This is a genomic window from Phormidium sp. FACHB-592 (assembly GCF_014695795.1).
Lineage (GTDB): Bacteria > Cyanobacteriota > Cyanobacteriia > Leptolyngbyales > Leptolyngbyaceae > Stenomitos.
In genome coordinates this window covers 115343-173013 of record NZ_JACJOZ010000012.1, presented here as the reverse complement: position 1 = coordinate 173013, position 57671 = coordinate 115343, and the positions used below count along the sequence as shown (strand labels likewise).

The following is a 57671-nucleotide window of genomic DNA, read 5'->3' as shown; positions in this document are numbered from 1 at the left end:
GCAATCGGTCTAGATCAGACTTGTAATGTTTCACCCAGACCCATCACAGAAGACTCAAATCATGTCAGCGGGACGGTTGCTGTGAGAGGTTGTGATGAGTCTGTGACGGCTGAAACCCCCGTGGATGTCGGATGTGACGGATGTGATGGATTATTGGCAATCGGTCTAGATCAGACTTGTAATGTTTCACCCAGACCCATCACAGAAGACTCAAATCACGTCAGCGGGACGGTTGCTGTGAGAGGTTGTGATGAGTCTGTGACGGCTGAAACCCCCGTGGATGTCGGATGTGACGGATGTGATGGATTATTGGCAATCGGTCTAGATCAGACTTGTAATCCGGAAGAGGAGGAGATAACAACTGTTTCTCTAAATTCTGAACCTAGAGCAAATAAAAGTGATGAGAATCCGTCACATCCATCACAGTCAATATCAACAGGCGTTTCAGCCAACACACAACCTGTCACGGTTGCCACCACCCATCATTTACCGAAGCTGCCTCATGCGCTTTTCGATAGTCGCTGGCGTGATGATAGTGACCCTTTCTGGAATCGCCTAGAAGCAAGTGCTGAGACAAGCACGTTAACTCGCAAAAATCGTGCCTTGCAGATTCGCGCAGCATGGTTAGCTGCTGAGTCAGGCGATGAACTTAAAAGCCTGACTCAGCGATGGGGGCAGGAAGCTAAATTTGTTTGGAATCGGGTGCTAACAATTCCTGAGCAGAATCGTCTCAAAGCGCTTGCTGAGTCAAGACAAATCAATATCAGCGACATTCCCAAAGATGACTGGTCTGCTGAGGAATTGGTAAATATGAAAGCGATGTGGGATTCGGATGAATCTCTTGAAGCTCGACGAGGCTTACTTGAAGTGTTCCCGCTGGCAGTTTTGGAGCGAGCTATTCCAACGCTTGAGCTAAAAGGGGTCTTGAACTGAGGCGCAATGAGCAGCGGATGCTTCAGTAGACCTCAGTAGACGATTTGAGGGCAGCAATGTGAATGTTCTTAAGCTTGGCGATCGCGTCCTGCACATAAATCCCCAGTTCGCTTGGTCTGGCAATAAACCTCTTGCGTGAATCGGTTAAAAGTCGGCAAAAGTAGGTCAAGGAGAATACTCGCCATGACCTATGAGCAGTGCAAAATACTCAAGCCTAGTGCCTTTAAACGCCGATGTGGAGTGCAGCGAGGCACCGTTGAGCAGGTGGCAAACATCCTACGTCCTCATCGAGACCGACGTGGCAAGCGCGGTGGACAACCCAAACTCAGTGTAGAAGACCAAATCCTGGTAGTGCTGGAATACTGGCGAGAATATCGCACTCAGTGCCACATGGGCACGAGTTGGGGCTTGAGCGAGGCAGCGGTGTGTCGGCTGCTTAACAAAGTCGAAACGTTGTTGATGCAGCCTAGCAAGTTTCGCTTGCCAGGTAAAAAGCAGCTTTAGCAGCAGGCTTCTACCTGGGCAGTACTAGCGGTTGATGTGACCGAAAACCCGATTGAGCGTCCTAAAAAACAGCGAGCTTCCTACAGTGGCAAGAAAAAGCGCCATACATTGAAAGCGCAAGTGGTCGTCAACCAAGCCAGTGATCAAATCATTTGCACAGTCTTGGGCAAGGGACGTGTGCATGGCTTTCGCCTGTTCAAGCGCCAGCAGCCTCCGATGTTGCCGCAGCAGTTGTGCCTTGCAGACAAGGGTTATCAGGGTCTGACCAAGCGGCATGACAACAGTTGTACCCCGACGACGAAGTCTCGCAAGACAAAATTGAATCCGTGTGAGCGGCAACACAACCGTCTGCTAGCGCGCTTGCGGGTTGTCGTTGAACATGTCAATCGTCACTTGAAGATTTTTCGCAGCTTGGCTGAACGCTATCGCAACCGCCGCAGACGTTTTGGTTTGCGCTTCAACCTGATTGCCGCGATCCTCAACTTTGAACTTACCAACCCCACATGATTCACGCAAGAGGTCTACTGTCATCACTACACCGCTATACTCATTGTCACTTAACAATTGATGCTTCGGTTTTTCCTTAGCAGTCGGTGCCAGAATAATAGTACTTACTTTTCCCATCTATCAATGTGTGCCTAGCCAGTTCTTGTATAAGACGGAGTGAGGTCCAGCCCAGTCGGGAGACGATCGCTTCTTGGAAGCGAGGGGGAAACGCGAAAAGGCAGAAGTCATAGAGCAAGTTTAAAACTTAACGAGGGCGTAACCATTCTCGTCTTCCGGTTCGGAATCGTAAGGGGGTTACCCTTCCAATACGCTGCTCATCTTCAGCCAGATTAGTTGGCTCAAAGCCCTCAACCTGCATAGGGTCATGGTCGCCATAGCCAGTTATGTACCAGTGCTAAACAATGTGATTTAGCTATTGGCTGAGTCAGTAATAGCTCTAGACTGCGCTAATCAATAGGCTTAATCTCTTGAAGTGCCAGGAAGTCGAGGTAGCGCTTCTCAATCTCTGCCACGCTGGTATCACACCATCGAGCAATAATTGCTATCGGTACCCCTTTGAGAACTTGTGTTGTGATAAAAGTATCGCGGCAACTGTAAGGGGTAGTACGTGGTTGGATAGGATCAACCACTCGGTTCCATGCATTGTTAGAAAAGTTGTTGTAGTTAATCACCTTGCCTTTAGGTGAAGGAAAAACCAGAGCTTCAGGATCAGGCTTATCAGGTCGTACAGATTGCAGTAACTGTTGCAATCGCTTAGAACAAGGGAAATCACGTTTTTTGTTGTTTTTAGAGCCATCAACTCTGGTAGGGATACCTTCAGCCATAGCGATTGATCCAGTAAAGTGAATTTTCTCGCAGTCCTCAGTAACGTTTTTCCACTGTAAGCCAATGGCTTCACTGGGGCGGCAGCCTATAAGAAATAAGCCCTCAACAAACGACGCATAGTGGGCATAACTATGACCTGTGTAGCCCCGCCCGTTCCAGTTGCCCTTGTGATTCCTAAACGCCTTAATAACTTCTTCCCGTTTCTGCTCAGTGAATGCATTGGGCTTTGGGTCTACCTGGTAAACGTATTGAGGCAAATCTTTTGCCATGCCCTCGTAGGGCATAGAGTCGATCAGCTTATGTCTTTTAGCCCATTCACAAGCAGCATTGAGTTGTGTTAATGCCCGCTTTGTCTGAGGCACGGTAGTTATTTTCTCTAAGGCTTTTTTTACCTCTAGAGAATTGAGCAAGGGTATATCTCCTATACGGTCGAAGAGCTTGGTGAAGCTCTTATGATAGCCTTTGGTCGTTATCTTCAAGCTGGATGCCTTGTCCTCAAGGTAAGATGTCCAGATTTCTATCAGCGTCGGGACTTTTTCTATAGGTCTGTCCGGCGCACTGATATTGAGAACGGGTTGAGGTTTGTACTTCTGTAGCGACTGGTCAAAGTTGCCTGAGAGCATATCTAATTCGATTTCCCTGGCTCTCATTTCTGCCAACTTTCGATGCTGAGGAGTGTCATCAAACCCCAAAGAGAGGTAATGGCGCTTTTTAGCGAAAGTAAAGGCTAGCTGCAAGCGACCGTTAGAGTTCTTGATTTGAACAGTTCCTTTGGAAGCCTTACGCTGGTAGGGTTTCAGACTCATACGCGGTTGAACTTTTGAGCTATTGTTCTACCACAGTCTTACCCCAATCAAGTGCCGAAACCACTCAAAAAATACCCAAACTCTAGAACATATGAACCAAAGCATCAAAATCAACAAAAACTCGAAATCCCCCGAAACACAGTGTTTTCGGAGGATTTTTTTCAAAGCGGGCGGCGGGAATCGAACCCGCATTATTAGCTTGGAAGGCTAAAGTTTTACCACTAAACTACGCCCGCAAAAGCAATATGCTCGAAGCATTTACAACGGTAACATATTTTCAAGGGAAACACCCAATTGAAGTAGTCATTTGAAGAACCATTTAAGCGATCGCTCAATTCAAGTTCATAGTTCTGTCTAAGGTAGGGTTACCTCTGCATCAACGGTTAAGTTTGACTGTAGAGGTGTCAACAGCTTGCCGTTGGAGTTATCTTGAGCGGGCTTAAACTGCCATTGACTAAAGATCTGTTCGGCAAGGTACTTCAGGGTCTCCGAGTCGATCGAACTACTTGAAGAGCGTAGCGACGTTTTGCTCACATCAAGCATCAACCCGTTGTTATCAATGACGAGAGTAGCTTCTAGACGAATCGTTTGCCCAGCAAGTGTTGACGGGTAGCTGATCGAGATATTTTTCTGAAGGTCGATCGGCTGTGCTAGTTGCTCTGGAATATCCACAAGCGGTGGACGGGGATTAGAGACTGTAACTGCAACGCTTGCCCCTTGTGGCAACTGGGTTATTCGTTGACCCTCCACAGGCTGCTCTGATGCTGCTGGTGGTAGCGTGTTGTTAGACGGATTGGGGTCAGAACCTGGCACTGCCCCTTGAGGTGTATTGGTCGTTGGTGGGGGGGGCTCTTGCGAAGGGAGGGCTTGATTTGGTGGGTTTGACTGAGGTGGAGTAGGGGTCGTTGGAGCGTTACGTGGCTGCGGCACTGGAGGTGCAATTGGCTCAGGCTGTGGTTGCTGAATGGGCGCACGTACCCGATTCCGTCTTGCTATCTGGGGTACGAATGGCTGCTCTACTGGTGGAGGAACGAAATCTGATGACTGCGGCAGTGCAGGCGGTTGTGCTTGTGTAGTGGAGGGGGTGCTAGCCGAAGGCGTGACAGGACGAGCCGCGATTGTCGGGTTGGGTGCCTCCGCTCGTTGGACCACCGTATTCGGATCAACAAACTCAACTGCAATTGGTTTTAGATCTAACTGCACCTTTGCAGTCTGAGTAGCTGCAAGACTAGCAAGGATGAACAGCACCAGATGGATGAGCACAGATCCTAGCGCTAGCGACAGCCATAGAGTTGGAGGGTCTGCGGAGCGCCGCACTTCGGTGAGTGAGTGTTGGTCAGCAGGATTGGTCATCACGCCATGCTAAAAAGCCAATTGATCGCTGCTCAAGCTGGAGACTGCAAGATACAACAGGATCACTCATGATCCTAGCTCACTGCTGACCGTGCGAAAGCAACAGGCTGCAATTGTGCCGACCTTAGCTAGGGAGTGAGCCTTGCCATCATGTTGATTCATAAAGCTGTAGTGAAAAAACTGGCGATCGCAGGCATCTATTAGGAATAATTAGCCTAAAGATTAAAAACGTCGCGAGACTGTTTAAGGCGCTGCACGCCTCGGACGATCGCAGCGTCATGACATTGCTGTGTCAAGTTTAGCCATACTAAAAAGAGGGGTTTAGTGATGACGCAAATTGCTATCTGGAGAATCCAGGCGTTTATGCGTCTGGATTCGTTAATGAGCAAGCTGCAAGGAAGTGCTAGCAAGACTGATGAGCTAGCAGATAGCTTAGTGCGCGCTTTGAGTAGTTTGCCGTCCCGCCCTGCCGATAAGCCTCCGTATCTCAGTTTGTTTTCAGTTGCAGATATCAAAGCGGGTCGCAAAGCAGCAGCGAATCGGTTGCAAGAGCTGTCTAGCAAGCTGCAAGGAGACGTGAATGAGCAAGATGAACTGGTAGATGATCTGCTGCGATCGCTTAGCAATTTACCCGACCGCCCGTCTGACAAGCAGCCTTATGCATCGCTGTTTCCTCCCAGTACAATGCGGCTGCTTACGGCACAGCAGTTTTTAGCGATCGCCCCCGAAGCCAGCACCAGCAGGATAAATGCTCTTGCGCCCCACTTAAACCGCACAATGGTCGAGTTTGATGTATCTACACCACTGCGGCAGGCACACTTTCTAGCGCAAATTGCTCACGAGTCCGATCGTTTCAACGCGCTCGAAGAGTATGCCTCTGGTGAAGATTATGAGTGGCGTGACGATCTAGGCAATATCCATAGTGGTGATGGTGTGCGCTTCAAAGGCAGAGGGCTAATTCAGGTAACAGGTCGCACAAACTATGGGTTGTGTGGGAAGGCGTTGGGTGTCGATTTAATCAACAATCCTACAAAATTAGCATCCCCTGATCTAGCAAGCCGTAGCGCTGGCTGGTTTTGGGCAAGCAATCAGCTGAATGGTGATGCGGACCATGACGACGTGAGAACTGTTACCAGAGTTATCAATGGCGGCTATAACGGGCTGGACGATCGCATACAGCTTCTCAAAGCCGCAAAACGTGTTCTTAAAGTGTGAGCGTCTCAAAAGTTTGAGCGGTTCAAACGTGCGTTCCAAACGTTAGACGAATCTGGTAAAGCAGTTTCAAGCGTGCGTTTCTAGCAGGTGCGCGACTCTGCTAGAAACGCTGTGCTTAGAAACACTGGGCTTAGAACGCGATCGTTGGCACTACAAAGTTTCCAGGCTTGCTGGTAGTAGGCTTCGGTAAGTTTGATGCAGACGAGGGCTGAGTAACAGACGGCTGCTTAACCGGAGGCTGAACTACAGGCGCAACAGGCACAGGTGGCTGTACTGCTTGACTAGGGGCAGTTTGAATCGGCTGAGCAGCCGCAGCAGGTAACGGTACACGAATCGGTCTACCTGTGAGGGGCGATCGAGTCGGTAGAGCAGGCGGTCTAACGGTAGGCTCTGGTGCTCTGTTCCCAGACACTGGAATCGTTATTGGAATCGTGACTGGAATCGTTGCCGATGGGGTTGTTACTGGCAGCGGACGAACGGGAGTCGGGCGAGAACCTGTTGCAATAGTTGGCTCTGGCAGCGGCACAGCAATAGGCACCGACGGGCTAGCAGGTTGGGATACGGAGGGAGCTACACCTGGCGCAAACACAATCTCAGGGCGAACAGGAGTCGGGCGAGACGCGATTGGCACGATTGGCTGTGTTGCTGGCAAGGGGCGTGTTGCTGGAAGCGGCGTTGGAGCAGCGGCGATCGCGCTATTCAACGGCTGGTCATTGGTCAGGTAAAAGTGACCCAACTGCTTGTTGTTGTAGACTCGGCGCGTGATTCGCCAGCCGGGATTGAGGTTGAGTTTCGCAAAACCATTGGTCACGCCGCCTGCCCGACCAATGGGGATTTCAGTGGCATTGCGAGCGACCGACGGCACACCGACTAACAGCAAATCACCATCGCGCCTTACCACACGCAGACTGTATTGCAGTCCCAAATCCTGGTCGCCCATCCGAATTGAATAGCCATTAGCATCAGTGCTGCGTCCGCAAATGCCTGTAAAGTCAAAGCTGGTCAATAACGGGTCGATCGTGGTTGGGCTGCTGCCACTCTCACTCCAACAGGCACGACGGTTCGATACTTGCTCAACAATCACCAATTGATGGGCATTGTTGCCATATGGTGAAGCGACCAAAAGCAGTTTGTTGGGATCTAAATCTACCTTACTAAAAAGAGCAGCAGCAGCAGGTTTGATAGCAGTCAGGGAACTTAAAGCCAGGGTTGCCAAAGCAACCATTTTGAGTCGAGTCATCATGTCTGTTTGCCCAGGGATGAAGGTAGTTACTGCTTCCCTGTCCGCAGGAAGGGGTAACTGTTCCGGACAAACCAAAACAGCACTGTGTCAATTTTTCGACTGGCGTACAAAAAGATGACAAATCCTTACAGAGCAATGGTTTTCGGGAACTCTTGCATACTTTTGTGGTCAATCAAGCATTTCGACAAAGCGATGTTTGTGCCCAACCAATACCCCTTGGAGTGAGCCAGCGTTTACCCCTTCAATAGACGCTTTAATAGACGTTGATCGATCGCCGTGCTTTTGAACATTGGATGACTTGTTGTTAAACGTTTTATCCTTAAGCCTGAAGCTCTCATCCTTTAGCCCTCATCCTTTCATCCCGCCCCTGTTATGTCGTCTGATCCAGTGTCTGTTGTCGTTGTTGGTGGTGGTGCGGCTGGCTTTTTTGGAGCGATCGCCTGTGCTAGCCAGCATCCCCATAGCCGAGTCACGCTACTGGAGGCGGCACGTCAACCCCTTACTAAGGTGCGTATTTCCGGCGGCGGACGCTGCAATGTGACGCATGCCTGCTTTGATCCGGCACTTTTGGTACAGCATTATCCCAGAGGCGGCAAAGCGCTGCGGAGTCCCTTCAGCCGCTTTCAGGCGCGGGATACGGTGGAATGGTTTGAGTCACATGGTGTCACGCTGAAAACTGAGGCAGATGGACGTATGTTTCCCATCACCGACGACTCAGCAACGATCGTCACCTGCCTGATGCAGACGGCGAAAGCAATGGGTGTAAAACTTTGGCAGGGAGCCGCTGTAAAAGATGTTTCTCGGCAGGAGCATGGCTTTGCTGTGACGGTGAAAGCGGGTGAAATGCTCACGTGCGATCGTCTCCTGCTTGCTACTGGCAGCAGCCCCCAGGGTTTTGCGATCGCTCGTGCGTTTGGTCACGCGATCGAACCACCCGTGCCGTCTTTGTTTACCTTCAATATTGCTGATCCACGCTTACATGATCTGGCAGGCGTATCGGTGCCAATGGCGCATTTACGGCTGCAAACAGGCGAGAAAAGCTCTTTAGAGCAAACGGGACCGCTGCTGATTACCCATTGGGGTTTAAGTGGTCCGGCGGTACTGAAACTGTCTGCCTGGGGAGCTAGGGCGCTGCATGATAGCCGTTATCAAGCGACCCTACTGGTAAACTGGTTGCCGCAGTCTAACCCAGAGGCATTGCGTCAACAGCTTTTAGCCGTGAAGTCGCAGCTACCGAAGCGGGCGATCGTCACCAGTTGCCCTGTACTGATACCTCGCCGCTTGTGGGAACGGTTGACTAGCTATGTTGGTATCGCTGCCGAAACGCGCTGGGCAGACCTATCAAACAAAACGCTGAACTTATTGATTCAGGAACTGACCCGTGGACAATATACGATCAGCGGCAAAGGAACGTTTAAAGAAGAATTTGTCACCTGTGGCGGTGTTCGCTTGAAGGAAGTCGATTTCAAAACGATGGAGAGCCGTTGCTGCCCCGGACTCCACTTTGCAGGCGAGATTCTAGATATCGACGGTGTAACGGGCGGCTTCAACTTTCAGAGCGCCTGGACGACTGGTTGGATTGCGGGTCAGGCAATGGGAGCGCTAAATCCTTAAATTAAACACCTGCACTAAGCCCGTCAGGATGAGATAGATTGCCACGATCAAATTGAGCAGGCGAGGAATTGCCAGAATCAGGATGCCTGCTAAAAGGGCAACAATGCCACTAAGCCGAAAGTTGACTTGAATGTCAGCCGCTTGCTGGGCAAGGAAGAGGTAGTCCAACACAGCATTTGCCTCTCAGTAAAGGTTTAAGTACAAAGATGCTTCCACAGTACTCTAAGCATCTCGTATCAGGATGTATCTCAGGAGGCAAAGGGCGATCGTCCTTAAAGCACCAACAGCATTGCTTGAACGCCATTGCCAGTCGCCTCTGTATGAGCGTCATTCATCAGCTTTTATCGAGAAGTGTAAAGTCTCTTGTGTGATAGGCAAGAAAATCTAAAGTTATTTGAACCAAATCCTGATCAAGCTGGTCTAACTATGTGGGTTCCAACACTAAAGGACTCTAAGCTGCTTGCGGCGTGAGAATTACAAACAGACATCTGCACAAGATCACTCAATTTGCAGACTGCCTTGATCCCAAAAATCTTTACAATTCGACATAATGTCGCTACACAGCTTACTTCTGTTCATCCGCTGCACATAGTACAAAAGGCTCATGATTTCAGTAATTTCGTCCTCTGTCCCCTTCGCACCTAAAGCAGTGTTGTTACACAAGGCAAAGCCAACCTCGATCGCTCGGTGGGCAGTGGTAGTAGGAGCGGCACTTGCTGTTTCGGGCTGTGGTCTGCTGCCAAAGGGCGACAATGCTGATGCTCAAACACGCCCGTCCGGTAATGCTCAAGGTCAAAGGACAGCGGCAGTTGATGTGGCGATCGCGGCAACGGCTCCTCTAGAAGCAGCAAGAGAGTATACAGGCACTACCCAACCCTTGCAGGAAGTAGCGATTCGCGCTCAGGCAGAAGGGCAACTCCAGGCATTGAATGTCGATGTGGGCGATCGCGTCCAGCGAGGACAAACTTTGGCACGGATTGATGACTCCATTCTGACAGCTGCAACCGCCGAAGCAGAAGCCGAACTGGCATCCCGCCGGACAGAAATTAGCCAGCTTCAAACTCAAGTCAGCGATGCCCAGACGCAGGTGGAGCAGGCACGGCTGCAACTTCAGCAAGCAGAGTCAGATGCGGCTCGTTACCAACGTCTCGCCAGAGATGGTGCTGTCACGCAGCAGCAGGCAGAACAATCGCGCACACAGGCGAGAACAGCAGCGCAGGTCTTGCGATCGAGCCAGGAACGGGTGCGAAACCAGCAACAGGCGATCGCAGCGGCACAGGGTCGGGTTGTGGCGCAGCAGGCAGTCGTTGCCCAGCAGCAAGAGCGGCGATCGTATGCCGTGCTGACCGCGCCCATTAGTGGGGCAGTGCTAATGCGATCGACCGAGGCAGGCAATGTCGTACAAGTTGGCAATGAACTGCTGCGGCTAGGTGACTTCAGCCAAGCAAAGGTGACAGTGCAGGTTTCGGAACTCGACCTGACTAATGTTCGGTTGGGTGGTGCAGCAAACGTGCGGTTAGATGCTTTCCCCAATGAACGGTTTGCCGGTAGGGTGACGCGAGTATCGCCAGCCGCTAACCCCACCTCTCGTCTAGTGCCTGTTGAAGTAACCATTCCCAACCCAGCAGGTAAAGTAGGCAGCGGGTTGCTAGCACGGGTGAGCTTTATGCAAACAACGACCGATCGCATTGTTGTACCACTGGCTGCCGTGCAGGACGATCGAGCTAGAGGTCAACAATCCAGCCAGAAACCTGAGTCGACTGATCGACAAGCGAATCAGCAGCCTAGACAGCGAGGGTCAAACGCAGGAGCCGCTACCTCTAGACAGCCAGAGAACGGTAACGCAAAGCCCAAGCAAACGAAAGGCACCCTGTTTGTCGTGGCAGGCGAGGGCGAACAGGCGAAAGTTGCCGCGCGATCGGTCACCTTAGGCGAACAGCTAGACGGTAAAGTCCAAATTCTTGCGGGACTGAAACCGGGAGATCGCTTTGTTGCACGCACCAGTAAGCCCCTCAAAGATGGTGACTCAGTGCGCTTGAGCATCCTGTCAGCAAAGTAACGTCTAACGAGACTCGTCTGAGTGCAGCGACGTAGAGATCCTCAATTTCTTTGTTCGGTCTGGCTAGCTAGCTGCACTTAAGACAGAAGGCGGGAATCTGACAGAATCCTGACCTCTGCATCCCTTTGCCTCCTCTAACTGCCTACACCTGCTCCTTCACCATCCCTAGCCCTCATGCAAGCTCCTTCCTCGTCTGGCTTTAGCCTCAGTACGCTCTCAATTCGGCAGCATATTGGTACCTTAATGCTGACGCTAACCGTTATTGTCGTTGGCATCTTTTTCATTACTCAACTGCCGGTTGATTTACTGCCTTCCATTACCTATCCCCGTATTGGGGTGCGTCTGGTGGCACCAGGCATCTCCCCAGAGGTGGCGATCGACGAGATCACCCGACCGCTTGAAGAGGCGCTGTCAACTACTGATGGAGTAGTGCAAATCTATTCGCAAACGCGAGAAGGGCAGGTCAACCTGGATCTGTACTTCAAACCTGGTAGCAATGTGGATCAAGCGCTCAATGATACAACGGCAGCGTTTAACCGCAGTCGGGGTCAGCTACCCGACACGATCGAAGATCCGCGTCTTTTCAAAGCTGATCCCTCTCAGTTGCCAGTTTACGAAATGGCGCTTACGTCGCCATCATTGCGCGATGTCGATTTGCGCGTATTTGCTGATGAAGAACTGTCGCGTGAATTGGGTGTTGTCGCAGGCGTTGCCTCGGCAGATGTTTTGGGCGGTGTCGTGGAAGAAGTGCAGGTCAACATTGACCTAAATCGCCTGCAAGCGCTAGGCATTGGCTTGACCGATGTGTTAGATGAACTGGAGCAGCGCAACCAGGATATTTCTGGTGGACGCATCTTGGGCGAAAACGCGGAACCTTTGACGCGAGCAGTCGGACGTTTTCAGAATGCGGCTGAGATTCGAGATTTGTCGTTTGCAGCAGGTGGGCAGCAGTCAGGTGGTAGCAGCCAGCAGACAGGTAGCAGTCAGCAATCAGGAGGTAGCGGTCAGCAGTCAGCGGCCAGCAGTCAGCCATCAAATTCAACTCAAAACTTAACGACTTCAACCCAAAACTCTTCTTCCCCTGCTCAACGTGTGTATTTGAGAGATTTTGCAGAAGTAATTGACGGCACTGAAGAGGAGCGGGTGCTGGTCAATCTCAATCGGCAAAAAGCGATCAAAATTAGCGTGCAAAAACAGCCAGATGCTAATACGGTGTCGGTAGTGGATGCAGTGAAGCAACGGCTGGAAGAGTTACGACAGTCGGGGTTAATTCCAGCCGACATGATTATCACACCTACATTGGATGAATCAAAGTTCATTCGCAACTCGCTGGCAGATGTGATTAATTCAGGGCTTTCTGGTGCATTGTTGGCGGCGATCGCCGTTTTCATCTTTCTAGGGTCGCTCCGGCAGACGTTCATTATTGCGCTAACGATTCCGCTCTGTACGCTGGCGGCAGCGATCGTCATGAAGCTTTGCGGCTTCTCGCTCAACATTTTTAGCCTGGGTGGGTTGGCAATTAGTGTCGGGCAAGCAATTGACACCTCCGTTGTAATTCTTGAAAACATCAGTAAACGGGTGGAACCACTCAAACTGGATGGACTCGATCGCCACAACGGCAACGGTCATCACAATGGCAACGGGCATCACAACGGGAACGGGAATGGACACGGAAATGGAAGTGGACGGCGCGATCGTGCCCGTGTCCTGATCACAGCCGTTGAAGAAAGCAGCCGCGAAGTCGAATCGTCGCTTGTGGCTTCGACAGCTGCAAACCTGGTGTCGGTCTTGCCCTTTATCCTTGTGGGTGGCTTCATCTCGCTGCTGTTCAACGAACTTATTCTCACGATTTGCTTTGCTGTTGCCGCTTCACTCGTCGTGGCGATTACCGTTGTGCCCATGCTCTCGGCGCGTCTCTTTGCCATTGAGTGGTCGAGTGGATTGAATCGGCTGTGGCTGCTAAGGGCGTTTAACCAACGGTTGGATGGTCTCACCCGTTCCTACGGCAATACATTGGCGAAGATTATTCGTCGTCGGGCGATCGTCATTATTACAGCATTCATTGTTCTAGGAGGCAGCGGTGTTGTGATGGCGGGTCAGATTCCGCAAGAGATTCTGCCCCGCATTAGCACCGGACAGGCAAATGTCAACGTTCAATTTCCACCCGGCACCTCGCTAGAAACCAATCGGCGCGTGATGGCAGCGGTAGACGATGTGCTGCTAAAACAACCAGAAACAGAGTATGTCTTCACCACCGCAGGGGGTTCGCTGTTTGGCAACTCCGTCTCGGCAAATCCATCACGTAGTACAGGCAACGTAACGCTCAAAGAGGGGAGCAACGTGGAGGAGTTTACCGAACGGGTAACGCGAGAAATGAATCAGCTTAATCTGGCAGGTGTGCGGGTACGGGTTTCGGCAGGTTCTGTCCGTGGTTTGACGTTGAACAACTCACCTTTACGGGGTGCTGAAGTGGATGTCGTGCTGCAAGGAGAAGACGCGAATGTGCTGCGGCAGGCAGGGCGCCAGGTGCTGTCAGCGTTAGATGAACAAGTGAAGCTATCAGCGTTTCGTCCCGATGCGGACGATCGCCAGCCCGAAGTGCAAATTCGTCCCGACTGGGAACGCGCCAATGCTCTTGGTTTAACGACTCAGGAGATCGGCAACACGATTCAAACGGCGATCGAAGGTTCTGTGCCCACCCAACTTCAGCGGAGTGAGCGCCTGGTTGATGTGCGAGTGCAGTTGAATCAGGACTTGCTCACACGACCCTCCCAGTTAGCGCAACTTCCGTTATTTGTTGATAACAATGCTCTGGTGAGACTAAGCGACGTTGCCAAGATTGAAGAAGGGCAAGCTCCGGGTGAGATCCAACGCATCAACCAGCGTAGTGTTTTTCTGATTGCAGGCAACCTAAACAAAGGAGTTAGTTTGGGCGCGGCGCTAGAGGAAGTGCAGCAGATTGTCTCGAAACTGGACTTACCCGATGGCGTGACGGTGCTACCGAGCTATGCCGGACAAACCAATAAAGAACTCCAGAGTGCGCTGGTAGTGCTAGGCGGACTTGCTGCCTTTCTGGTCTTCGTCGTTATGGCGGTGCAGTACAACTCTGTAATCGATCCGCTCGTCATTATTTTGACGGTGCCGTTGGCGCTGGCGGGCGGCATTTTGGGTCTGTTTGTGACGCAAACCGCGATCGGTATTACCGTTGTGGTTGGTGCCGTACTGCTTGTCGGGATTGTGGTCAACAACGCCATCATCATGGTGGAAACGGCAAACCAGATTCGTGAGGAAGAGGGACTTAATCGCGCCACTGCCATTCTGAAAGCTGCTCCCCAACGCCTGCGTCCGATCCTTATGACTACGATCACGACCGTTTTAGGACTGTTTCCCCTGGCGTTGGGTATTGGCGAAGGATCAGAGTTCTTGCAGCCGCTGGGTGTGGTTGTCTTCTCCGGTCTAACGCTGGCAACCATGCTGACACTGTTTATCATCCCTTGCTTCTATGTCCTGCTGCACGACATCTTTAGGCGGGATATGGGACTTGGGCAGTTGGTGACACGGACGCGATCGCTGGTGCTGTCAGGACGAAAGTAATCGTTGCGGCAATGCAATAACGACAACCTGCGTCTAAGCGAGCCGTCAGCCACGGCTCAACTCACCTCTTAGGGGTAAGGCTCGATCGTGAAACTGCTTAACCACAAGTAATAGCTGTGCCTGTTAAGAGGAAGTTAACCTCGCCTTACGACAGAGGGCACTTTAAAGCACAATCGTTAACATATGTTCATAAGCATAAAAACTTGTAGTCAACCAGCCTTGAAGTCACCTTCAAAAGAGGCAGTGTTGTCACAAAGTCGGCAGCTTAATCTTCCGTTGCCGCTTTGTCTTTCAATCTAATTCCCAGCGATCGATTTCCTGAAATCACTCTTTTAGGAAGCGGTTCGCATGGAAGTTATTGTGCAAAAAGTTGAATGCTTACCAGCTAAACAGAAGCTTAATATCATGGTTAATAGTAGCAGCTTTGATCTAGTAGACAATCATCCGTTTACAGAGATTTACCATCTATTTGACCGCTTTAGAAACGGCGTTTGGTTGGTTGGTATTCCATCCTGGCTTTTTGGCGCATTCGATCGGGTTACGGCTGCGTTTGCGGATGGCTATGTTTCTGCCATTGAGTTTATCCACTTTGTCACTGCTATCTTATTCCTCCTGGGTTGGTTGTACTTAAGACCCAAACCAGATGCTGGTTTTGAAGCAACTCTGCTCCAACAATATCCTTTAACTGGTTTAGAAAAGACCTATTTAGAAACAGCGCAGTCGCGGATGGCTGAACTGCAAGATCAGCACATGATTCATCAGGAATATGTGTTGCCCTTCTCCTATGTTTGCCAGATTTACCATTTGCTCAACCTGAAACATCTAGAAAGCGTTCACAGTTTTAGCCTTAACAATTTACGTGTAATCCAAGTCAATCAGATGCAGCCTACTGACATTGGTGGCAGCATCAAATTCCAAACTACGTTGGATTCTCCCTTTAATGCCTTGAGAGTATGGCGGCAGCCTGTGGTCGAAGTAGATTTGACGCTCCATACACCTTTCACAGTTGAGCTAAGTATTCCTGTGTATAGCGGGAAGCGTATGACTGTGATGTTCAATGCCATTCCACTAAACCAAACGCAGCATAAGCTGTTTATTGACATCTACAGCGATCTGAAGTGGTATAAACCACTGCTGCAACTGTTGCTTCATGCTGCCTCTTGTTTAACCCTTTTTGAAGATCTTCCTTATTTGCAAAAATTGGCAAACCGAAAGATTCATCGTCTGGTACAGCTAGACCGCATTCCAAACAGTGAAACCATGTGGCTTTTTAAGCGGTTTGCTGCTCTTTATGGTTCGACGATCGCCCCGACTCAAGTGATCGAACCAGCCGAGCAGCATTGATTAGCGTGCAAGGCTGCTAATGCGAAACCGTTGTGCTGCTTTTACTTTTTGAGCATAGAAGGAAGCCGCCTGTTCACCCCGACTGCACTCCTGAGCAAAGGTAATCAGGTGATGCGCCACTAGCCCAATGTGGATCAGATTTTCAATTTTGCCTGTTTTAAACTTGGGTCCCGCCATATTCCAGAATGTTTTGCGGTAGTTGCTAAGTACGCCAATCCGCAGAATGAGATTTGCCATAATCCACAGTCCTGTGCGGATATTCTTTTTGGATAAGCGGGCTGGACTTAAAGGAGGCTTAATGCGGTTAGCAAAGGTGTGTTCTACGTTGTATGCAAACCGTTGGTAGAGAAAGTCGGGGTCGTAAGCGGTTGTAATGCAGCGTCGCCACATCTCTACTACCTCGTTATAGGGCATAAGAAACTCTACGTTTGACTCCCGCTGTTCATCAAAGTTAAGCCGTCCTTCCTCCTCTAACCTGCGCCATAAGGGAGTACGTGGTAACGCATGCAGCAGATTGATGGTCAGCATAGGGATATTGGACAGGCGAATGAATTCTAGAATGCGATCGCCCGTATCTGGCGTATCTGTATCCAGCCCAATGATGATGCCTGATACAACTTCCATCCCATAGCTGTTGAGAGTTTTGATTGCTTCCAGAATGGACATCCCGCCCATTAGGTTTTGCTGCTTCGAGATGGACTTCAGCGCATCCGTCTCGGGCGTTTCAATGCCGCAGAAGACTGTGCAGAAGTAGGCTTCGCGCATCATTGCCAGCAGTTCTTTGTTCTGCGCCAGGTTCAGCGTCGCTTCGCAGGCAAACTGAATGGGGTAGCCGTTGCGCTTTTGCCAGTCGATCAAATGTGGCAGTAGCTTGAGGGCGGCACGGCGGTCGCCCACAAAGTTATCATCCACAAAATACACAGCTCTCAGCCCACCTGAAGCCAGCATTGCGTCCAGTTCTGCCACAATCTGTTCTGGCTCTTTGAGCCGAGGATTGCGCCCATACAGCTCAGGAATGTCGCAAAACTCGCAGCGGTAGGGGCACCCGCTAGAATACTGCACGTTGCCGATGAAATATTTATCCAGGTTGACCAGGTGATAGGCAGGAATGGGAAACTCGTTGAGCGGCAGTCGCTCGGTGGTTTCAAAGCGGATTTGCTGAGGCGGGCGATCGCGATGCAAGTCCATATACTCAATCATGCGATTGGTCGCATCGCCCAATTCTCCAATGTGCAGCAGGTCAAAATCAGGATAGTAGTCTGGACAGCCCGAAACCGAAGGACCACCGATCGCGGTTAGCTTGCCATAGCGGTGTGCCATCTCGTTGATCTGATTGATCTGCGATCGTTGAATGTGCATCCCGCTCACAATCACGGCATCTGCCCAGCGATAATCAGCCGGTTTCGCAGACCGGATATTTTCGTCAACAAACCGAACGTCCCATTCTTGGGGCAAGTAGGCTGCTACCACCAAAATGCCCTGTGGCGGCATAAACGCTTTCACACGACCCAGTAACGGATAGGCATTGTTGAACGTCCCAAAAGAAGGGCTGTACTTGGGAAACACGCAAAGAATGCGGCGCTGATTCTGGGGAACATAGCGTGGCTTTCCAGGCACACTTTCAGGAACGGGTTGCTCGAAATCCTTGAGTACAGCAGTCATCAGGCATCCTCACCAGTTTTCACCTTGATGATCACTGTAAAGATGATGATAGAAAATTTCAAGGGTTGAGGGGCGAGAAAGTCGTCTATTTGGAGGTTTGTGCCCTACCAAGCAATGTACGCGATCGCTCCATGTGGTTTGAAACGTGAAGGCAAACAGAACAACGAAAGCTAGTTTTGCGAAGACATGGCACTGTCTTAGCGCAACTATGCCGGAAGTAATCGCCCTTACACCTTATAAGGACTACAGGTGATGCCATGCACGAACGAGTGCGTGATCGTGCTTCTACGTTCGTCGTACGTTCATGCAGCACCAGTCCTGACGTTTCCAGAGAGCTGCGACCACCCAGCCATTTTCTTCGAGGGTATCAGCAACAGGTTTTGCTTGATCAAGCAGAATGCCGCTAAAGATGCCCCAGGTATGTGGATGGACGATCGCAGTCATTTGCGGAATCAGGTCGATAATCACTTCGGCAAGAATATTGCAGACAATACCGTCTACAGGTGCGTTAATAAGCTCGGCAACGCGATCAACACTGCCTGCTTCGATCAATAAATGTTCTGCTGCAATCCCGTTGAGATCGCGGCTCTCCCGTGCGGCTTTCACCGCAAGCGGATCAGTGTCCACGGCATAACCTTGCTTCGCACCCAACAGCATGGCACCGATCGACAAGATGCCAGAGCCACAGCCAATATCGGCAATGACTAAATCTTTGACATCACCACCTAAGCGCATTTCGAGCGATTCCAAACAAAGCTGCGTGGTTGCATGATCCCCAGTGCCAAAGGCAACCCCTGGCTCAAGTTTCAGAACGATGCGATCGGACTGCTCTGGCGCAGGTAACCAGGCAGGATTAATGAGGAAGCGATCGCCAATTTCTTGCGGTTGCCAGTGTTCTTTCCAGGTGCTTGACCAATCTTCTTCGTCAATGAGATTCCACTGTACCGCTGGAATAGGCAACCCAACGCACAGTGCGTCTTGTCGCAACGCTAGGGCTAAGGCTGCCAGATCAAGAAGCTGCGCTTGCTCTTGTGGTAAATAAGCACCAATCAAGCACGAATGCCCCTTCACTTCGCTGGACGAGCCGCGACAGCCGAACAGCTCTAGCCGCCAAAAGATCGTTTCTTCCAGGTCAGTGTCGCAAAGAATTTGAATGTTCCACCAGCTATTTGCCATAAGAGCAGTCAGCGATTAGCTTTATTGCCATATTTTTCTCGTTGCCCATACGGTATACATGACTAAATGACGGCTGATTGCTGACGGCTAGTGGCTATAACGTTACTGTATAAGCATCCCGAATCCCTGGCACCTTCAAAATCTCAGCCAGAATATCGTCAGGCAGGGGGTCATCGATGCTTAATACCATCACCGCATCACCGCGTACGATCTTGCGCCCCACTTGCATACTGGCAATGTTGACATTAAAGCTGCCTAAAAGGGAGCCGATTTTACCAATGATGCCTGGCATATCGCGGTGCAGGGTAAACAGCATATAGCGGTTCGGCGGCACGTTAACTGGAAACTCATCCACACTGGTAATGCGAATTTCTGAATCGCCCAGCAATGCACCTGTGACAGAATGCTCGCCCAGTGAACCTTTAGCAGAAAGATGGAGCGATCCCGTATAGTCCTTAATCGACGCATCGCGGGTTTCGATGACACGAATGCCACGCTCTTTAGCCTCCAGGCTAGCATTGACGTAGTTGACACGTTCTTGCAGAGCATGAGACAGCAACCCTTTGAGCGCCGCTACTACAATCGGCTGACTTTGATTGGTTGCCAGTTCCCCTTGCAGGCGCACCGTGAGCGCTTCGACTCGTCCACCTGCCAGTTGCGCGACCAAATTGCCTAATGTTTCTGCTAGTTGCAAGTAAGGGCGTAGTTGCTCCAGTAAGTCAGGGCGCAGTCCGGGAATGTTGACCGCCGATCGCGCAGGTAAGCCCAGTAGCACATCGCGGATTTGCTCGGCTACGTCGATCGCCACATTCACCTGTGCTTCTTCCGTCGAAGCGCCTAAATGTGGCGTCATCACCATTTCTTTACCTAGGGAGCGCAACGGTGATTCACCAAGTGGCTCCTGCTCGTACACATCCAACGCTGCTCCAGCGATTTTGCCCTCTTGCAACGCCTGTGCCAGCGCCGCTTCGTCAATGATGCCACCACGGGCGCAGTTGATAATGCGTGCGGTCGGCTTCATTCGAGCGATTGCCGCTGCATTGATCAAATGGGTAGTTTCTGCTGTTTTGGGAATATGTAGCGTAATGTAGTCTGCCTGTTGCAGCAGCACATCCATTTCAACAATCCGGCAACCTAACTGTTCTGCTCGTTCATGGGAAATGAAGGGGTCGTATGCCAGCAACTTCATGCCCATCGCCCGTGCGACGGTGGCAACGTGAGCACCAATCTTGCCCAGCCCCACGATCCCCAACGTTTTTTTGTAGACTTCAACGCCTGTGAAATGCTTGCGATCCCACTTGTCGGCTTTTACAGACTGGTTTGCAGCGGGAATATAGCGCGACATTGCCATCATCATGGCTAGCGTATGCTCGGCAGCGGCGATCGTGTTTCCTTCCGGGGAATTCACGACCACAATGCCTTTGCGTGTGGCTGCTAGCACGTCTACATTGTCAACGCCAACGCCAGCTCGTCCAATAATTTTAAGTTGATTGCCTGCCTCAATGACTGCTTGAGTCACGCGAGTGCCAGAGCGAATCATCAACGCATCGTAGTCAGGGATGATGCGGATCAGGTCATCAGGCGACAAATCCGTTTTTACGTCAACCTGGGCAACCTGGGATAGGATGTCGATCCCCACCTGATCGATTGGGTCAGAAACAAGAACTTTAGGCATAGCAAACAGCCAGGATTAGACGCAGAGCGCTCTAGAACAACAGGTACTTTTGGTCTTAGCCACCACCGCAAAAGACTCGGTAAGAAGGAAGAAGAAGATATTCACCTTACTCCCTTAAGATGAAGATGGCTAACGAAGCAGACCATCTAGAGTACGCCATTTTGAGGCTTGCTTTGCCGAAACTGCTTGATTTTTTTAATTCGATCGTGGAAGCCGTTAGCGGTCAGCCATGATGATGTTCAGCTCACTTGTGTCCGTTTACTTACTCTCATGAATTATCTCGTTGCCGTTTTGAGCGATCGCATTAAGGCAGAAGAAGCTTACTCAGCCCTAGAAAGCCAGGGTTTACCGATGACCAAGATCGCCATTTTGGGTAAGGGCTATAAAAGTGCTGATGAATATGGGTTGCTTGACCCTAATGAGCAGGCAAGCAAGCAAGTGAAGCTACTGGCAATTTGGCTTGTGCCTTTTGGCTTTGCTGCTGGCTATGTTTTTAACCTCATTACCAAAATTGATACCTTTCCGTGGGCAGGGGAATTTGGTAGCCACGTCATTGGTGGTTTGCTTGGTGCGGCATCAGGTGGGTTGGGAAGCATTTTTGTGGGTGGCGGTGTTGGGTTAATCTCAGGTAGCGGCGATGCCCTACCCTACCGCAATCGCCTTAATGCCGGAAAGTATCTGCTTGTGGTTAAAGGTTCAGAAGCCCTTACTCGTCAGGCAACCACTATTTTGCGACAGTATGATCCTGAAAGCATACAAGGCTATGTCGATACATCAGACTCATGAACGATTGCGTAGCGACTGCTTCATGACCACCTTATTACTAAGGTAATGTGCGGCTAATTTGCTCTCATCCCTTGCTTTAATAACGTTGGGTTAAGCTCTTCTTCCCTAAGCAAAGAGCAGTGATTGAAAAGACAATAGCTGCCGTTTTGACCCGTGCATTCAGTCAAAACAGCAGCTATGGAAGGAGATTATTGATTAACGATGATTAATTAGTCAAACTAACCAAGAAACGAAAGCATTCGATCGGCTTACAGTAGACCCCAGAAATGTAGAACACCTTGACCAGAGTAGAGTTCAATTAGTAGAGCAGCAGAGAAGCCGATCATTGCAAGACGACCATTCCACAATTCAGCTTGAGGAGTGAAGCCAAACTTCCAAGCGTTGCGATCGGTTTCTACAACAACAGGCGTAGTCACTTTTGTGGCGTTAGTCATGGTTATTGCTCCAATTACTTTAGATTGACAAAGGTTACGGATCAACGAACTAGCGCTATCAGGGGAAGTGGAAAAACCACCAGTGAAGCTTCGTTAAACTCTGTGAACTAATATAACGAAAGATTTCAAAAACGGCTAGTAATTGCCCGCAGATCTTTCCAAAGAGGCAGAAATATGTATGGAAAGTAAGGTAAAGCTTTCAGGCTTTAGCCTCCCTCTCGCTTCTATGCTCCCTTACTTCCAACTCAAGAGCAGCCAGATGCCAACGAGGGCTATAAGTACGCCGAGGATCGCCCGTGGGCTAACTTTTTCGCCAAGGGCGATCGCTAGGGGAATGACGAACAGAGGGCTGGTAGCGCTGAGTGCTTGGGCTATGCCAGCCGCCGTGTATTTCAGCGAAATTTGTTGGAGCCAGATCGCTAGATAGGTGCTAGCAAACGCTGTGCCCGTGAGAATGAACAGAAAGCGGGGCGATCGTAGAAGCTTCAAATCCTGATTCAATGTCTGAGCAGAGCGTTGCTGCACCAGTAGCCAGAGCAGCAGCACCAAGCCACCTGCTACTAAACGAATGAACGCACTCCACAGAGGGTCGATCGTGGTGCCTGCCAGTGCCGCTCTCGATAGCACTGCACCACTCGCTTGACCCAAGGCTGCCAGCAAGCCAAACCCAGCCCCTCGACACAGTTGGGGTTGAGTTGTGGCTTCAGTTGTGCGCTCGACCACAACCCACGCTACACCAGCGATCGTCAGCGCAATGCCAAGCCATGCCCCTACGGTAAGACGTTCTTGTAAGAAAACCAGCGCCATAACAGCCGCTAGCGGTGGCGCGATCGATTCCAGTGCCAGCGTCCGTCGTGCGCCGAGGCAGTTGAGTGCCTCGAAGTAAGCGGTATCGCCAAAGCCAATGCCAATCACTCCGCTGAGGCAGAGCAATCCCAGTGCCGTAGGGCTAACGTGCGGTAACAGTTTGCCTTGCAGCAAGAGGGTCAGGAGCAAGAAGCCGATCGCAATCAGTCCCTTAATCAGATTCAGTCGGAGGGGCGACAACTGTTGTCCAAGGCTAATGTAAACAACTGAGGCAAGCGCCCAAATGAGTGCGGCACTTAAGGCTGCCAGTTCACCACGAAAGGTCGTTAAAAGGGAAGACATAGCAATAGCGGTTTACTTTGTGTCATGGTACCGCCACGATCGCTGTCTTCATTGCGCTCTTTGCTGCTGATAAAGTGCTTTGAACCGCTTTTGCTGCTCGTTGTGATCAACGATCGGAGCCGGATAACCGCAGCGATCGCGATCCAGAGGCAGAATGTTACCTGTCACTAAATCTTCCGTCTCAATGCTGCGGAGTTCTGGTAGCCATTGGCGGATATATTCAGCTTCCGAGTCAAACTTCTTTGTTTGGCTAGCAGGGTTAAAGATTCGGAGCGGCTTCGGGTCCATGCCGCTGGAGGCGCTCCATTGCCAACCGCCATTATTGGCAGACAGGTCGCCATCGTACAGCCGTTGCATAAAGTACTTCTCGCCCAGCTTGACATCGATCATCAGATCCTTCGTCAAAAAGCTGGCAACGATCATCCGGCAACGGTTGTGCATCCAGCCAAGCTCGTTCATCTGACGCATGGCAGCATCAACGATCGGGTAGCCTGTTTTGCCCTCGCACCATGCCTTGAAATGTTCTGGGTTATTGTCCCACGGAAAGTTTTGGAATGGTTTGCGATACGCGCCATCTGCCAACTGTGGGAAAAAGTACATGACAGTCTGGTAAAACTCTCGCCATGCGAGTTCCTGCCGCCAAACGCGAATGCCGTCCTTTGCCTCATCACTACGAGCCTGCTCCATCGCTTCCGTCGTTTTTGCCCACACCGTACGAACACCGATCGCGCCAAACTTGAGCGCTGCGCTGAGATGAGAGGTGCCTTCGGGATTGAACGGAAAATTGCGCTGTTCCTGATAGTCTACGATGGAGTGATCGCAAAACGTTTCTAAACGCTCCTGTGCAGCGGCTTCTCCTGGTTCCAGCAGCAGCGGGTTATCCCACACGAAACCCAGGTCTCTAGCTGTTGGTAGCGCGATCGCACCTGCGTTCTGTGCGACTGTTTGCTCCTGCTCTGTCAAACCGATCGCTGCCTCTAGCTCCTTCGCTGGTTCGGCTTTCGGTTTGCTGCTCCAGTTGCGCCAAAAGGGTGAGTAGACCGTGTAAGGATCACCATTGCCTGTGCGAATTTCGTCTGGTGCGTGGAGAAGCTGATCCCAGAAATTTCGGAACGAGATACCAGCCTGCTTGAGAGCTTCTTGAATCGCACGATCGCGCTTCTGCGAGTATGGCTCTACGTCTAGATTCCAGAAGACTGCCTTCGCCTTCAGCGCCGTTGCTAGCCCAGGAATGGCGCTCTGCGGATCAGCCTTTAAGATAAGAAGCTGACTGCCCGCTTGAGCATAGCGCTGCTGCAATGCCTGCAAACAGCCCATCATGTAGTTGATTTTGGCAGGTGCAACTTCATCCCGCTGCAACAGGCTGGGGTCAAGGCAAAACACGCCTACAACGTTCTGGCTTTTCTCACGAGCCGCTGCCAGCCCGATATTGTCCGAAAGGCGTAGATCGCGACGGTGCCAAAAGAGAATGAGATCAGACATAAATAGCTAATAGTTTTTGGTTTTTAGTTTTTAGCTGTTGATTACTAGCGGGGTCACTTACTAACAACTCATCACCAACCGCTATAGAAACGGTCGCGCTAAGACAAAGCTGCAAATTGTTTTTGCGTCGGTGATGTCGCCAGTCTGGATAGCTTTTTCGACTTGGGCAATCGTCATCATCACGGTTTCAAGATCTTCATCGGCATCCTGGCTCGGTGGATTTTCGAGCCGTGTCAAATCCTGCGCTAGATAGGCATGGATGCTCTCATCTGAGTAGCCTGGAGCCACGAAAAATTCGCCTAGTTTTTGCCAGCGATCGACGTGATAGCCCGTCTCTTCTTCAATTTCACGCTGGATCGTTGCTTCGGGCGTTTCACCTGGCTCCACCGTACCCGCCGGAAATTCTAGCAGTCGTCCCTGTATAGCAAAGCGATACTGCTTTACCAGAATCAACGTGCCCTCTGCTGTCACAGGTACAGCAAGCGCACCGCCCGGATGCCGAATACACTCCCATTCTCCTTGCGTTTGATTAGGCAAGCGATAACGGCTCGACTCAAAGGAAAATTTGCGCCCTTGATAGAGCAAGCGTTGTTTGAGCAGTTGGGGTGGTTCGCGACCGAGGGGCATAAGGGGAAAGGGTGTGGGGAGTAGGGAGTAGGGAGTGGGGAAAAGCAGAGGCGGGGGCGGCAGAGGGAGCGAGGGGGACTTTTGAGTTAAGAGTTTTGCGTTTTAAGGTTATTTTGCTTCTTGCCTTCTGCCCTTTGCCTTCTAACTCCTGCCTTCTCTAAGCAAGTCTGACTTCTGAACAGTCTACCGTTTGTACTAGTTGCGCGATCGATTTTCCTGAAATTGGCTCAATCCAATGAGGCGCAATCTCTGCTAGCGGCACCAGCACAAATGCCCGCTCGGTCATATGCGGATGGGGAATTTGTAGGGTGGGCGTGTTGAGTATGACTGCATCAAACAGCAACAAATCCAGGTCGAGCGTTCGGGCACTCCAGCGTTCTCGGCGGATACGACCAAAATCAGCCTCGATTCGCAGCAAGGCTTCTAGCAATGGCTGGGGTGACAAGGTGACGGTGAGCAGCGCACAGCCGTTGAGATAGTCAGGTTGCGGTGGTCCAACGGCTTTGGTCTGATACCACTGCGATCGTGCCTCTAGCGCAACCCCCGGAGTCTGTGCCAAAGCTTTCAGCGCTGCTTCTAGTATCGTCAGCGAATCACCCAGGTTGCTACCCAGCGCGATCGCACAACGAGCCGACGCTACCGTATCCGTGCTCTCCGACATCGCCAAACCCTTTCCAAAACCCACTCCTTCTTCCCTACTCTCTATGCTTTAACGCACGATCGTCAAAATTGCGGTCAAAAGGCTCAGTAAAATGAGTACCCACAGCACTGAACCGGGGATGAAGGTTAGTAGTCCAATGCCACGCAGAATCCAGACCAGCACTGTCATCGACAGCACTGCCAGAAATGCCACCATGCTTGGCTTGAGCGATCGTCCCATGACTTTAGCGCCTCTGACTGTTGCGAAGTCCGCCCAGAATGCCGATGCCAGCAGCCAGCAGCAGCATTGCCCAAATGGCGTAGTTAGGTAGCGTCGTCAATATGCCAAGACCCTTTAGCACAATGAGTACCGCTGTCAGCACCAGCATGACGCCAACAATATAGAGAATGATGGAAACACCAACATTGTTCGGGCTGCCACTCACAGACTCATCTCCTCAAACCGCTACGGCACCTAACCATTGTGGCACGTAGAGGGAAGGGGAAGTTTTGAGTTCTAAGTTTTGAACTATGAGTTGACTTTGCCGCTGACTGTCTGGCAATCGATCATTACCCTCACCCTCAGCTTGCACCGTTTTCTAGCGTCAAAACCTTCTGTAGGGCGGTCGCAATATGCCTCAACGCAATATGCCTTAACACTATTCAACTTGACATTGACCTAAACTACACTTAATCTATCGAGATGTAGTAATTAGAGTCCTATGTCCATCTCCTTGCTCTATCCCACACAGCTTTCCGACGTGACACAGACGTTCTCGCCACGATCGCTGTTGCCGCTACGACAGCAAAGCATCTGGAAGATTGAGGCAGGAGTGGTGCGAACAATTACCTGGCTAGAAGATGGCACGATCGCCGCGACTGGCTTATGGGGACCAGGCGATCTTGTAGGCAAAGCGCTCTCCAAAATGGAGTCATACCAGATCGAATGCCTGACAACAGTTGAAGTTTCTCTGCTGCCTGTCAGCCGCCTATACGAAGAAACGGAGGCGTTAATCAGCAATCTTCAGCAAAGTGAAGCCTTTTCGCTTATTCGCAGCTACCGCAAAATTGATGCGATGGTGCTCAAGCTGCTCAGTTGGCTTGCCAAAAAGTTTGGGCGTGAGGTTGAAGCCGGACATCTCATCGATCTCCGTTTGACGCATCAGGATCTTGCTGAAATGCTAGGCACCACACGAGTGACAATTACCCGCACACTCAGCCAGTTTGAACAACAAGGTTTGATCGATCGCTTGCCCCTGCGCCGCATTGTGCTAAAAGAAAGCGACTTCTGGCATTACGAGATTTAAGCGATCGCTCACTTCCTACGTTGAATCCATAATCAAAAGCCCAACATCGATCATGATGTTGGGCTTCTTGCTTTCAAGGCAATCAGTAAGAGTCAGACTGCCAAGAGCCAATTATGGATTGGCGTAGAAATCGTTGCTGACCACTAGGCGGAGATCGGCGGAGGGATCAATCACAATCAGGTTCGGTGTGGTTGGCGTTTGGGGTGCGGGTTGCCCACCTGTGACACTTGACAGAATGTTACCCAGATCAAGCTTTTGTCCCAGGATAGTTGCGAGGACAGCACTGGTTGCCGCAGAGGTTGCCGCATCCTTGAGCGTGCCAGGGTTGGTATTTTGGGTCACGGGTTGCCCGGTGACGACCTGTGATCGCGCACTGAAGGGATACGATTTATTGTCGATCGACACCCGTTGAGCGATAAACTGCGTGCCCAAGATTTGACCATTGCTGCTGACCGGAATCAGTTGACCCACAATCTCACTATCTTTAGGAACAACGACTTGACCCTGAGCATTTTTAAGATCATCAACCACTCGTAGAGCCAGGTTATTGATCGTCTCACCAGGAGTCACCACAATCTTTTGTGAGCCGAGATAACGGATGTTGACGGGTGTCCCCTGAGGCACTAGATAACGAGGATTTAAGGCAGTTGAGGTTGGTGTTGGAGTAGGAGTGCTGCCTGTAGTCGGTGTGGTCGGTGTAGTGCCAGTTGTTGGTGCGGTGCCGTTCAAACGGGCAATGTAGTTGTTTGCACCTTCACTCGTGGCGATCGGTGGAAGTTTGCCTTGATTTACCAACGTTTGGTAGATATAAGCTGCAACATCCGCACGAGTCGCGGTTTCATTGGGGTTGAGAAAGCTGACGTTAGGATAATTGACCACCACATTCCGCTCTGCCGCTGCTGCAACACCACCTTTTGCATAGGCGGGAATTTCACCACTATCTCTGAATGACGTTAGCGTTGTGTCGGCAGCACGGGTCGGCGTGAAGTTCAAACCGCTGGAGAGAGCAACTAAAACCTGTACTTTCGGAATTTGCTGTTCGGGTTTGAAAGCACCATCAGGATAGCCGCTCATAAAGCCCGTTTCATACGCTTTGCCGATCGCGGGTGCTGCCCAGTAAGAGCTGGGAACATCAGCAAAGCCACGCGAGACGCGTACTGTATTGTTGCTGAACGCATTTTTGACGATCGCTGCAAACTGAGCACGGGTTACAGGAGCATCGGGCTTGAACGTACGATCGGGAAAGCCTGCGATAATCTGCCGCTCAGCCAGGGTTTCAATGAAGGGTCGCGCCCAGTGAGAGCTAGTATCTGTAAAATTGGCGGCGGAGGCGGGAGCCGAAACGATAAATGGTGCAATGGCACTTGAGGTCACACCCAATGCCAACAGTACTGCACCTGTTGAAGACCAAGGACGAACACTAGACATAAAAAAACTCCGTAAACGCTTGAGCGATACTGACGAATTACACGTATTGAGCGATAGCAAAAAATCGTTTTCCTTGTGAGCAATGTCTACACGCTCAACAAAGGTTGGTGATGCAACCGTGGTTTGCGTGTAACCTGATGACCCGGTTTCGATAGCAAAGCCATTGATCACTTAGCTCTTTTGACCATAAAGACCGAGGTTTTGTTCCCAGGAATTTTATATTAGAGCGGCTGGCTGGTTCTGAAATGCCCCCAAAGTAAGGAGAAGTTAATCCGACTCTTTACTTAAGACTGACCCAGGCGGATCGTTCTGCTGCACTTTGGATTTGGGTGATCTAGACTGCCTGAACGGTAGGGTCAACGTTAGCTATGGTCAAAACAGTTTTATTCTTATGTGGGCTGGCGATCGTCATCGGGTTGATTTTGACAGCACCGCTCTTTACCAGGCTGCGACGAAAGCGGTTGCGCGATCGTCCCTTTTCCTCCAGTTGGCAACAGATTCTCGATCGTCACCTCCCCTTTTACGAACAGCTACCAGCCCCACTGCCCAAACGGTTACGTGGTTATATCCAAGTCTTTCTAGTAGAGAAACGCTTTGTAGGCTGCGGTGGCTTGAACCTCACGGATGAAATGAGAGTGACGATCGCCGCGCAGGCGTGTCTGCTAGTGCTGCATCAAGAACGGTTTTACCCCACGCTGAAGGCGATTTATGTCTATCCAGCGGCCTTCCTTGTCAACACAAAACAATCCCTTGGCACTTACGTCTTAGAAGAAAAAGTCGCGCGGCGGGGCGAATCGTGGGAGCAAGGCATTGTCGTGCTGTCGTGGGCAGATATTCAACATGATGTCGCGCATTGGCACGATGGCAACAACGTCGTCCTGCACGAATTTGCCCATCAGTTAGATCAAGAAGATGGACGTACAGATGGAGTGCCGTTGGTAGAGCATCAAGCTGATCGCGTCACCTGGGCACAGGTTTTTAGTCAGGCATATTTAGCCTTACAGCAGGATGTAAAACGCGGCACAAAAACCGTGATGGACGAGTACGGCGCAACGAATCCAGCAGAGTTCTTTGCTGTTGCCACCGAGACGTTTTTTGAAAAAGCCGCATTGATGCAGCGCCATCACCCAGAACTCTATGCAGTGCTGCAACACTATTACTGCTTAGATCCCGTGAGTTGGAGACAGCCACACTAGCAATGCGATCGCCCTATGGCACAATCAACACCGGGCAGGGCGACAAGTTAATCACACGATTGGTGACGCTATCTGATACGCCTTCGTCGGTCAGCCCTAAGCCACGGCAGCCCATCACGATTAAGTCGGCAGCAATTTCGTCCGCCACGTCGCAGATGGTAAAGGCAGGTTTGCCTTCACGCTCGATCGCCTCCGCTTCTATGCCCTGCTGCGAAAAGAGCGATCGAGCGGTCGTTAGCAGTTGGGCGATCGCCTCAGGGGACGACATTGCATCGGTGGTGCCATCTTCGGCAGGTGGCTCGACAACAGAGAGCAAAATCAAGCGGCTATTGTGCGTTTTTACCACTCCAGCTACTGTCTCAGCGGCTTGCTGAGATTCTCGACTACGGTCAATGGGAAAGAGTACAGTCTTAAACATGGTATGCCTTACCGAAGGTACGTACTTCGGTACAATAGGTAAAAAGACTCATTTAGGAGGTTCTTCAGTGTCCAAAAAGACCTTAGCCAGTTTATCATCCTCTGATTTGTCCAGTAAGCGCGTCTTCGTGCGGGTAGATTTTAATGTGCCGTTAGATGAGCAAGGCAACATTACAGACGATACGCGCATTCGTGCAGCGCTGCCCACCATCCAATCTTTGACCGAAAAAGGCGCGAAGGTCATTCTGGCAAGCCACTTTGGTCGTCCCAAAGGCGACGATTATGCCGCTCGTGTCACCGACAAGTTTCGTCTGACACCCGTTGCTGCACGTTTGTCTGACCTGTTGGGCAAGCCTGTGGTCAAAACGGATGACTGCATTGGTGATGATGTTGCCGCTAAAGTTGCAGGGTTGAACGATGGCGATGTGTTGCTGCTGGAAAACGTCCGCTTCCATCCCGGTGAAGAGAAGAACGATCCTGAGTTTGCCAAGCAACTAGCTTCTGTGGCTGACCTGTACGTGAATGATGCGTTTGGTACTGCCCACCGCGCCCATGCTTCAACCGAAGGCGTAACGCATTATCTGAAGCCGTCTGTGGCAGGTTTGCTGATTGAAAAAGAACTGAAATTTCTGCAAGAGGCGATCGAGCATCCCCAGCGTCCGTTAGCGGCGATCGTGGGTGGCTCCAAAGTGTCGAGCAAAATCACCGTCATTGAAACCCTGCTCGATAAGGTTGATAAGCTGCTGATTGGCGGCGGCATGATCTTCACCTTCTACAAAGCACGTGGTCTTAGCGTTGGCAAATCGTTGGTCGAAGAAGACAAGCTGGAACTGGCAAAAGCGCTGGAAGCCAAAGCAAAAGAGAAGGGCGTTGACCTACTCCTGCCCACTGATGTAGTTGTGGCTGACAATTTTTCTGCTGATGCCAATGCTCAAACCGTCAGCGTCGAAAATATTCCCGATGGCTGGATGGGTTTGGATATTGGACCCGATGCTGTGAAGGTGTTTCAGGACGCACTGTCAACGTGCAAATCTGTGATCTGGAACGGTCCCATGGGCGTGTTTGAGTTTGACAAGTTTGCCGTCGGTACAGAGGCGATCGCCCATACCCTTGCGGGTCTAACCAAAACGGGAACCACGACCATCATTGGTGGTGGCGACTCGGTGGCAGCCGTCGAAAAAGTTGGTGTTGCCGAGCAAATGAGCCACATTTCTACAGGTGGTGGTGCCAGTCTGGAACTGCTTGAAGGCAAAGAACTGCCTGGTATTGCAGCGCTGGATGATGCGTAGGACGATCGGCTAGAGGCGTAGGGACGCTATTGGTATCGGTAACGTCCCTATTGCCACAGAATTGCCACAGACTGGAGGTGAATCAGCTACAGTTTCCTGTGGGTGAGTGAAAAGGTAAAGGGATGAAGAAGTACGACTTATGCAGTCGGGAATGGCTGTAACTTTCATCGCCTTCAACTGGCTCAGTTATCAATGCTTATGGAAGCTGACGCAACTTGATTGAGACTGAATCTATTAAGAACTATTAGGCGATCGCTAGCTCTGCGACTGGTTCACTAGGCGCAGCAAACAGCTTGGCAAGGTTTTCAGGCTGCATAAACTCAACATATTTAGTAGCCATCTTAGGCGGCAGCAATTCTATTAGCAGCTTGTTTTCTACCCAAAATTCCAGCACATCAAAAAAGCCGTCACGATCGCAACGCACTATCCGCCAACCTTCACGAGCAGCAATGCGCTCAATCTCCTCCTGGCTCGCTGGTACTGAAAGCGCCACATGGGTAGCAGTAAATGGTGAGGCAAAGGCATTGCTAGAAAAGGTGACTGCTTCTGCACCAAACCCTGGCATTAGCTCTGTCTCTGCGGGATAGACCTCAATCATGGTGCCGTGGTCATCTAGGGCGATCGCCATGAAGCTGCCAGGATGAGGTGGGAAAGGGGCAACTGTGCCATGCAAAACTTCTGCCAAAACGCGAGCTACACGGCTAGGGTTTTCAGCAGTCATAGAGAAATGGTGCAGCATAAGTGTCTCCTTACAGAGTGAATTGTTAAGTGGGCTACTTTTTATGACTCTGCTTGAGCTGCTCGTTTTACGGAAAGGAGAGCCAGATAGCTGCCAAAGTCACCCGATCGTAGGAGGTTGCCTCCCCCAACTAGCTGAACCAGCACAAAAAACGTTTCTCTACGCTAGTGGTTGATTTGGGAGACGGGTTTGAACAATCCATGCTCAACTTCGCGACGGTTCGAGGGTAAAACTCGCTCCTATAGGCGTCTGCTATGCTCGCAATTCGGTATCACATTTCACGAGCGCTAATTGAACCAGTGTTTTGTCAAGTACCTTAAGAAGGGTGTAAGGCTGCTCCAACATCACCCCAAATGATCTTTGTCTCTGTCGCCCTCAAGTGACAGACTACTGGCAAGGTAAAATACAGTAGAACATTTGCTTGATGTATCAACCTGCTACTTTGAGAAATTCCTCTGCCCAAGCTACCCTTCCTGAACTGTCTCAATACAATCGCGCTCCTTCTGTTGCGACAGCACGATCGGTAGCAACGATGCGCTCATTGGCTGCGACGCGAGCGATCGCAACACTGCAAGCGGTGCCAGTGCGACCAGTGCGCCAACCAGCGCGATCGCGAGACTCAAGAAGGCTGATCCTACTGATTCAGGCTGGGTGGGTAGGAGTAGCACTCCTCATCGTTGCTTGTTTGCCCGCCTGGAAAGCTGATTTTGACCAGCGAGTGCAGCAAAAGACAGGCACAACCGCAACTGCGCCCAAGCAGAAGCCAGTCCCAGCTATCAGTCCTTGGTCTAGCGATCCATCTGGCACACAACAGTGGCTCTTTGTGGGCGGTTTCGATTCGCTGGTGGCACGTACCGTTGGTCATGCCGAAGGCACCCGCACCCCAGACGGCAGAAAAACGCGCGCCTACTACGGGCATACCGATCCAGGTAATAGCGTCTGGAACCTGGGTAGCTTTTCCTTTCAGCATTGTCGTGAGGCTCGCTATAACTGCTCAACCCCCGAACAGGCAGACGAGCACCAGTTACAGCGCTTGCAGTCGCAGTATGCCGCTTTGCAGCGACAAGCTACCGCTGCCAAACTCTCGCTGACCCTGCCAGAAACACTCAACGGCATTGATCTAGCAAACCAGGCACCACTAGCAGCGTTGGGCGATCAGGGCTATATCGATCGCCTAGTGCAAGCAAAGCAGAAAGGCTTAGGCGGACAGGAAGCCATCTTAGAGGCTCGCGTGTGGAGCTACTGGCATCCTAAAAAAAATCGCTGGGATGCCTCTGGGCTGGGTAACACCGAAAGCAATATTCGCCACGATCAAAAGCGGCGCTTGCTGGCGATCGCTCGTGCTATGACGATCGCGCAACAGCAGCAAGCAGGTTTAACTGATAGCCAGCGTAGCCTCAACGTCCTGAAGTTGCAGCCAGAAACTGTGAATCCTTACGCTTTTGACAGTCAGCGATCGGACTATCTCTGGTGGGATGCAGGTTACTGGGATGCCAAACTCCACCAACAGCCGCAACTGCTCCCTGGTGATGAACCTGCCTACGATCAGGGTTTTGCTAATGGCTCCCATCCCTAAGTGCTAAAACAATTAGCTGTGTCAAAAGGGGTCAAAGCCCTTAAGCTGCTTCAGCCTTTTTGCTTTGAGGTTCTGAAGCAGTACACAAGTGAGCATCGTTTGTCTGAGTTAAGATTCTGACGATCACATGTTGTAGCTTTGAAGGAGAAGCTTTTGTAGCTTTCAAGTGACTTATGCGGGCGCATCCAACTCATACCCAACTTTTAAGAATTGCGTTTAAAAAGCTGGTGAAAGGTAATTAGTTACCTTATCTAGGCAGGCGACATTTACTTCTGCAAAACAGTTATACCAACACTTTTGTGGCGGCAGAGAAGCAAGCATCCCCTGTAACTGGCTCTAGCTCTAGTGCCGCGATACCATAGCGCGCGCAACGCAACAGCTAGGAATTAAATTGTGTGCATTTGCAGCAAAAACTGGTATTACTAGACGTATGCCCCAGACCGCTAGTTTGTCGATCGCATCGGAAAGAGTGTCAAGCATTTTTTTGCTAAGAAATTGCTGGCGCTTTAGGCAAAAGCATCACTAAAAGGTTTGTACAGGCTACAATCAATCTCGGAAGTTGTCGCAATCTTAGGTCAAGACGTGTGAGTGGCACTACAGCATTTTTAGGTGGAACTGTATTTGCCGGGCTTTTAGCATTTTTACTGTTGAAAGGCGAAACTCCAGGTTCCGCTGTTTTTTCGGGCAGTAAGACGCTGCCAACGCCAACCGAGCTACCATCGGTCACTGTTTCACAACTTCCCCAACCATCAACGGCTGACCCGCTTGCAGTCTATAATGCCGAGCAGCAAAAGAAAGAAGCCGAGCAGTTGAAGGCGCAGCTAGAGAAACAAGTCTCAGAGACTGATCAGCTAAAAGCCAAAGTAGAAAGCCAAAGTAAGAATTCTGATCAGTATAAAGCCCTGCTGGAGGCTCAGACGAACGATGCTAATCAGTTCAAGGCGCAGCTAGAGAAGCAAGCGGTTGAATTTCAGCAATCCAAAACACAGCTTGAGAAGCAGCAAATCGAAACGGAGCAGCTTAAGTCTCAGCTTCGGAATCAACAACTAATTGTAGAGAGCCTCACCACTCAACTTAAGGCAGTCACCGAAGACTCCCAAAGACGAAGCGCACAGTCCCTTTTTGGCGATCGCTCGTCCGGTGCTTTAGGAGGGGTCGCCTGGCTTTTGATGGGCGTTTTCGCGACGATCGGGGGCAGTTTGGTCCTCTTCCGTATGATGGTTATGAGCAACCAGAGGCAGCCACGTTTGATTAACGCCAGGCGTGCTCAGCGCGATCGTCTACAGCCAAAGCGCTACGGCAAGTTCTTACTCCCGTCTCAACAAGCGCCAGAAATGCACTATGAAGAGCGTCGGGTGCGTTAATCAACCACAATCGCTCTTTCCTACCAAGGCTTTTGGTTCCTCTTTCATGCCCGTGATCGCATCCAAACAAAAGCAGAGGAGTAGTGTGTATGGAAACCAAGCTGATTTTGACCGAGAAAGACATCAAGCGGGCGATCGAAGAATACTTGATCGGCACTAAGCAGGGCAAAGCTAAATCCATTCGGCTGGAGCAAGGCAGCAACACCGTTTCCGCTGATCCGCAAGAATATTCTGCTTTCTACGCCGAAGTTGAATTGGAAGTTGAGGAAGACGGCATTGAGTAAAGCGCTTCAAGCTGATTACTCAACTGTGCTTACCGCTCCTAGAAAAAGCTTGAGTTAATGGCGATTGCTCGATCAATACAGTTGGTCATTGGACTGTCGCATCATTAGTTGAAGTGTGAATCAAGTAGCTCAACCTGCTATCAAACCTTAACTCTTGATCGCTAATTGACGATTAGACGCAAGGATGAGTTGGATCGCTTCTCGCATCTCGTGGGCTTCTTCTAGCGTCCGTTCCTAGACATTTGCGCTGGGTAGTTCTTGTGCGTAACCAATGTATTAACCCTGTACTTGCTTAAATACCCCAGTCAGCGTGCTTTCCATGCTTAGTCTCGGAGTTATACATCACTCATTCTCAGACTATCCTAGAAAAGCTGATGTAACGAACCGCGATGCTGAACATTTCTCAACTGCTGGCAGACGAGCTTGACCTCAAACCGTTTCAGGTGAGCAATGCGCTCGAACTCTTTGCCGAAGGGTCAACCGTGCCGTTTATCGCTCGTTATCGTAAAGAGCGTACAGGTGAGATGGATGAAACCCAGTTGCGAGACTTGTTCGATCGCTACACGTATCTGACCGAACTGGAAGACCGAAAAAAAGCGATTTTGGACGCGATCGCCCAGCAAAACAAACTGACTCCCGCACTGGAAGCCCAAATCACTGGCTGCCTGCAAAAGAACGAACTCGAAGATCTCTATCTGCCGTACCGTCCCAAACGTCGCACCCGTGCCGCGATCGCCCGTGAGAAAGGACTGGAGCCGTTAGCAGCATTCCTCAAAGCACTCAATACACCCACCGCTGTACCGACAGACCTGGCAACTGAAGCGGCAAAGTACATTTCTGAAGCACAAGGAGTCGCGACGGCTGAAGATGCGTTGAAAGGCGCGTCTGATATTCTGGCGGAGGAAGTCGCAGAGAAAGCAAACCTCCGGGCATATCTGCGCGAATACCTCATGACGGCGGGCGTTTTGATCTCCAAAGTGAAAGGCGACCATCCCGAAGGCTCCACGAAATTTGAGATGTATCGGCAGTATCAGGCAAAGGTCGCGGCGATCGCGCCTCACAACTTGCTAGCACTGTATCGGGGCGAGGACGAAGATGTTTTGACAGTAGAGCTGACGTTTGATGAAGACGCTGTGCTGTCCTATCTAGAGTCACAAGAACTGCGGGCAAAACAGCGCGAAGTCCGAGCGTTCTACCGCGAAATGCTGAAGGATGCCTTTCATCGCTTAATGAAAAATTCGCTAATTACGGAAGTGAGAGCGGCGAAAAAAGTCGAAGCCGATGTCGAGTCTATCAGCACCTTTGAAGCAAATTTGCGAGAACTGTTGCTGTCTGCTCCTGCCGGGATGAAACCGACCCTGGCGATCGACCCTGGGTTTCGTACCGGCTGCAAAGTGGCGGTACTTGATCAGACGGGCAAATTTCTGGAATACCAGACCATTTTTCCTCACCAGGCAGCAGGACAGCGTGTGCAGGCAGGACGAACACTTGCCACGCTCATTGAGCGCTATCACGTCGAACTGATTGCGATCGGCAACGGGACGGCTGGACGCGAAACCGATGAGTTTGTTACAGAAGTTTTGCAAGACTTGCAACGCAAGCCCGTCAAAGTGATGGTCAACGAATCGGGTGCGTCGATTTATTCTGCCAGCCCCGTGGCGATCGCCGAATTTCCCGACCAGGACATTACCGTGCGTGGTGCCATCAGCATCGGTCGCCGCCTGCAAGATCCACTGGCAGAACTGGTGAAAATTGATCCAAAGTCGATCGGTGTGGGACAGTACCAGCACGACGTTGACCAGAAATTGCTGAAAAAGAAGCTGGATGAAACGATCGAAAGCTGCGTGAACTACGTGGGCGTTGACCTCAACATGGCATCAAAAGAACTGCTGACCTTTGTTTCGGGCATTACGCCGACGATCGCCAATAATATTGTTGCCTATCGCAATGAGAACGGCGCGTTTAGCAATCGTCGTCAGTTACTCAAAGTCCCTAAACTAGGACCCAAAGCCTTCGAGCAAGCAGCAGGCTTTCTGCGAATTCGCAACGGCAAAAATCCGCTGGACAATACTGCGGTACACCCCGAAAGCTACAAGGTTGTAGAAACCATTGCTACCGACCTTAACGTACCTCTGACTGAAATCACGCAGGTTGCCGATCGGCTGAAAAAGACTGACCTGAAGAAATATGCAACTGATGCGATCGGTGAACCCACTCTCCGCGATATCCTTGCAGAACTAGAAAAACCAGGACGCGACCCGCGTGCCGAATTCAAATACGCCACCTTCAAAGAGGGTGTCAAAGAAATCTCTGATCTCACCATTGGCATGGCACTAGAAGGCATTGTCACCAATGTTGCTAACTTCGGCGCGTTTGTGGATATTGGCGTACATCAAGATGGTTTGGTACACGTTTCGCAGCTTGCCGATCGCTTTGTTAGTGACCCCAAACAGATTGTCAAAGTCGGTCAGGTTGTTAATGTGCGCGTACTGGAAGTGAATGAAAAACTCAAGCGCATTAGCCTTTCGATGCGTGCCGACACGGCTGAAGGGGAAGGGCGCAGCCAGTCAAGCAACCCAGCGCCCCTCAAAGCTAATTCCGCTCAACCGAAAGTCAATTCATCACAACCGAAAGCTAGCCCCGCTCAACCGAAAGTCAATTCATCACAACCCAAAGTCAATCCCGCTCAACCCAAAGCTGCCTCAGAAAAACCTGCAACGCTAGATGATTTGAAAGCGAAGTTTGGCAAGAAACGGTAGGACGCCGCAAGCGCCTATCTGTAAAAGGATTGTTACCATTAGTGGGTAAGGTCATCCAAGTCATCACCTCATGGAAACCAAGAATGTCAGCTCTGAAGCCAATTCTGAGCTAGCCGAAACAGCACTTGATCCCAGCACTGTACAAGCACCGCTAGCAGCGGATGTTGAAGCGGATGTTGATGCTGCATCAACACCTATGGCAGCGGCGACTGAGCCGAAACCGAGCTATGTGAAGCTTGCAATGCGAAACATGGTACGCAAACGCGGCTTATCACTTCAACACTTCTTCTTGACAACGGTTGGGCTTTTGGCTGTGTTTATTGGTCTGGCTTATTTAACCCGTTGATCGAACTTTAAATTCGTTGAGGTTACAAGCGGTGCAGGTTGAGGTGTGCGTTCAAGATGGCAGTGAAGAGTTTACGGAGGCGGGAAGCTCTGGAGACGAGTTTGCTGTTTCTGTAGCGATCGATCCAGTAATTACTACAGAAACCTGGGAGCGCTGGTTTCAAGACTGGCTGGAAGCGTTGCAGCCAACGTTTTCGCCGATCGATGCCTACGAGTTGAGCTTACGACTGACGGACGATCGTGAGATTCAACAACTTAACCAGCAGTATCGTCAGCAGGACAAACCAACCGATGTGCTGGCATTTGCAGCATTAGAATCGCTCTATCCAGAGCCAGATGAGCTTCAAGCAACGCTGCCATTGTATCTGGGAGATATCGTGATTTCGATCGACACTGCCCAGCGACAGGCTGAGGGACAGCAGCATCCGCTCAACGTTGAATTAGCGTGGCTGGCATCACATGGCTTATTACATCTGCTGGGGTGGGATCATCCGGACGAAGACAGCCTGACCCGAATGTTAAAGCAACAACAGGATCTGCTTGAGATCGTTGGTCTTCACAGCAAGACCAGATAGAATGCTGGGTAGTCTATAGCTTTGGCTATGGTCTGCTGTTGAGCGATGCGTCAGAATAATCATAGTGCTGGCATACAAGCATCCTGGAAGCTTTTCTAGCCTTAGTAGCAGCGTCTAGCCCCTCCGATTTCACTGGTTCTCTCTCCCTGTGGTGTATGCCTCCTGACCTCCAAGCTCAAACTCCCGATCGCACAAACGGCAAAGTTGTGCCGATTGCCACGCTTAACCGCGACCTTTCATGGCAGGTGGCACCAAGCCTGTGGATTAGCTTCAAATATGCATGGGCAGGGGTTCGGTATGCGTTTCTCACCCAACGCAACTTTCGCATTCATGTCTTTGTCGGCACGTTTGCGTTTTGTCTTGGTATTTTTTTGCACCTTAGCGCTGTAGAGATGTCAGTTGTGGGGCTGACCACAGGGGCTGTTCTGGCAATGGAGCTTTTGAATACGGCGCTTGAATCTGTGGTTGACCTAACCGTGAAGCAGACCTATCACGAGCTAGCAAAGATTGCCAAAGATTGTGCGGCAGCTGCGGTGCTGATCTCGTCACTTGCTGCTGTATCGGTCGCTGGTTCACTCCTGCTACCAAAACTCTGGTTACTGATTGCGGCTCATTTGCTCTAGTGTGAAAATGCTCTAGTGTAAGAAACAAAGAAAGACATGGCGCAGCTAAGGCAATGTGCAACGTTCTGCTTTCTGTTCCCTCAGTCTCGGGCTTCTCATGATTCTTGTCATTGATAACTACGACAGCTTTACCTACAATCTGGTGCAGTATCTAGGCGAACTAGGTGCTGAGTTTCCGGTGGCAGAAGCAATTCAGGTCTATCGCAACGATCAGATTTCGCTTGAGCAAATCGGTCAGCTCCAGCCGGATGCGATCGTGATTTCTCCGGGTCCGGGTCGTCCTGAGGATGCGGGAGTTTCGCAGTCCATCATTGAGTCCTTCGGTGCTACTCTACCGATTTTGGGCGTTTGCTTAGGGCATCAGAGCATTGGGCAAGTGTTTGGCGGCAAGATTGTATCTGCCCCGGTGCTCATGCATGGCAAAACGTCTTCAGTGCATCACACAGGTATAGGGGTTTTTGAAGGATTAGAAAATCCACTGACCGCAACCCGGTATCATAGTCTGGTGATTGATCGGCAAGCGTGTCCAGACGTGCTAGAAATTACTGCTTGGGTGGATGACGGTACGATCATGGGTGTGCGCCATCGGCAGTATCCCCATGTTCAAGGCGTTCAGTTTCATCCTGAAAGTGTTCTCACTGCGTCGGGCAAGCAGCTACTAAGGAACTTTTTAGCGTCGATCGCAAGTCACAAGTGAATACAGTTGAGAGTTACAGGTGTTGCGTTTTGAGCTGATTTTTGGGCGTTAAGTTTGGGTTCATACCCCCTTATTGTCCGTTAACTCAACACTTAAGGCTCAAAACGTTTCTTGTGTTGGTTTTGGTGAGAGGAGCTTATGAGACGGCGGCGATTGCTACGCTATGCAGGGGCAGGCTTACTGTCTACGTTAGGGTTGGGAGTGGCTTCTGGTTGGCAGCGTTCCAATGCTCAAACCGGAGGAGCGCTTGGAGTGCAGTGGTTAGGGCATTCTTGTTTTCTCTTCACGGGTGACGGGCGACGGATCTTGGTAAACCCGTTTCGATCGCTCGGCTGTACGGCTGGTTATCGTCCGCCCAAAGTCTCGGCTGAATTGGTCTTAATTAGCAGCCAGCTACTGGATGAAGGTGCGGTAGAGATCGTTCCAGGGAACCCACGTTTGCTGTATGAATCGGGTACTTATCAATTTAATAAAAAGCGGATTCAGGGCATTCGGACCGATCACGATCGCATTGGCGGCAAGCGCTTTGGTAGCAATGTAGCGTGGCAGTGGCAACAAGGCGGAGTAAATATTCTTCATCTCGGTGGTATTGCTAGCGCGATTTCGCTAGAGCAGAAAATTTTGATGGGTCGCCCAGATGTGCTGTTTGTGCCGATCGGCGGCGGTGCCAATGTTTACACCCCTGAAGAGGCAAAGCAAGCCATTCAAGTGCTGAACCCAAAGCTAATTATTCCAACGCACTACCGCACGAAGGCAGCATCAAAAGCTTGTGAGAGCGTTGGTGTCGATCAATTTCTCTCGTTGATGAGCGGTACGCCTGTGCGTCGCAGTGGTGCTACTATCAGCCTGCGATCAGCTGACTTGCCTAAAGAGGGTATGGCAATTCAGGTGTTGAGCTATCCCTTCTAAGTAGGAAGGCTACATTAAGCACTACTTGGAGACCGGGTTTCAACTGCGCTCAACTCGCCTACACACAGGAGAGCGTATTGATAAATAGAGGAGAGAGCATTGAGCAAAGTCGAAATGCGTCTCATTAATCATTGCGTCTAGCTACTTAACAAGCGCTGAGAGTGACACTCTCTCGCAAAGCAGACAGACTTTTCTCCCGCTCATCATAAGATAAATGTTATGAGGATGACTGGAGGCGTACGGAACGGGTAGTGATGCAAACGAAGACTCTTTCTGCCTCAGAGACGGCGGCTCGGTTTCATCAACTTCAAATGCAACTGCGCGATCGCTGGCACTCCATGGAACTATTTGATGGTAGTGATGCCGATATCGTTGTGATACCGTCACTTAGCCTTGACCAGCGGGAACTGCTCAAAATTGAAGGGGTGCACCACTACGAAGAACGGCTACTGTTCTCACTGATTCGGTTGCGAAATCCGCGCACACGGCTGGTTTATCTCACATCGCAACCGCTGCACCCCAGCGTGATTGACTATTACCTGCAACTGCTGCCAGGTATTCCGTTTTCTCATGCCCGCGATCGCCTATTGCTGTTATCAACCTACGATTCATCACTGAGTCCCCTTAGTCAAAAAATTCTCGATCGCCCCCGGCTTCTAGAGCGCATTCGTCATGCCGTGCAGCGCGATCGTGCTTACATGATTTGCTATAACTCCACTGAGGCAGAGCGCGACTTATCTGTTCAGCTTGATATTCCTCTCTATGCGCTCGATCCAGCCTTACTACAATGGGGCACCAAGAGCGGTAGCCGTCAAATTTTTGCTGAAGCCGGAGTTCCCCATCCTGATGGCAGCAATAGCCTCTGGAACGCTGAAGAACTAGCGAACGCTGCCAATGCACTGTGGGAGCGGCAGCCAACCCTTAAGCGCATGGTCGTGAAGCTCAATGAGGGGTTTTCGGGGGAGGGTAATGCCATCCTAGATTTGCGTCCCATACAAGGGGTAGAACCAGGGGCAGCCTCTTCCGAGGTGCGCATCAAAGCGTTGCAAGAGCAATTTAGTCACCTCAAATTTGAAGCAAAAGCCGAAACTTGGGAGAATTTCAGCCGCCGCATTGTCGAGCTTGGGGCAATCGTCGAAGCATTTTTGGAAGGCGAAGAGAAGCGATCGCCCAGCGTCCAGGGCAGAATCACACCAACCGGAGAAGTTGAAATTCTCTCTACTCACGACCAGATTCTAGGCGGACCCAGTGGGCAGATTTACCTGGGATGTAGTTTTCCAGCAGACGAAGCCTATCGCCTGCGCCTACAGGAGCTAGGGCTGCGTATTGGCAAAAATTTGGCAGAAAAAGGCGCTATGGAGCGCTTTGGTATCGACTTTGTAGCGGTGCATCAACCCGATCAACCCGACAAACCAGCCTGGGATATTCAGGCGATTGAAATCAACTTGCGAAAAGGCGGCACAACTCATCCCTTCATGACGCTCAAGTTTCTCACTAACGGACGGTATGAACTTTCTAGCGGTCTGTTTTATAGCCAGCAGGGACGACCTAAGTACTATGTTGCTACCGATAACCTTCAGAAAGATCGCTATCAGGGTTTGCTACCGAATGATTTGATGGACATCATTGCCCAGCATCAACTTCATTTTGACACCAGCACCGAAACGGGCACCGTGTTTCACCTCATCGGTTGTCTGTCAGAATTTGGCAAACTGGGCTTAACCAGCATCGGCAACTCGCCCCAGCAGGCAGAGGAAATGTACCACCGCCTCATCCGTGCGCTGGACGAAGAAACCCGATCGGGGCGCGAGGAGGAGCGATCTCAGCTTACAAGCCTACCGATGGGATGGTGAGCAGAAGGCAAAAGTTAGAAAAGGGTCGCGGGAAGTTAAAGTAACTCAAAACTTTTCATCCCTCAGCCTTTATCTTTTATCTCTTCGCACCCTGGCTTCAGCGAAATCAAATCCTCAATATTGCGGAGCATCGTGGCACAAATGGCATCCAGGGGCAAATCGTTGGCGTCGTGCCCGAAGGGGTTTTCGATTTCGATACCGATTTCTTCAATACCGAAGAGGGTAAAGCTGATCAGAATGACAACGGGACCCGTCAACCAGCTAACGCTACCCACCACCTGAAAGGGCAGAGAGAGGCAGTAGAGCAGCAGCAATTGCTTGAGGTGAATAGCATATGCCATTGGCATCGGCGTTTTGAGAATGCGCTCGCAGGCTCCTAGCATATCGACCAGTGTATCTAGCAACTTATGCATGGCGCTGAGTTGATAAGCATTCAGGTGATTGCGCTCTTGCTGCTGCAAATAGTCGCCAATCCAAAATGCGATCTCCAGCGGCGGATGGTGCATCGTTTTGAGGATCTCGTACTTGGCAGGCGGCAAAAGTTTGCTTAGTTCATCATTAAGGCTTTCCTGCCGCAGATGCAGCTTGGTAGCAACGCAAAAGGCAACGAGCATCCGTAACACCACAATTTTTTGAGCGCGCGCCTCTGGGGTAGAAACGACGATCGCCAGCCAAATCTGCCGTGCCAAGTTACGCACCGTATTAATTAGCGTGCCCCAGCATTTGCGCCCTTCCCAAAAACGCTCATACGCGGTATTGGTGCGAAAGACAAGCAGTAGCCCCAGCACAATATTAGGAATCAGACTGGCTAAGGTAGGCATGGCTACCGGCAGTTTCCAGTAAGACAGCACTGAAATAACTACTCCAAAGAGACCACAAAGCACGGTGCGACCCAGAATGGAGGGAATAACCGATCCTTTGATCTGAAAGACAGTTTGAAACCACTGCTTACGTTCTGTAACCATTAGCTCTAAATCAGTTACAACTATTTCAAGCAGCTTAAACGATCGCAGGCATCGCTGATTCTAAGGATGCAACAGGAGCAGGATGCCTGAAAATGCGTCCAAACAGCCTGCTTTATCGCACGTCCGATCGTCAGCAGGCTTCATCCCAGCAATTACCGGGGTCTGCTGCATCCACACGATAGAATAAACTCAACATAACGTATCAGTAAAAGTACGTCGCGCAAGCAGCTTACGGGAGATCAGACACGCATGGGCAAGGTAGTCGGCATTGACCTGGGAACAACCAACTCAGTCGTCGCTGTGATGGAAGGCGGCAAGCCAGTCGTAATTGCCAATGCTGAGGGGATGCGAACCACTCCATCCGTCGTTGGCTTTAGCAAGGATGGTGAGCGTTTGGTGGGCCAACTGGCGCGGCGGCAATCGATTTCTGATCCGCAAAATACGTTCTATGCAGTGAAGCGCTACATCGGTCGCAAGTACGCGGAACTTAGCCCAGAGTCTAAGCGAGTGCCCTACACCGTTCGCAAAGATGACATCGGCAATATCAAGCTCAAGTGTCCCCGGCTCCAAAAAGAGTTCTCCCCAGAAGAAATTGCCTCAATGGTACTGCTCAAGCTGGTGGATGAAGCCAGCCGCTACCTGGGTACACCTGTAACAGATGCTGTGATTACGGTACCTGCGTATTTCAACGACTCTCAGCGGCAGGCAACGCGAGATGCCGGACGCATTGCAGGGCTGGAAGTCAAGCGGATCTTGAATGAACCCACGGCTGCCTCCCTAGCGTATGGGATGGATCGTCGGGATAATCAAACGATCCTCGTGTTTGACCTGGGAGGCGGCACGTTTGATGTCTCCATTCTGGATGTGGGCGATGGTGTCTTTGAAGTCAAAGCAACCAGCGGCGATACGCAGCTTGGCGGCAATGACTTTGATAAAAAGATTGTGGACTGGCTGGCAGAGCAGTTTCTAGAGACAGAAGGCGTGGATTTGCGGCGCGATCGCCAAGCACTGCAACGTCTCAGCGAAGCCGCCGAAAAAGCCAAAATTGAGCTGTCGGGTGTCACCGTTACCGATATCAACCTGCCCTTCATCACGGCGACCGAAGAGGGACCCAAGCACCTGGAAACACGCCTCACGCGATCGCAGTTTGAAGGCCTGTGTAGCGACCTAATTAGCCGTGTGCGAAACCCCGTTAAGCAAGCTATTCGAGATGCGAACTTGAGTCCCAGTCAAATTGATGAAGTGGTGTTGGTGGGTGGCTCTACACGCATTCCCGTCATCCAGCAGCTTGTTCGCAGTTTGATCGATCGCGAACCGAACCAGAACGTGAATCCCGATGAAGTTGTTGCAGTGGGTGCCGCGATTCAGGCTGGTATTCTAGCTGGCGAGGTGAAGGATGTGCTGCTGCTGGATGTCACGCCGCTTTCGCTGGGGCTAGAAACCGTTGGCGGTGTCATGAAAAAGCTGATTCCCCGCAACACAACCATTCCAGTACGCCGTTCAGATATTTTTTCTACGGGTGAAGATAACCAAACACTGGTAGAAGTTCATGTCCTACAAGGCGAGCGAGACATTGCAGCAGGCAACAAGTCGATCGGGCGGTTCAAGCTCGTTGGCATTCCCCCAGCGCCACGCGGTCTACCGCAGATTCAGGTCTCGTTCGACATTGATGCAAACGGCATTTTGCAGGTGGCGGCAATGGAACGTACCACTGGGCGCGAACAAAGTATTACTGTTCAGGGTGCTTCGACCTTGAGCGATGAAGAAGTCAAGCGGATGATGCGCGAGGCGCAGGAGTATGCGGACGTAGACCGACAAAAGAAAGAAAAAGTCGAAAAGCGTAACCAGGCAGAATCCCAAATCTTTCAGGCAGAGCGCCAACTGCGGGAAGCCACACTGGATTTTGGGATGCAGTTTGTCAGCAGCTATCGCTCTAAAATCGAGCGTGCCATTCAATCCTTACGCGAAGCCCTCACGCAAAACGACGATCGCGGCATTGATCGAGCTAAAGCTGACCTGGATGATGCGCTGTACGATCTGCGTCGAGAGGTCTACCAACGCAACAAAGAAGACGAAGAGAGCGACAGTCTGTTTGGAGCCATCAAAAGCTTCTTTACCGATGATGACGACTACTACGAAGACGATCGCCGGGACTACGATCGCTATGGCAGCGGTGGCTATGGTGGCAGTAGTTATGGCGGCAGTGGCTATGGCGGCAGTAGCTATGGGAGCGGGCGCAGTCCCTATGGCATGGGCAGTGGGGCACGAGACGATAACCGCGAAGACGACAGCCGCTATGGCAGGCGCAATGATTATGGCGCTGGTTCAGGTTCCTGGAACGACAGCCGTTACAGCGGACAGGATGCTAGTAGAGCGCCTCGCGGTGACCGTTATAACGATCGCCCGTCTGATCGCCTGAATGATCGCCCTAGTGATCGTCCGTCTGAACGCCCGTCTGAACGTTCCAATGAACGTCCTCGCTATGACGATGAGCGCGGTTATGATAGTGAGCGCAACCGTGATACTAGCAGACCCCCTCGTGGTGACACCCGCCCACCCGCCGAACCTCGTACGACCGATCGCGGCGATCGTCGCCCCTCTCGCCCGCCCAAAAATGCCCGCCCAAACCTTTACCAAGACAACTGGGATGAAGAAGATGAGTGGCTTTAAGGCAAGGCTAAGGGATAAAGGCTAAGGGACGAGATTTCGAGTTTTGCATTCTGCTTGCGTCCCTACGCCCCTATTGCCTCCGCTGCCCATCCCATCACTTCCGGCTCCTGACTCCTGACATTACTTAGATGCAAGACTTTCGGAACTATTACGACATTTTAGGCGTGGCTAGAGATGCCACCGTTGACGAAATCAAAAAGGAATTTCGGCGGTTGGCGCGACAATTTCACCCCGATCTAAACCCTGGCAACAAGCAGGCAGAAGAGAAGTTCAAAGACATTAACGAAGCGTATGAAGTTCTTTCTGACCCCACAAAACGCGGTCAGTATGACCAATTCGGAAAGTTCTGGCAACAGCGAGGCTTCAAAGGTGGGCAGACAGCGAAACCGTCACGCGGTTGGGATGGACGGAGCGATCGCGCGGCTGATGACGTTGACTTTGGTGAATTCGACAATTTCAACAGCTTCGTCGATCAACTTCTGAATCGCCGTACCGCTAAAGAAGCTAACGCTGCCCGCACAGGCACACGCGACTACTACCAACCTGGTACTACTAAAACAGCCTATACAGTGCCACGCGCGACGCGACGCGATGCTGAAGCACGACTAGCAGTGCCTTTAGAGAAGGCTTACACTGGCGGACAAGAACGCATTCGGCTGGAAGATGGGCGATCGCTCGAAGTCAATATGCCGCCTGGGATGGTGACTGGGCAACGCATCCGGCTGAAGGGACAAGGTGTTGCAGGCGGCGATTTATACCTCAAAATTGACGTTGCGCCCCATCCCTTCTTCCGGCTCGAAGGCTCTGACATTCAATGCTTGCTGCCTGTTACGCCTAGCGAAGCCGTTTTAGGTGGACAGCTTGAGGTACCGACACTAGACGGTTTAGTTAAAATGTCGATTCCCGCTGGTGTGCGGACAGGTCAACGCCTGCGCCTTGCCGCTAAAGGCTACCCCACCGCAAGCGGTAGACGCGGTGATCAGATTGTCGAAATTCAAATTATGGTGCCACGCGACCCCAGTCCCCAAGAACGCGAGCTTTACGAAAAACTGCGCCAGCTCGAAACCTTTAATCCTCGTGCTGATCTGCCTGTATAAGGGCGTAAATGGTTGCGTGTCATTCTCCCTTGTGGTTGCGGGGAGCAGCAATAGTTTTTAATCGTTCTATGAGGGGCATGGATGGCATCGTGTTAAGTTACTGCTCAGTCCATCTTTTTTTGTATGAAAACCCTCTGCTTGTGACAGTTTTAAGGGACCTCTAGCGAAGTGGTCGATCGCCTAGATTCTGAGAGGTCGACCATATAATCATTGACGCTCCTCAGTTAACTCCTTATTTAAGGAATATTTCAGCATAGTGTGTAGTTGTCCTTAGGCAGCCAGTCATCTTCATTTGTTATGAGTCCCCTAAGGGAGCCTTCATCCTCGGTGCGCAAAACCTTGCCCTTCATTTGGCGGGTTGTCAGTATTGTGGGTCTAACAGCACTCAGTATTTGGCTCGTTCGCTTTATCATCCTGTTTGCAATGCTGGGAGCCTCGATTCCTGCTCCAGTCAGAACTTTACTGGGGATTGCTCCGCCAGAGCTGTGTGACGAAATAAAAGCTCGAAATGCTGATGCAGTCAAAAACTATCTCAATCAAGGCGGCAACCCTAACGCCATTGACGCCAGTTCCACTGATTCATATGGACCGACCTCTGTCTCCCTCCTCGGTTGTGCTGCTTGGTATGGGAACCGCGAAGTTGCAGTGATGTTGCTTGACCGAGGTGCAAAGATTAATGGCACCCACTGGGATCGAGGTCAAAAGTCACCGCCGCTGACACTAGCCTTGGTGGCAATCGACAGAGACAAAACTCAGGTAGCGAGTTGGCAGATTTGGGAAGTTGCAGAACTTTTGCTAGCTAGAGGTGCCGATGCGAATGTGAAGAATGGCACTAGGGTCACCCCTTTGCATGCAATTGCAAAGTCGTATTATCGAGAGAATGCAGCAGACCGACAAGCGATCGCAGAGTTGCTGATTGCCAAGGGAGCGGCGGTCAATAGCAAAAGCAGCGGGAATCTCCTCCATCGGTTCTTCTGCAATCGCACAGCGCTAGACGAGTGGGGAGCATCTCCCCTGCACTTAGCCGCCTACTATGGTCAAACTTCAGTTGCAGAAGTATTAATTGCCAACGGTGCAGACGTTGCCGCCAAAAATGATTGTGGTCGCACTCCCTTAAACATTGCCGCTAGACAGGGTAACAGCCCTGCACTGGTAGAAAGGTTGCTAGCCCAAGGGTCAGACAGCAATGCTAAAGATGTTTTAGGGCAGACACCGCTTTTTTATGCGACTCAATCACTGGGGTTTCTTCAGCGCCCTGACTCTAACAGCGAAGGCAAAGAAGAGCGTGCAGCCAAGCTTCGTATCATCATTGAGTTGCTCAAGCGTCATAGAGCGATGAATCACGTCTAGCCCTTTGCTTGCTTGAGGATCGTCTGTGCGACTTCTTCTGGCACAGGCATCACCGAGAGCCGATTGCCTTGTCGGACGACCGACAGCTCATTGGGGTTGAAGGTTTCGCGGAGCGCATCCAGAGAAAGGAATTGCGGGAAGATTTCGACAAAGGCAACAACGACCGTTTGCCAACGTGGTGACTCCTTTGTTGCTTTTGGATCGTAGTATTTGTTTTTAGCATCAAACTGAGTGGGGTCATCAATATTTGCCTCTGCAACTTTCATCAACCCGACGATGCCGGGTGGCGTAGTGTTGGAGTGGTAGAAAAAGACCAAATCACCGGGAGCCATTGAGCGCAAAAAGTTCCGAGCCTGATAGTTCCGCACGCCATCCCAAACGGTCGTGCGATCGCGCTTCAAGTCTTCAATGCCGTACGCATCCGGCTCCGATTTCATCAACCAGTAGTTCATGTCTTAAAGCGATTCCAATTGCTTCTGCATCATCTCAAGCTGCTGCGTCATGGCAGTTTTTACTGATGGTTGTAAATGAGGGGATTTTAGCGTTAATGGTGCCACGCTAGTAACGAATGCGGGGATCGACGTAGGCGTTAAGAATGTCAATGAGAATGCTGACGACAGCGACGATCGCCGCGAAAAAGACGACAATACCCTGCACCATTGGGTAGTCGCGTTGCGAAATAGCACGATAAAGGCGATTTGCCAGTCCGGGCCAGGAGAAGGTTACTTCCGTCAGAATAGCGCCACCCAGCATTGCAGCAAACGTCAGTCCCAGGATCGTAATCACTGGAATCATCGCGTTCTTCAGCGCGTGGGAGACGAGAATGCGCCGTTCGGGAATGCCTCTGGCTCTGGCAGCTTCCACATAGTCTGACTTCAGGGTTTGCTTAAGGTTTACCCGCACAATCCGTTCAAAGATGCCGCTAATGAGAATGCCCAGCGTCAAGCAGGGTAGCGCTAAGTAGTACAGCGCGTTGAAAAACTGCGTCAGGTTGCCTGCGAGAAGACTATCGATCGTGTAAAGCCCTGTAATGCCTTCGGGTGCTGGTATCGTCACTGGAAAACGGGTGCCCAGCGGAAACCAACCCAACTGCACCGAGAAAATAAGCTGTAACAGCATCCCCAGCCAGAACAGCGGAATCGAATAGGTGAGAATGCCAAAGAGCCGACCGCCTAGATCAAAGGACGAATTGGGACGGGAGGCAGACAGCACGCCCACACCAATGCCAACGATTAGGGCAATCGCCATGCTAAACACCGCCAACTCTACAGTCGCTGGAAAAAATTTGAGAATGATCTCCCAAACCGATTGCCCCTGGCTTACCAGCGATGTACCTAAATCCAGGTGCAGCAGCTTCCACAGATAATCGAAGTACTGCACAATCAGCGGCTTGCCTAACCCCAATTGATTTCGCAACGCCTCTTTGGCAGCTTGCGGCGCACGGGGACCCAGTAACGCATCAATGGGATCGCCAGGGGTCGATCGCAGCAACAAAAAGACCGCTGTTGTAATCACCCACAGCATCAGCGGAGCCAGCAGCAACCGAGCCAGAATATAGTAACGAAGAGAACTAGAGCGAGACATTTAGGCAGTGAGGGGTGAGGAGTAAGGAGTGAGGGGTAAGTTGCTAGAGTGGTAGGGGCAGTTAGCGATCGCGTCTCTTAGTGCGTCTCTATCTCAATCAACCCCAGAAGTGAGAGGCGTTTCACCCTTCAAGCTAGACTGCATCCAACTGGGAGTTGTGCTTAGAATCGTCGCAGTGGTAGCGCTAGTGCTAACCGTATGAATCATTATTCTCCATTTCAAACACTACCCGTTAAATTAGTCGCATCATTACGCTATGAATACTACAACGCAACTGCCAGACTCACTGCCAAGCTCCCTCAAAACACCTGCCTGGCTGCAACAGTTGCAGTGGATTGGTGACCCGGTTAGTTACATGGAAACGGCAGCACGACAACATCCCGAGATCTTTGCGGCAAGTGTGGTTGGGTTTGGTGGCGGTTTAGTGTTTGTTAACCAACCGCAAGCAATTCAAGCAATACTCACGAACGATCGCAAGACCTTTCTTGCCCCTGGCAGCACTAATCGCATTTTGACACCACTGTTGGGAGAGTCGGCTGTCATTATGCTGGATGGCGATCGTCACAAACGGCGGCGACAGCTTTTGATGCCACCCTTTCATGGCGAACGGATGCGTGCCTACGGGCAGTTGATCGGTGAACTGACGACTGCTGCCTTTGATCAACTGCCGCTCGATCAACCTTTTTCTGCCCGCTCCGTAACGCAAGAGATATCGTTGAATATCATCATGCAGGCAGTCTTCGGGTTATCGGAGGGCGATCGATTTCAGCACCTCAAGCAGCTACTTGCTTCGATGGCAGATTTATTTCGCTCACCGCTTTCCTCCAGCTTTCTATTTTTTAATAGCTTGCAAAAAGACCTCGGCGCTTGGAGCCCGTGGGGCAAGTTTGTCCGCGATCGCGAGCGCATCGACTCACTCATTTATGCCGAAATTGCCGAACGACGCTTGCAGCCAGAGGGCGATCGAATCGACATTCTCTCTTTGCTGATGTCTGCACGAGACGAGTCTGGGCAGCCGCTGACCGATCAAGAACTGCGTGATGAACTGATGACGCTACTCTTTGCTGGTCACGAAACCACTGCAACAGCAATGTCCTGGGCACTCTACTGGGTGCATCACCAACCGGCTATCCGTGAGAGACTGCTGCAAGAACTAGCAACACTTGGCGATACGCCCGAACCCACCGATATTTTTCGCCTGCCCTACCTCACTGCTGTGTGTAACGAAACGCTGCGGATTTATCCCGTTGCGATGCTGACCTTCCCTAGAGTTGTCCAGGAGCCGATCGCGATGCTGGGTCGTCGTCTGGAAGCAGGCACGATGGTAGTGGGCTGTATCTATTTGGTGCATCAGCGCGAAGACCTTTATCCAAACCCGAAGCAGTTTCGTCCCGAGCGTTTTCTAGAGCGTCAGTTCACACCCTATGAATTTATGCCGTTTGGTGGCGGTGTCCGGCGTTGCATTGGGGAAGCGCTGGCAATGTTTGAGATGAAGCTGGCGCTGGCAACTATTCTCTCTCGCTATGAGCTGGCGCTTGCTGACACGCAGCCAGAGTTTCCTCGTCGTCGTGGTGTGACACTGGCTCCTGCCAGAGGGGTAAAGATGGTGCTGACAGGGCTACGATCGCGTCAGGAATCTGCGTTAGCTATGGAAATGGCTTGAGCGAATGATCAGATTAAGAGCACAATACTGTTTGCACTGTCTATGTTGCTCGGCATTGATTTAGGCACCGGGTCGGTAAAAGCGCTGCTGCTGGCGATCGATGGCACAGTCATTGCCGAAGCCTCTCACGCTTACACTGTACAAGCGCCGCAGCCAGGGTGGGCAGAGACTGATCCAGCCGAGTGGTGGCAAGCAGTGGCGATCGCCGTCAGGACGGTCATGCAGGATCAGGACGATCGGGTACTGGCGATCGGGCTGTCGGGACAGATGCATGGTGTAGTGCTGACGGATGAACAGGGGGAGCCGTTGCGTCCTGCGATTCTTTGGGCAGATACGCGCTCGAGTGAGGTAGTCGATCGCTACCGTACGCTGCCTCTCAACTTGCACAAACAGCTTGCGAATCCCATCACGACAGGGATGGCAGGTGCCACGTTGCTCTGGTTAGAGGCACAGGAGCCAGCTATTTACAAAACTGCACGCTGGACGCTCCAACCCAAGGATTGGTTGCGGTTTCGCCTTACTGGAGCCGTTGCGACTGAACCATCCGATGCGTCTGGAACGCTGCTGTACGATGTCATGGCAGATACCTGGGCGATCGATGTTTTAGAGGCACTCCATCTCCGTGCTAATTGGTTGCCTGCGATCGTACCATCTGCTAGCATTGCAGGCTCTTTAACCGTAGAAGCGGCTGCACATCTTGGTTTGCAATCAGGCTTACCCGTAGTTGCAGGTGCGGCTGATACGGCGGCGGCGATGCTGGGCACGGGTGTACTCGAACCCGGCATTATGCAGTTAACGGTTGGTTCTGGGGCACAAATAGTCACACCACGATCGCAGCCAATCCCCGATCCACAGGTTCGCACCCATCTATATCGCGCGGCACTCCCTCACCAGTGGTATACGCTCGCCGCTATGCAGAACGCGGGCTTGGCGCTGGAATGGGTACGCCAACTGTTGGGGCTAAGCTGGCAGCAGGTCTATGCCAAAGCCTTCACGGTTGCTCCTGGCTGCGAAGGGTTAACCTTCTTACCCTATTTCACAGGCGAACGTACGCCCCATCTCGACCCTAATGCCCGTGGTGCCTGGGTAGGTTTGGGGCTTCACCACACGCGATCGCACCTCATGCGGTCAGCCCTAGAAGGGGTTGCATTTTCTTTGAAACAAGGACTGGAGGCGATCGTAGCAACGGGCATTGATGCAAACGAGTTACGCCTGGCAGGCGGTGGCACGTTGGAACCGGAGTGGAGACAACTGCTGGGTGATGTGCTACAACTGCCCCTGCATAGCATTACGGTTTCAGCGGCATCTGCCCGAGGCGCTGCAATTCTTGCTGGCATAGGGAGCGGAGCTTATGCTGATCTGTCTGCCGTGCCTCCCATGTCGATCGCGGCTCACCCAACCATGCCTCGATCGCCTGATGCTGGACTCACCGATGCGTGGTCACGCTATCAGTCCCTCTATCCTCAACTGCGTTACTGGCGCAAACACTTACCCTAGTGATACTGAAACCCGAGCGCCCCTCTCTGACAATGCTTTTATCAGTGCAGACGATCGCCGCGATCGTGTAACCCATGCTCAACTTCTACCAACAGCTTGCTACAGCGCTTCAGCAGGGATCGGTTGTGTTAGCAACGGTGGTGAAAGTACAGGGGTCAGTGCCCAGGGAAGTCGGTGCCATGATGCTATTTCGCTCTGATGGCAGCAGTATTGGCACAATTGGCGGCGGTGCAGGTGAAGCCAGCATTATTGAACATGCTAGACACGTCTTGGCGACAGGCGAAAAGCAAGGGGTTGATATTGACCTATCCGGCAATCTAGAGCAAACAAAGCAGGGCATTTGTGGCGGCAGAATGCACGTTTGGCTAGAACGATGGCAGGGCGAAAGCGCCCTAGCCCTTGCGAATGACATTGTCGCCTCGTTGCAGGCTGGACAAGACCGCGTTTTGATAACGCCCCTTGTATCGGCGCGATCGCCCTATCTATCTACTCCCAACTCCCCGCTTGCGACTCCTGACGACCCTGCTTTCGTTATCCCGCTCCTCCGTCCACCTACCCTACTCATCGTTGGTGCTGGTCATGTTGCCGTCCCGTTAGCGCACATGGCGCACCTGATTGATTTTCGTGTCGTCGTGCAGGACGATCGCCCAGAGTTTGCCAACCACCAGCGCTTTTCTGATGCGACTGTTTTAGCTCAGCCGATCACCCCCGCCGTTGCGACACTAAGCACCGGAGCGTTGCTTTACGTTGCCCTGGTGACACGCGGCTATCAGCATGATCTAGCCGCATTGAGAGTACTGCTGCCACGATCGCCCCAGTACATCGGCATGATTGGCAGCCAAAAGCGAGTCAAAACTGTTCTACAAGCGCTGCAACAAGAGGGTATCCCAGGTATGGCACCGTCTTTACTCACGCCTCAACTGGAACGCATCTATGCACCGATCGGGTTGAATCTGGGTGCCCTTACGCCTGCCGAGATTGCCGTTAGCATTTGCGCTGAATTAATCGCCGTCTATCGGAGGGGCAACGGACGATCGCTATCTGGATCATTAGCTGCTACACCTTTGAGCATGGAATGAAGCCGTGATCGCTAAACGCTACGAGCAGCTAACACAACAGCTATAGCAAAAGGATGAGGGATAAATAGAAACCCTTGCTTAAAGGAAGTTCCAAGATTGATGTCTGTTCTAACGCTCTTTCCGACGACTGTAGGGAGTGCGCCCCGAAAAAGATTGCACTAGGGAGAGATGCCTTCACAATGTTTGCCTTTTTCAGGGCATTGATACCCGCTATAGTGAATGAGCTTGTTTAAGCGTCCGTCTTTTCAATCTGTGCAATGCCGTCTGACCTAGGCTTTAGCATCAGCCGAGTGCTTCCGTACACGCTCTTCGAGCAGCTTGGCAACGTTCTGCAACAAACTGCCCAAACAAACGATTCAACGGCATGGGTGTTTACAGAAGCAACCCTGTTTGGTGATCGCGCAACCCTTGAACGGGCAACACGTTTTATCGCTGTTGTTTCGCAGCCGTTCAGCGGTTTATTGCTGGCAGATTCGTCACTCCATGCCGAACCGTCGCATTATCAGGTTGAGCTAACGTTTGACCCCGCAGCGATCGCCGCTTTCCTTGCAACACTGATTAGCCAACTTGAGGATGACTCTGTCTCTGTGTGCCGTTTACAGGAAGCAAGTCAGCATCTACAGGTGAACGATCCAGTGGTGCAGAGTGAGTTTACGCTGCGACTGACAGACGTTTTGGTTGCCCCTCAGACTCAACTTCAGGCTCAGCAACAGCAACAACACTTGCTCGAACAACACATCACACAGCGCACCCAGGAACTAAAAGAGGCACTGCTGTCTGCTCAAACAGCCAATCGCATCAAAACCGAATTTTTGGCTACGATGAGCCACGAACTGCGAACGCCCCTGACCTGCGTCATCGGCATGGCAGAAACGTTGTTGCGCGTCATGGTGATGAAGCCAGAAAACGCCTTTCCGCTCCAAAAGCAACAGGAATACCTCCAGCTAATTAAGCGTAGCGGCGAACATCTGCTAGCAATGGTGAATGACATTCTAGATATGTCTCAAGTAGAGGCAGGCAAAGTAACGCTGGATGTCAAACTTTTTTCGCTGGCTCAGGTCGCTCATCAAAGTGTACAAATGCTCCAAGAACAGGCGCAGTCTAAAGGCGTTGAGCTATATCTGAAGGCACTTCCGACTGCGGCTGGCGATCGACCTGCGGCTACAAACGACTTCTTCATGGCAGATCCACAGCGCGTCAGCCAAATCTTGCTGAATTTACTAAGTAACGCCATCAAATTTACGCCCCAGGGTGGGCAAATCACTTTGCGCTTTGGCATCCAGCATAATACGGCTCTCTTTCAGGTAGAGGATACTGGTATTGGCATTCCAGAGAACCAGCGTCACCTGCTTTTTCAAAAGTTTCAGCAACTGGATGATGCCTTGACGCGCACTTATGACGGTGCGGGCTTAGGTTTAGCGCTGACCAAGCAACTAGTTGAACTGCATCACGGCATCATTGAAGTAGACTCTCACGTTGGCGTGGGGACAACCTTTAGCGTCTGGTTGCCTGCCCAAGCGATCGCCCAACCTACCGAGAAAGGCGAGCACCTACCCAGCTTGCCCGCACCCTTACTGCCCGAAGTAATTACGCCTCTGCCCGCTGGTAAACGTGTTGTACTGATTGAAGACCACGACGAAACCGCAATGCTCATCTGCGATTTGCTTACCGCCGCAAGCTTTCAGGTCGTATGGATGGTTGATGGTGCTACAGCAATGAGGCAAATTAAGCTGCTCAAGCCGCACCTGATTATCGCCAATGTAGAGCTACCTGGTTTGGAGGACGGAGCGATCGCTCAGTTTTTGCACCAATATTCTACCCTCCAAGCTGTCAAAGTCCTGCTGCTGAGCGAAGACACCTCGGAGCGTAGACAAGACACAGCCGCAGATGGTGCTACTCACTACCTGACAAAGCCAGTGCAGCCGTATCAGCTTTTGGAGAAGGTTGCGACCTTGCTGGCGTAGAAGAGTGGAGGCGTGGAAGGGTGATGGAGAGGAAGGGTGAAAGGGTGATGGAGAAAAAGGGAATTGGAGGGGTAGAAGGGGAAGCGCTAACTAAAGGCGTTTATAGTGTGCAGCGACGCTGAATATGCTGCTGCTGACGATCGTATAAGTGGGTTAATTCTCTCTCTGAGTGTGTTGTAGACAATGACGATCGTGCCGCTGCACGGTAATAAGAAGGACGAGCGTACTTCTTACATTTAGAATGCAATTATTTTGTTTGCCTGTTATGCCAGTAGGAGATCGCGATCGCCCTTCCAAGAAAGCCGACCTTTCAACCAACAAACGTTGAGCGTTACGGTCAAGAAAGCGATCGCCCAAGCACTTAAGTAGCGGTATTTGCATAAACAAAAACAGGAACGCGCTTATAGGCAGGTGTGCCCGATCGCGTCTCGATTCTTGCCTTAAAAATCACATTCACTTCTGGGTAGAACATCACTGCCGCACCGGGACGCACAGCCCCATAAATCACTTCCACATTTTCGAGCTTGCCTGCATCGCCCTGCACAGTGACTCGCTGATGTGCATCCAGACCTACAGACTCCGCATCAAGGCGATTCATCAAAATACAGTTGCGGTGAGGAATCCCGCGATAGTGATCGCCAATTTTGTAAACCACTGTGTTGTGCTGTGAGTAGCTGCGCCCTGTCATCAGTGCCAGAGTAATACCTGGTGTTGATGCTGGTACGCCAAAGTCTTGTGGCTTTGGTAACGTCAGTGTGGGCAGTGGTGTAACAAACATAGACGCTCTGCCCGATGGGGTGGCAAACTTCGGTTC

49 protein-coding genes, 1 tRNA gene and 1 pseudogene (2 of these 51 running past the window's edge) are annotated in these 57671 nt (G+C 51.3%); 28 read left to right on the top strand and 23 right to left on the bottom strand.

Annotated features, from left to right (window positions below; all coding sequences use genetic code 11):
- Positions 1-933, top strand: the final stretch of a protein-coding gene (locus H6F86_RS02680; RefSeq protein ID WP_190446564.1) for a DUF5906 domain-containing protein. It extends 2448 nt beyond the left edge of the window; the window shows 933 of its 3381 coding nt (coding positions 2449-3381); the start codon falls outside the window, past its left edge; its stop codon occupies positions 931-933.
- A gap of 22 nt (positions 934-955) precedes the next feature.
- On the opposite strand, the gene H6F86_RS02675 is transcribed toward H6F86_RS02680, so the two are convergent.
- Complete coding sequence (locus tag H6F86_RS02675; RefSeq protein WP_190446563.1) at positions 956-1102, bottom strand: hypothetical protein; 147 nt, start codon at positions 1100-1102, stop codon at positions 956-958.
- Positions 1103-1116: 14 nt separating this feature from the next.
- Here H6F86_RS02675 and H6F86_RS02670 point away from each other — a divergent pair.
- Positions 1117-1944 (top strand): annotated as a pseudogene (locus H6F86_RS02670) (IS5 family transposase).
- Positions 1945-2390: 446 nt separating this feature from the next.
- Here the strand turns inward: H6F86_RS02670 and H6F86_RS02665 are convergent.
- From H6F86_RS02665 to H6F86_RS02655, 3 genes are all read right to left on the bottom strand, one after another.
- Positions 2391-3575 carry a DUF3596 domain-containing protein gene (locus H6F86_RS02665; protein ID WP_190446562.1) on the bottom strand — a complete coding sequence of 395 codons (1185 nt, stop codon included), beginning with the start codon at positions 3573-3575 and terminating at the stop codon, positions 2391-2393.
- Positions 3576-3740: 165 nt separating this feature from the next.
- Positions 3741-3811, bottom strand: a tRNA-Gly gene (locus tag H6F86_RS02660).
- 118 nt (positions 3812-3929) lie between these two features.
- Positions 3930-4928, bottom strand: coding sequence for a hypothetical protein (locus tag H6F86_RS02655; protein ID WP_190446561.1), 999 nt, complete (start codon positions 4926-4928; stop codon positions 3930-3932).
- A gap of 327 nt (positions 4929-5255) precedes the next feature.
- Between H6F86_RS02655 and H6F86_RS02650 the strand changes: the two genes are divergently transcribed.
- Complete coding sequence (locus H6F86_RS02650; protein WP_190446560.1) at positions 5256-6143, top strand: glycoside hydrolase family 19 protein; 888 nt, start codon at positions 5256-5258, stop codon at positions 6141-6143.
- Between the two features lie 130 nt (positions 6144-6273).
- On the opposite strand, the gene H6F86_RS02645 is transcribed toward H6F86_RS02650, so the two are convergent.
- Complete coding sequence (locus tag H6F86_RS02645) at positions 6274-7386, bottom strand: DUF3747 domain-containing protein (RefSeq protein ID WP_190446559.1); 1113 nt, start codon at positions 7384-7386, stop codon at positions 6274-6276.
- A 372-nt stretch (positions 7387-7758) separates the two neighbouring features.
- On the opposite strand from H6F86_RS02645, the gene H6F86_RS02640 reads away from it, so the two are divergent.
- Positions 7759-9000 (top strand): NAD(P)/FAD-dependent oxidoreductase, encoded by a 1242-nt coding sequence (locus H6F86_RS02640; protein WP_190446558.1) that lies wholly within the window; start codon positions 7759-7761, stop codon positions 8998-9000.
- Here the strand turns inward: H6F86_RS02640 and H6F86_RS02635 are convergent.
- A complete protein-coding gene (locus tag H6F86_RS02635; RefSeq protein ID WP_199304962.1) occupies positions 8989-9171 on the bottom strand; it encodes a DUF3096 domain-containing protein in 183 nt (60 codons plus the stop codon). The two genes, H6F86_RS02640 and H6F86_RS02635, sit on opposite strands and share 12 nt — an antisense overlap.
- 433 nt (positions 9172-9604) lie before the next feature.
- On the opposite strand from H6F86_RS02635, the gene H6F86_RS02630 reads away from it, so the two are divergent.
- The 3 genes from H6F86_RS02630 to H6F86_RS02620 all read left to right on the top strand — a co-directional run bounded on the left by H6F86_RS02630 (position 9605) and on the right by H6F86_RS02620 (position 15997).
- Complete coding sequence (locus H6F86_RS02630) at positions 9605-11059, top strand: efflux RND transporter periplasmic adaptor subunit (protein ID WP_190446557.1); 1455 nt, start codon at positions 9605-9607, stop codon at positions 11057-11059.
- Positions 11060-11233: 174 nt separating this feature from the next.
- On the top strand, positions 11234-14653 hold the full coding sequence (locus tag H6F86_RS02625) for an efflux RND transporter permease subunit (protein ID WP_190446556.1): 3420 nt from the start codon (positions 11234-11236) through the stop codon (positions 14651-14653).
- Between the two features lie 405 nt (positions 14654-15058).
- Entirely contained in the window at positions 15059-15997 is a 939-nt protein-coding gene (locus H6F86_RS02620; protein WP_190446555.1) for a hypothetical protein, read from the top strand.
- On the opposite strand, the gene H6F86_RS02615 is transcribed toward H6F86_RS02620, so the two are convergent.
- The 3 genes from H6F86_RS02615 to serA all read right to left on the bottom strand — a co-directional run bounded on the left by H6F86_RS02615 (position 15998) and on the right by serA (position 20510).
- Positions 15998-17659 (bottom strand): B12-binding domain-containing radical SAM protein, encoded by a 1662-nt coding sequence (locus H6F86_RS02615; RefSeq protein ID WP_190446554.1) that lies wholly within the window; start codon positions 17657-17659, stop codon positions 15998-16000.
- Positions 17660-17944: 285 nt separating this feature from the next.
- On the bottom strand, positions 17945-18835 hold the full coding sequence (gene prmA / locus H6F86_RS02610; RefSeq protein WP_190446553.1) for a 50S ribosomal protein L11 methyltransferase: 891 nt from the start codon (positions 18833-18835) through the stop codon (positions 17945-17947).
- Positions 18836-18929: 94 nt separating this feature from the next.
- Positions 18930-20510, bottom strand: a complete 1581-nt coding sequence (gene serA / locus H6F86_RS02605; RefSeq protein WP_190446552.1) for a phosphoglycerate dehydrogenase — start codon at positions 20508-20510, stop codon at positions 18930-18932.
- Positions 20511-20780: 270 nt separating this feature from the next.
- On the opposite strand from serA, the gene H6F86_RS02600 reads away from it, so the two are divergent.
- Positions 20781-21296, top strand: a complete 516-nt coding sequence (locus H6F86_RS02600; RefSeq protein ID WP_190446551.1) for a hypothetical protein — start codon at positions 20781-20783, stop codon at positions 21294-21296.
- A gap of 248 nt (positions 21297-21544) precedes the next feature.
- Here the strand turns inward: H6F86_RS02600 and H6F86_RS02595 are convergent, their stop codons facing one another.
- The 7 genes from H6F86_RS02595 to H6F86_RS02565 form a co-directional block, all read right to left on the bottom strand.
- Positions 21545-21730 (bottom strand): chlorophyll a/b-binding protein, encoded by a 186-nt coding sequence (locus H6F86_RS02595; RefSeq protein ID WP_190446550.1) that lies wholly within the window; start codon positions 21728-21730, stop codon positions 21545-21547.
- Positions 21731-21964: 234 nt separating this feature from the next.
- The gene (locus H6F86_RS02590) at positions 21965-22879 is read right to left on the bottom strand and encodes a DMT family transporter (protein WP_190446549.1); all 915 of its coding nucleotides are present in this window, start codon (positions 22877-22879) and stop codon (positions 21965-21967) included.
- A gap of 48 nt (positions 22880-22927) precedes the next feature.
- Entirely contained in the window at positions 22928-24361 is a 1434-nt protein-coding gene (locus H6F86_RS02585; protein ID WP_190446548.1) for an FAD-binding domain-containing protein, read from the bottom strand.
- An 81-nt stretch (positions 24362-24442) separates the two neighbouring features.
- A complete protein-coding gene (locus H6F86_RS02580) occupies positions 24443-24988 on the bottom strand; it encodes an NUDIX hydrolase (RefSeq protein WP_190446547.1) in 546 nt (181 codons plus the stop codon).
- Between the two features lie 157 nt (positions 24989-25145).
- On the bottom strand, positions 25146-25649 hold the full coding sequence (folK, locus tag H6F86_RS02575; RefSeq protein ID WP_190446546.1) for a 2-amino-4-hydroxy-6-hydroxymethyldihydropteridine diphosphokinase: 504 nt from the start codon (positions 25647-25649) through the stop codon (positions 25146-25148).
- Positions 25650-25697: 48 nt separating this feature from the next.
- The gene (locus H6F86_RS02570) at positions 25698-25868 is read right to left on the bottom strand and encodes a hypothetical protein (protein ID WP_190446545.1); all 171 of its coding nucleotides are present in this window, start codon (positions 25866-25868) and stop codon (positions 25698-25700) included.
- Between the two features lie 4 nt (positions 25869-25872).
- Positions 25873-26073, bottom strand: a complete 201-nt coding sequence (locus H6F86_RS02565) for a hypothetical protein (RefSeq protein ID WP_190446544.1) — start codon at positions 26071-26073, stop codon at positions 25873-25875.
- Between the two features lie 276 nt (positions 26074-26349).
- Here H6F86_RS02565 and H6F86_RS02560 point away from each other — a divergent pair, with 276 nt between their 5' ends.
- Entirely contained in the window at positions 26350-26934 is a 585-nt protein-coding gene (locus tag H6F86_RS02560) for a Crp/Fnr family transcriptional regulator (RefSeq protein WP_190446543.1), read from the top strand.
- 111 nt (positions 26935-27045) lie between these two features.
- Here H6F86_RS02560 and H6F86_RS02555 read toward each other — a convergent pair whose 3' ends face one another.
- Entirely contained in the window at positions 27046-28362 is a 1317-nt protein-coding gene (locus H6F86_RS02555) for an S-layer homology domain-containing protein (RefSeq protein ID WP_190446542.1), read from the bottom strand.
- Between the two features lie 368 nt (positions 28363-28730).
- Between H6F86_RS02555 and H6F86_RS02550 the strand changes: the two genes are divergently transcribed.
- Positions 28731-29558: a M90 family metallopeptidase gene (locus tag H6F86_RS02550; protein WP_190446541.1), complete on the top strand. Its 828-nt coding sequence runs from the start codon at positions 28731-28733 to the stop codon at positions 29556-29558.
- Positions 29559-29571: 13 nt separating this feature from the next.
- Here the strand turns inward: H6F86_RS02550 and H6F86_RS02545 are convergent, their stop codons facing one another.
- On the bottom strand, positions 29572-29976 hold the full coding sequence (locus H6F86_RS02545; RefSeq protein ID WP_190446540.1) for a universal stress protein: 405 nt from the start codon (positions 29974-29976) through the stop codon (positions 29572-29574).
- Positions 29977-30043: 67 nt separating this feature from the next.
- Between H6F86_RS02545 and H6F86_RS02540 the strand changes: the two genes are divergently transcribed.
- Positions 30044-31264, top strand: coding sequence for a phosphoglycerate kinase (locus H6F86_RS02540; RefSeq protein ID WP_190446539.1), 1221 nt, complete (start codon positions 30044-30046; stop codon positions 31262-31264).
- A 244-nt stretch (positions 31265-31508) separates the two neighbouring features.
- On the opposite strand, the gene H6F86_RS02535 is transcribed toward H6F86_RS02540, so the two are convergent.
- A complete protein-coding gene (locus H6F86_RS02535; RefSeq protein WP_190446538.1) occupies positions 31509-32003 on the bottom strand; it encodes a hypothetical protein in 495 nt (164 codons plus the stop codon).
- A 424-nt stretch (positions 32004-32427) separates the two neighbouring features.
- On the opposite strand from H6F86_RS02535, the gene H6F86_RS02530 reads away from it, so the two are divergent.
- The 10 genes from H6F86_RS02530 (at position 32428) to H6F86_RS02485 (ending at position 42988) form a co-directional block, all read left to right on the top strand.
- The gene (locus H6F86_RS02530; RefSeq protein ID WP_190446537.1) at positions 32428-33579 is read left to right on the top strand and encodes a hypothetical protein; all 1152 of its coding nucleotides are present in this window, start codon (positions 32428-32430) and stop codon (positions 33577-33579) included.
- A gap of 584 nt (positions 33580-34163) precedes the next feature.
- Positions 34164-34943, top strand: coding sequence for a hypothetical protein (locus H6F86_RS02525; RefSeq protein WP_190446536.1), 780 nt, complete (start codon positions 34164-34166; stop codon positions 34941-34943).
- A gap of 89 nt (positions 34944-35032) precedes the next feature.
- The gene (locus H6F86_RS02520; protein ID WP_190446535.1) at positions 35033-35227 is read left to right on the top strand and encodes a hypothetical protein; all 195 of its coding nucleotides are present in this window, start codon (positions 35033-35035) and stop codon (positions 35225-35227) included.
- A 389-nt stretch (positions 35228-35616) separates the two neighbouring features.
- On the top strand, positions 35617-37986 hold the full coding sequence (locus H6F86_RS02515; protein WP_190446534.1) for a Tex family protein: 2370 nt from the start codon (positions 35617-35619) through the stop codon (positions 37984-37986).
- 196 nt (positions 37987-38182) lie between these two features.
- Positions 38183-38332: a DUF3285 domain-containing protein gene (locus tag H6F86_RS32030; RefSeq protein ID WP_242033330.1), complete on the top strand. Its 150-nt coding sequence runs from the start codon at positions 38183-38185 to the stop codon at positions 38330-38332.
- Between the two features lie 16 nt (positions 38333-38348).
- Positions 38349-38906: an rRNA maturation RNase YbeY gene (gene ybeY, locus H6F86_RS02505; protein WP_199304958.1), complete on the top strand. Its 558-nt coding sequence runs from the start codon at positions 38349-38351 to the stop codon at positions 38904-38906.
- A 155-nt stretch (positions 38907-39061) separates the two neighbouring features.
- Positions 39062-39529 (top strand): diacylglycerol kinase family protein, encoded by a 468-nt coding sequence (locus H6F86_RS02500; RefSeq protein WP_190446532.1) that lies wholly within the window; start codon positions 39062-39064, stop codon positions 39527-39529.
- A gap of 97 nt (positions 39530-39626) precedes the next feature.
- The gene (locus tag H6F86_RS02495) at positions 39627-40226 is read left to right on the top strand and encodes an aminodeoxychorismate/anthranilate synthase component II (RefSeq protein ID WP_190446531.1); all 600 of its coding nucleotides are present in this window, start codon (positions 39627-39629) and stop codon (positions 40224-40226) included.
- 138 nt (positions 40227-40364) lie between these two features.
- Positions 40365-41135, top strand: a complete 771-nt coding sequence (locus H6F86_RS02490; RefSeq protein ID WP_190446530.1) for an MBL fold metallo-hydrolase — start codon at positions 40365-40367, stop codon at positions 41133-41135.
- Positions 41136-41389: 254 nt separating this feature from the next.
- Complete coding sequence (locus H6F86_RS02485) at positions 41390-42988, top strand: peptide ligase PGM1-related protein (RefSeq protein ID WP_190446529.1); 1599 nt, start codon at positions 41390-41392, stop codon at positions 42986-42988.
- Between the two features lie 62 nt (positions 42989-43050).
- On the opposite strand, the gene H6F86_RS02480 is transcribed toward H6F86_RS02485, so the two are convergent.
- Complete coding sequence (locus tag H6F86_RS02480; protein WP_190446528.1) at positions 43051-43953, bottom strand: bestrophin family ion channel; 903 nt, start codon at positions 43951-43953, stop codon at positions 43051-43053.
- Positions 43954-44202: 249 nt separating this feature from the next.
- Between H6F86_RS02480 and dnaK the strand changes: the two genes are divergently transcribed.
- The 3 genes from dnaK (at position 44203) to H6F86_RS02465 (ending at position 49070) form a co-directional block, all read left to right on the top strand.
- Positions 44203-46623 carry a molecular chaperone DnaK gene (dnaK, locus tag H6F86_RS02475; protein WP_190446527.1) on the top strand — a complete coding sequence of 807 codons (2421 nt, stop codon included), beginning with the start codon at positions 44203-44205 and terminating at the stop codon, positions 46621-46623.
- Positions 46624-46751: 128 nt separating this feature from the next.
- The gene (locus tag H6F86_RS02470) at positions 46752-47720 is read left to right on the top strand and encodes a J domain-containing protein (RefSeq protein ID WP_190446526.1); all 969 of its coding nucleotides are present in this window, start codon (positions 46752-46754) and stop codon (positions 47718-47720) included.
- A gap of 339 nt (positions 47721-48059) precedes the next feature.
- Positions 48060-49070, top strand: coding sequence for an ankyrin repeat domain-containing protein (locus H6F86_RS02465; RefSeq protein ID WP_190446525.1), 1011 nt, complete (start codon positions 48060-48062; stop codon positions 49068-49070).
- Here the strand turns inward: H6F86_RS02465 and H6F86_RS02460 are convergent.
- Together H6F86_RS02460 and H6F86_RS02455 are read right to left on the bottom strand one after the other, a co-directional pair.
- A complete protein-coding gene (locus tag H6F86_RS02460) occupies positions 49067-49522 on the bottom strand; it encodes an EVE domain-containing protein (protein ID WP_190446524.1) in 456 nt (151 codons plus the stop codon). The two genes, H6F86_RS02465 and H6F86_RS02460, sit on opposite strands and share 4 nt — an antisense overlap.
- Before the next feature lie 106 nt (positions 49523-49628).
- Positions 49629-50654, bottom strand: a complete 1026-nt coding sequence (locus H6F86_RS02455) for an ABC transporter permease (protein ID WP_190446523.1) — start codon at positions 50652-50654, stop codon at positions 49629-49631.
- 256 nt (positions 50655-50910) lie between these two features.
- Between H6F86_RS02455 and H6F86_RS02450 the strand changes: the two genes are divergently transcribed.
- From H6F86_RS02450 to H6F86_RS02435, 4 genes are all read left to right on the top strand, one after another.
- The gene (locus H6F86_RS02450; protein WP_190446522.1) at positions 50911-52317 is read left to right on the top strand and encodes a cytochrome P450; all 1407 of its coding nucleotides are present in this window, start codon (positions 50911-50913) and stop codon (positions 52315-52317) included.
- A 42-nt stretch (positions 52318-52359) separates the two neighbouring features.
- The gene (gene xylB, locus H6F86_RS02445) at positions 52360-53814 is read left to right on the top strand and encodes a xylulokinase (protein ID WP_190446521.1); all 1455 of its coding nucleotides are present in this window, start codon (positions 52360-52362) and stop codon (positions 53812-53814) included.
- A 74-nt stretch (positions 53815-53888) separates the two neighbouring features.
- Positions 53889-54893: an XdhC/CoxI family protein gene (locus tag H6F86_RS02440; protein ID WP_190446520.1), complete on the top strand. Its 1005-nt coding sequence runs from the start codon at positions 53889-53891 to the stop codon at positions 54891-54893.
- 257 nt (positions 54894-55150) lie between these two features.
- A complete protein-coding gene (locus H6F86_RS02435) occupies positions 55151-56857 on the top strand; it encodes an ATP-binding protein (RefSeq protein WP_190446519.1) in 1707 nt (568 codons plus the stop codon).
- Between the two features lie 361 nt (positions 56858-57218).
- Here H6F86_RS02435 and H6F86_RS02430 read toward each other — a convergent pair whose 3' ends face one another.
- Positions 57219-57671, bottom strand: partial view of an FdhF/YdeP family oxidoreductase gene (locus H6F86_RS02430; protein WP_190446518.1) — the final stretch only. 1827 nt of this gene lie beyond the right edge of the window; the window shows 453 of its 2280 coding nt (coding positions 1828-2280); its start codon lies beyond the right edge, outside the window; the stop codon is at positions 57219-57221.

Coding starts and splice junctions, on each gene's coding strand:
- H6F86_RS02665 (WP_190446562.1), bottom strand. CDS start 3,575: ATGAGTCTGAAACCCTACCAGCGTAAGGCTTCCAAAGGAACTGTTCAA.
- H6F86_RS02655 (WP_190446561.1), bottom strand. CDS start 4,928: ATGACCAATCCTGCTGACCAACACTCACTCACCGAAGTGCGGCGCTCC.
- H6F86_RS02650 (WP_190446560.1), top strand. CDS start 5,256: ATGACGCAAATTGCTATCTGGAGAATCCAGGCGTTTATGCGTCTGGAT.
- H6F86_RS02645 (WP_190446559.1), bottom strand. CDS start 7,386: ATGATGACTCGACTCAAAATGGTTGCTTTGGCAACCCTGGCTTTAAGT.
- H6F86_RS02640 (WP_190446558.1), top strand. CDS start 7,759: ATGTCGTCTGATCCAGTGTCTGTTGTCGTTGTTGGTGGTGGTGCGGCT.
- H6F86_RS02630 (WP_190446557.1), top strand. CDS start 9,605: ATGATTTCAGTAATTTCGTCCTCTGTCCCCTTCGCACCTAAAGCAGTG.
- H6F86_RS02625 (WP_190446556.1), top strand. CDS start 11,234: ATGCAAGCTCCTTCCTCGTCTGGCTTTAGCCTCAGTACGCTCTCAATT.
- H6F86_RS02620 (WP_190446555.1), top strand. CDS start 15,059: ATGGTTAATAGTAGCAGCTTTGATCTAGTAGACAATCATCCGTTTACA.
- H6F86_RS02615 (WP_190446554.1), bottom strand. CDS start 17,659: ATGACTGCTGTACTCAAGGATTTCGAGCAACCCGTTCCTGAAAGTGTG.
- prmA (WP_190446553.1), bottom strand. CDS start 18,835: ATGGCAAATAGCTGGTGGAACATTCAAATTCTTTGCGACACTGACCTG.
- serA (WP_190446552.1), bottom strand. CDS start 20,510: ATGCCTAAAGTTCTTGTTTCTGACCCAATCGATCAGGTGGGGATCGAC.
- H6F86_RS02600 (WP_190446551.1), top strand. CDS start 20,781: ATGAATTATCTCGTTGCCGTTTTGAGCGATCGCATTAAGGCAGAAGAA.
- H6F86_RS02595 (WP_190446550.1), bottom strand. CDS start 21,730: ATGACTAACGCCACAAAAGTGACTACGCCTGTTGTTGTAGAAACCGAT.
- H6F86_RS02590 (WP_190446549.1), bottom strand. CDS start 22,879: ATGTCTTCCCTTTTAACGACCTTTCGTGGTGAACTGGCAGCCTTAAGT.
- H6F86_RS02585 (WP_190446548.1), bottom strand. CDS start 24,361: ATGTCTGATCTCATTCTCTTTTGGCACCGTCGCGATCTACGCCTTTCG.
- H6F86_RS02580 (WP_190446547.1), bottom strand. CDS start 24,988: ATGCCCCTCGGTCGCGAACCACCCCAACTGCTCAAACAACGCTTGCTC.
- folK (WP_190446546.1), bottom strand. CDS start 25,649: ATGTCGGAGAGCACGGATACGGTAGCGTCGGCTCGTTGTGCGATCGCG.
- H6F86_RS02570 (WP_190446545.1), bottom strand. CDS start 25,868: ATGGGACGATCGCTCAAGCCAAGCATGGTGGCATTTCTGGCAGTGCTG.
- H6F86_RS02560 (WP_190446543.1), top strand. CDS start 26,350: ATGTCCATCTCCTTGCTCTATCCCACACAGCTTTCCGACGTGACACAG.
- H6F86_RS02555 (WP_190446542.1), bottom strand. CDS start 28,362: ATGTCTAGTGTTCGTCCTTGGTCTTCAACAGGTGCAGTACTGTTGGCA.
- H6F86_RS02550 (WP_190446541.1), top strand. CDS start 28,731: ATGGTCAAAACAGTTTTATTCTTATGTGGGCTGGCGATCGTCATCGGG.
- H6F86_RS02545 (WP_190446540.1), bottom strand. CDS start 29,976: ATGTTTAAGACTGTACTCTTTCCCATTGACCGTAGTCGAGAATCTCAG.
- H6F86_RS02535 (WP_190446538.1), bottom strand. CDS start 32,003: ATGCTGCACCATTTCTCTATGACTGCTGAAAACCCTAGCCGTGTAGCT.
- H6F86_RS02530 (WP_190446537.1), top strand. CDS start 32,428: ATGTATCAACCTGCTACTTTGAGAAATTCCTCTGCCCAAGCTACCCTT.
- H6F86_RS02520 (WP_190446535.1), top strand. CDS start 35,033: ATGGAAACCAAGCTGATTTTGACCGAGAAAGACATCAAGCGGGCGATC.
- H6F86_RS02515 (WP_190446534.1), top strand. CDS start 35,617: ATGCTGAACATTTCTCAACTGCTGGCAGACGAGCTTGACCTCAAACCG.
- H6F86_RS32030 (WP_242033330.1), top strand. CDS start 38,183: ATGGCAGCGGCGACTGAGCCGAAACCGAGCTATGTGAAGCTTGCAATG.
- H6F86_RS02500 (WP_190446532.1), top strand. CDS start 39,062: ATGCCTCCTGACCTCCAAGCTCAAACTCCCGATCGCACAAACGGCAAA.
- H6F86_RS02495 (WP_190446531.1), top strand. CDS start 39,627: ATGATTCTTGTCATTGATAACTACGACAGCTTTACCTACAATCTGGTG.
- H6F86_RS02490 (WP_190446530.1), top strand. CDS start 40,365: ATGAGACGGCGGCGATTGCTACGCTATGCAGGGGCAGGCTTACTGTCT.
- H6F86_RS02485 (WP_190446529.1), top strand. CDS start 41,390: ATGCAAACGAAGACTCTTTCTGCCTCAGAGACGGCGGCTCGGTTTCAT.
- H6F86_RS02480 (WP_190446528.1), bottom strand. CDS start 43,953: ATGGTTACAGAACGTAAGCAGTGGTTTCAAACTGTCTTTCAGATCAAA.
- dnaK (WP_190446527.1), top strand. CDS start 44,203: ATGGGCAAGGTAGTCGGCATTGACCTGGGAACAACCAACTCAGTCGTC.
- H6F86_RS02470 (WP_190446526.1), top strand. CDS start 46,752: ATGCAAGACTTTCGGAACTATTACGACATTTTAGGCGTGGCTAGAGAT.
- H6F86_RS02460 (WP_190446524.1), bottom strand. CDS start 49,522: ATGAACTACTGGTTGATGAAATCGGAGCCGGATGCGTACGGCATTGAA.
- H6F86_RS02455 (WP_190446523.1), bottom strand. CDS start 50,654: ATGTCTCGCTCTAGTTCTCTTCGTTACTATATTCTGGCTCGGTTGCTG.
- H6F86_RS02450 (WP_190446522.1), top strand. CDS start 50,911: ATGAATACTACAACGCAACTGCCAGACTCACTGCCAAGCTCCCTCAAA.
- xylB (WP_190446521.1), top strand. CDS start 52,360: ATGTTGCTCGGCATTGATTTAGGCACCGGGTCGGTAAAAGCGCTGCTG.
- H6F86_RS02440 (WP_190446520.1), top strand. CDS start 53,889: ATGCTCAACTTCTACCAACAGCTTGCTACAGCGCTTCAGCAGGGATCG.
- H6F86_RS02435 (WP_190446519.1), top strand. CDS start 55,151: ATGCCGTCTGACCTAGGCTTTAGCATCAGCCGAGTGCTTCCGTACACG.